This is a genomic window from Streptomyces sp. Ru72, from assembly GCF_002920635.1.
Classification (GTDB): domain Bacteria; phylum Actinomycetota; class Actinomycetes; order Streptomycetales; family Streptomycetaceae; genus Streptomyces.
Genome location: NZ_PQSR01000028.1, coordinates 1 through 56717 on the forward strand (window position 1 = coordinate 1; position 56717 = coordinate 56717).

The window sequence follows — 56717 nt, forward strand, 5'->3', positions numbered from 1 at the left end:
TTGGCTCCCTCTCCTTGAAACAAGCCGAGTTTAGGGACTGCCGACACGACGTTTCGACCCATCCCCAGTGGTGAGCTTGCCCACACGGAGCGTGAAACGAGGCTCACTCAACCTGCGAAGTCCCTTGTCGCACCGCCGCACATGGGAATCCACCGGAAAACCCTAGCCCTCCGACGTGGTCAAGGTCTCTATGAAGTAGTCCCGCCACCCGTCGTGTTTCTTTGTGGAGTCCCTACTAATGGCCCAACGAATCTTTGCTCCTGCCGGACCTCTTGTCCGAAGGTTTACCCGTTAGTAGCGTTCGCGATGCTGAAGGAAACCAGAGGGCACTCGAAGGTGGGTGGAGGCCGGTGGTCCGCAGACCGGTGGCATGGGTCGTGGCGATCGTCCTCTTCGTGGAGGCGTTCGGTGTCGCGCTGCTGAACTGGTTCCTCGGAGTGGTCGTCGACCGGCAGAACATGTCCATGGCCGGCGTCGATCCGCACGCCATGTCCGTGTCGTCGAAGGCGGCCGGTGTCGTCTTCGGGCTCTACTTCGCGGTGTGCGGGCTGGCCGCCCTGCTGGTCGCCGTGCGCGACCGCGCGCCGTCCGGCATCTGGCGCATCCTGCTGATCAGCGCCGCGGTGGTGCACGGCCTGCTCGGGGCGTTCGTGGTGGGCCTGGTCGGCTGGGGCGCGTTCGGGTTCATGATGGTGGTGCTCGGGCTGATCCTGCTCACCCTGATGACGTACGACCGCCCGGGCGGTGCGGCGGCCGGTGCGCCGCCCGCCGGCGACGACCCGGAGGACGGCGACAGGGCCGCGCGCCAGGCCCCGGAGCCCGCCGAGTCCCCGGAGCGGGCGGAACCCCTGGAGGGCGGCGGCCCCGCGCCCGTCACCCCCTGAACGTCGCCCGGGCCCCCGTCGACACGACAGAGCCCGGGCCCGCCCCGCTCACCGCTCCCGCGGTGCCCACAACTCCGTGATGCCCACGCCCAGTTCGGCCAGCAGCCGGCGGATCAGGGGCAGCGAGATGCCGATGACGTTGCCGTGGTCGCCGTCGATGCCGTCGATGAAGGGCGCCGAGCGGCCGTCGAGCGTGAACGCTCCGGCGACGTGGAGAGGCTCGCCGGAGGCCACGTAGGCGGCGATCTCCTCGTCCGTCGGCTCACCGAAGCGGACCACGGTGGACGCGGTGGCGGACGCGTACCGCCCGCTGACCGTGTCGTAGACGCAGTGGCCGGTCTGGAGCGTGCCCGCCCGGCCGCGCATCGACTTCCAGCGGGCCGTCGCCTCCTCGGCGTCCGAGGGTTTGCCGAGGGCTTCGCCGTCCAGGTCGAGCACGGAGTCGCAGCCGATCACCAGGGCGCCCTTGACCTCGGGCTTCGCCGCCACGACGGAGGCCTTGGCCTCGGCGAGCGCGAGCGCGAGCTCGGCGGGGGTCGGAGCGGTGACGGCGTCCTCGTCGACCCCGCTGACGATCACCTCGGGGTCGAGCCCGGCCTGTCGGAGCAGTCCGAGCCGGGCGGGGGACTGGGAGGCGAGAACGAGACGGCGGCGCGGCTGATCGGTCATGCGCTCAGCGTATAGGCGGCCCTCACCTGGTGCCGATGATGATCATCGCCAGCACCATGGCCAGCGCCATGAGGACCCCCAGCCGCCTCAACATCTCCTGCGTCTCGCGGAGTTCCTCGGGCGGCTCGTTCTCGGGGTCGGACCACAGCATGCCTTCCATCGTCCGGCGGCGGGCCGCGGCGGCGCCTGAGTACCCGTACTCAACTTCTGCGCCGCCGCCGGGCCGTCCACCCGACTGCCGACGGCACACGGCTTCGGCGGTCACCTGCACCGGACGGCGCGCGGTGCGCGGTGACGACCGAAGCCGTCGCGGACGTTGCCCGACGTCGTGCTCCCGCACCCCGGACGTGGCCGAGGCGCCGCGGGTCAGCCGGGCCAGTAGGTCCGGGCCCAGGCTGTAGGGCCCGGCTGGGGGACGCGGTGGGCGGCGACACGGGCCGGGTCGGCCCAGGAGTCCCGCTGCGCCGCGCCGGACGGCGTGGCCGCCGCCGCCGCGGCGCGGACGCGGACCACCGCCAGGGCGGCGGCCAGCTCCTCCGGGGTCGGGTTGCCCCGTATGACCTTGATGTTCATGACGGCTCCCAAAGGTCCCGGGGTTACAGGGGGATGTTGCCGTGCTTCTTCGGGGGAAGGGATTCCCGCTTCGTGCGCAGCTGACGCAGGCCGCGGACGATGTGGCGGCGGGTGTCCGACGGCATGACCACCGCGTCGATGTAACCGCGCTCGGCAGCGATGTACGGGTTGAGGAGCGCGTCCTCGTACTCCTGGATCAGCCGCGCCCGGGTCGCCTCCGGGTCGTCGGCCTCGCCGATCGTGCGGCGGTGCAGGATGTTGACCGCGCCCTGCGCGCCCATGACGGCGATCTGGGCGGTCGGCCAGGCGAGGTTGAGGTCGGCGCCCAGGTGCTTGGAGCCCATGACGTCGTAGGCCCCGCCGAACGCCTTCCGGGTGATCACCGTGATCAGCGGGACGGTGGCCTCGGCGTAGGCGAAGATCAGCTTGGCGCCGCGGCGGATGATGCCCTCGTGCTCCTGGCCGACGCCGGGCAGGAAGCCGGGCACGTCGACGAAGGTGATGACGGGGACGTTGAAGGCGTCGCACGTCCGCACGAAACGGGCGGCCTTCTCGCTGGCGTCGATGTCCAGGCAGCCGGCGAACTGCATCGGCTGGTTGGCGACGATGCCCACCGGGCGGCCCTCGACCCGGCCGAAGCCGGTGAGGATGTTCGGCGCGAACAGCGGCTGCGTCTCGAAGAACTCGCCGTCGTCCAGGACGTGCTCGACGACCGTGTGCATGTCGTACGGCTGGTTCGCGCTGTCCGGCACCAGCGCGTCCAGTTCGCGGTCCTCCTCCGTGACGGTGAGGTCCGCCTCCTCCGGGAAGGCCGGGGGCTCGCTGAGGTTGTTCGAGGGCAGGTACGACAGCAGCTGCTTGACGTACTCGATCGCGTCCTTCTCGTCCCCGGCCATGTGGTGGGCCACGCCGGAGGTGGAGTTGTGGGTGCGGGCGCCGCCCAGCTCCTCGAAGCCGACGTCCTCGCCGGTGACCGTCTTGATGACGTCCGGGCCGGTGATGAACATGTGCGAGGTCTGGTCGACCATGATCGTGAAGTCGGTGATCGCTGGCGAGTAGACGGCACCGCCCGCGCACGGACCCACGACGAGGGAGATCTGCGGGATGACACCGGAGGCGTGGGTGTTGCGCCGGAAGATCTCCCCGTAGGCGCCGAGCGAGGCGACGCCCTCCTGGATCCGGGCGCCACCGGAGTCGTTGATGCCGATGACCGGGCAGCCGGTCTTCAGGGCGAAGTCCATCACCTTGACGATCTTCTGCCCGTAGACCTCGCCCAGCGCCCCGCCGAAGACCGTGAAGTCCTGGGAGAAGACCGCGACCGGGCGGCCGTCCACGGTCCCGTACCCGGTGACGACACCGTCTCCGTACGGTCGGTTCTTCTCGAGTCCGAAGTTGGTGGAGCGGTGCCGGGCGAACTCGTCGAGCTCGACGAACGAGTCCTCATCGAGCAGCAGTTCGATGCGCTCACGGGCCGTCAGCTTGCCCTTCGCGTGCTGTTTCTCCACCGCGCGCTCCGAGCCGGCGTGCGTAGCCTCCTGCACGCGGCGCTGCAGGTCCGCGAGCTTTCCCGCGGTGGTGTGAATGTCGATCTCTTCCGGCTCGGACATCGGGATGCGGCTCCCTGCCTGCTCAAGTGGGGACGTGAGGGTGAGGTGCTACCTGTACGTGCTGTAAGTGCTCAGAAGAAGGAACGGTTACTCATCCGTAGCGTAGTGCTGTGCCTACCGATCGGCAGTGCGGCGTTTACCACACCTAGGGTGGCTTGCATGATGCCGCGAGATTCCTCCGACGCGAACGACAGGTCGAACGGTGCCGCAGGCGGTGGCAGCCGTTGGTCCGACCTCGACCGCCCGCCCCTGAACACCGCCGCGCTGCGCCGGGGGCTGGTGCGCGAGGGCGGGCTGTGGACCGGGGTCGACGTGGTGCAGCGCACCGGGTCCACCAACACCGACCTGGTCGCCCGCGCCACGGCCGGTCAGGCCGCCGAGGGCGCCGTCCTGGTCGCCGAGGAGCAGAACGCGGGGCGCGGGCGGCTGGACCGGGTCTGGACGGCTCCGCCCCGCTCCGGGCTGTTCTTCTCCGTCCTGCTCAACCCTGCTGAGGTGCCCGTGGCCAGGTGGGGCTGGCTGCCGCTGCTCGCCGGAGTCGCCGTCGCGACCGGTCTCGCGCAGGCGGCCGGCGTCGACACGGCACTCAAGTGGCCCAACGACGTGCTGGTCACCGTGGGCGGGGAGGAGCGCAAGACCGGCGGGATCCTCGCGGAGCGGGCCGGGAACGAGGGCGTCGTCATCGGCGTCGGTATCAACGTCACCCTGCGCCAGGACGAGCTGCCGGTGCCCACGGCGGGCTCCCTGGCCCTGGCGGGCGCCCGCACCACCGACCGCGACCCGCTGCTGCGTGCGGTGCTGCGCTCCCTTGAGGACTGGTACGGCCGCTGGCGCGCCGCGAACGGCGACCCGGCCGCGAGCGGTCTGCAGGAGACGTACGCGGCGGGGAGCGCGACCCTGGGCCGCCGGGTCCGCGCGGAACTCCCGGGCAACCGCTCGATCACGGGGGAGGCGGTGGCGATCGACGGTGACGGGCGGCTCGTACTGGCGACGGAGGAAGGGGTGCAGGAGCCGGTGGGCGCCGGGGATGTCGTGCACCTGCGGTCGGCCTGAAGGGACGGTGCTGCTCGGCGTGGGGCGGGCAGTCCCGCCCGTCTGGGGGTCCCCCTGCTCGAAGAGCTCGGGGTAGTGCGAGGACGAGGCCGTTCAGGCCGATCGGGGGCCTGGGGGCGGAGCCCCCGGAACGGTCACCCCGGTGCCGGGTGCACACCCGGCGCCGGGGACGTAACGGCCGCTGAGGAGTGAGCTACCGCACACCTGCCGTAGAGTTGACCGCGGTCGATACCTGACCGCGGCAGATCGGAAGGGCAGCACGCGTGACCGTCGACGACACGGGCTCGGGCACGGGCGTACACCCCGCCCCCGACGGTGAACCGGGGCGCGACGCACACGCCGAGTCCGAGGAGAACCCCCTCGCGCTCCGCCTCGAGCAGCTCATCCTGGGGGCCGAGCGCCGTTACACCCCCTTCCAGGCGGCCCGCAGCGCGGGCGTGTCGATGGAACTGGCGTCCCGCTTCTGGCGGGCCATGGGCTTCGCCGACATAGGCCAGGCCAGGGCCCTGACCGAGGCCGACGTCCTCGCCCTGCGGCGCCTGGCCGGTCTCGTCGAGGCCGGACTGCTCAGCGAGGCCATGGCCGTGCAGGTGGCCCGCTCCACCGGGCAGACGACCGCCCGCCTGGCCGAGTGGCAGATCGACTCCTTCCTGGAGGGCCTGACCGAGCCGCCCGAGCCCGGCATGACCCGCACCGAGGTGACGTACCCGCTGGTCGAGCTGCTCCTGCCGGAGCTGGAGGAGTTCCTCGTCTACGTCTGGCGGCGCCAGCTCGCCGCCGCCACCGGCCGGGTGGTGCAGGCCGCGGACGACGAGGAGATGGTCGACCGCCGCCTCGCCGTCGGCTTCGCGGACCTGGTCGGCTTCACCCGGCTGACGCGCCGCATGGAGGAGGAGGAGCTCGGCGAACTCGTTGAGGCGTTCGAGACCACCGCGGCCGACCTGGTCGCCGCGCACGGCGGCCGGCTCATCAAGACGCTCGGCGACGAGGTCCTGTACGCGGCGGACGACGCCGGCATCGCCGCGGAGATCGCCCTGCGCCTGATCGAGACCATGGCGAACGACGAGACCATGCCGGAGCTGCGGGTCGGCATCGCCTTCGGCACGGTCACCACCCGGATGGGCGATGTCTTCGGTACGACGGTGAACCTGGCGAGCCGGCTCACCTCGATAGCGCCCCGCGACGCCGTCCTGGTGGACCATGACTTCGCGGAGGAGCTGATCCGCACGGCAGAGGCCCCCGCCTCCGAGACGGAGGCCGCGGAGGCCGCGGCCGCCGCCGAGAAGGAGGGCAAGGAGCCGCCCACCTACCGCTTCGCGCTCCAGCCGATGTGGCAGCGGCCGGTGCGCGGCCTCGGCGTGATCGAGCCGTGGTTGCTGACCCGGCGGGACGGGTCGGCGTAGGCGCTCCTTCCGCCCTCGGGGCCGGTGCGCTCACAGGCCGTGGACGCACAGCCCCACGAGCGGTACGCACAGGCCCGGGGGGTCCGAGGCGGCCGGTGCCGACGGCGCAGGTGCCTGAGTGGTCGCGGTCGGGGACGGGGCGGACGGCGGCGCGGCAGTCGTCGTGACCGGGGGCCCGGGCGTTCGTGAACGTGAAGCCGTGGGCGTCGAGGGTGCCTCCGGGATGCCGGTCGCGGGGTCCGTGACCCGCGGCGGCGGCGTGGCCGTACGCCCGGACGGGCTCGCGCCGCCCGACACGGCCGGCAGCGCGTCGGCCCTTCCCTTGAAGGCGGTCGTCGAGGGCCCCGCGGTCCCCTTGGACGGTACGCCCCCGGCCGTCGGCGCGGTCCGGCCGGGGCCGATCCGGGGCTCGGCCTCCGCGGTGCCGCCCCCGCCCGTCACCGACTCGGGTGCCAGGCGTACGAGGCTCAGGGCCCCGGCGGCGAGCGCGAACCCCCCGACGGCGAGCGCCAGGCGCCGGCGGCGCGGCCTGCGGTGCCGGCCCACCGGGCGGAACCACACGGGGCCGGAGCCGTGGTGCACCGTCGTCGTGGTGTCGTCGGTGGCCGTGTCCGTCATTGCCCGTCCCTCCCCGGTCGCCCGCACTCCCCCAAGTGCCGTAGCGGTGCGCAGATTATGTGGGGATGGGGGGCGGGCGATGCGGAGATGACTCGAATTCACCCGAACGGGGACAGGGGCCGGTCAATGGCCCACACCCGCCGAAGGTGCGCGGCGGCTTTCGCGGGGCCGCCTCGGCTGCGATGATCGGGGCGTCGTGTAGTTAACCCGCGTTAACCGGGAGGGTGTCATGGCGGAGCAGGGGGACGAGCGGCGGTTCGGCGAGTACGTCGTCGTACGGCGGCACGGGTATGTCGCGGAGCTGGCACTGGACCGGCCCAAGGCGATGAACGCGGTGTCCACGGACATGGCCCGCTCGATCGCCGCCGCGTGCGCGCACCTGGCCGCCGACCGGGACGCCCGGGTGACGGTGGTGACGTCGACGCACGAGCGGGCGTTCTGCGTGGGCGCGGACCTGAAGGAGCGCAACTCCTTCACGGACGCCGACCTGATGCGCCAGCGCCCCCTCGCCCGCGCCGCCTACACCGGCGTCCTGGAGCTGCCGATGCCCACGATCGCCGCCGTACACGGCTTCGCGCTGGGCGGCGGCTTCGAGCTGGCCCTGTCCTGCGACCTGATCGTGGCGGACGTAACGGCGGTGGTGGGGCTGCCCGAGGTGTCCGTGGGGGTCATCCCCGGCGGCGGCGGTACGCAGCTGCTGCCCCGCCGGGTGGGCGCCGCGCGCGCCGCGGAGCTGATCTTCACGGCCCGGCGTCTGGAGGCGGCCGAGGCGCGGGAGCTGGGCCTGGTCGACGACCTGGTACCGGAGGGCCGGGACCGTGAGGAGGCGCTCGCCCTGGCCGCCCGTATCGCCGCGAACTCCCCGGTCGGCCTGCGCGCCGCGAAGCGCGCCCTACGGCTCGGCCACGGCCTGGACCTGCGCACCGGTCTGGAGGTCGAGGACGCGGCATGGCGCTCGGTGGCGTTCTCCGGCGACCGCGCGGAAGGCGTGGCCGCCTTCAACGAGAAGCGCACGCCGCAGTGGCCGGGGGAGTAGCGGACGGGTGCGGGCGCCGCGACGCGGCGAAGATCCGCGACACGACCCGGGGTGTGTCGCGAACGTCCCGTCGTTCGCCCGAAGGGCGGACATTACGGCGTCGGTGTGCTGTGGGGTGCTGTGGGGTGCTGTGGGGGCGTCCCCTGCTCGAAGAGCTCGGGTGAGGCTGCGCGGCCTCGCGAGGCAGGCGGGACCTTCGTGACACGCCCTAGCCTGTAGTCGTGGCTGAGGACAGTCGGCTGAGGGCCGTGGTGGCGCTGGCGCAGGGCATGGCGGCGGCGCACACTCCGCGCGAGGCCTGGCGGGCCGCCGCGCTGGGCGCGTGCCGGGCGCTCGCCGGGAACTTCGCCGCGCTGTCGGTGTGGGAGAGGGAGGCCGGACGGCTGCGGGTCCTCGTCAACGTGGGGGAGCGCGCGCCCGAGGAGGAGGAGTTCCCCGAGCACGAGGCCTACCCCGTGCACCAGTTCCCGGAGATCACCGAGTTCCTGCACGAGCGCTGGGCGGGCGGCGGCGACCCGAGCGCCTGGGTGGAGACCGCCGAGGGGCCGGCCGCGGGCCGCGCCGGATACTGCCACCAGCGGGTCGCGGCGCTGCGCCGGCGCGGCCGGGGCTGCTGTGTCGTCGCGCCCGTGGTGCTGCACGGCCGCGCCTGGGGCGAACTGTATGTGGCGCGTGCGGCCGGTGCGCCCGCCTTCGACGGCGAGGACGCCGACTTCGCCACCGTCCTCGCCTCCGTGGTGGCCGCCGGCATCGCGCAGACCGAGCGCCTGGAGGAGGCCCGAAGGCTCGCGTTCACCGACGCCCTCACCGGCCTCGCCAACCGCCGTGCCGTCGACGTGCGTCTGGAGGAGGCGATCGAACAGCACCGGGCCGACGGGGTCGTGGTCTCGCTCGTCGTCTGCGACGTCAACGGGCTCAAGCGGGTCAACGACACACAGGGGCACGCCGTGGGCGACCGGCTGCTGGAACGTTTCGGGTCGGTGCTGTCGCTGTGCGGCGCCATGCTGCCGGGTGCGCTGGTCGCCCGCCTCGGCGGTGACGAGTTCTGCCTGCTGGCGGTGGGCCCGTCGGCCGACGAGGTGGTGCGTGCCGCCGACGAGGTGTGTCGCCGGGCCGCCGAACTGGAGATCGGCGACGGTGTGGCCTGCGGGGTCGCCTCCACCCAGGACCCGATCGGCCCGGTCCGTTCGGCCCGCCGGCTGTTCCGGCTCGCCGACGCGGCCCAGTACCGGGCGAAGGCGCTGCACGCCGCGAAGCCCGTGGTCGCGGGCCGCGAAGGGCCGGAGGACCCGGTCGTGCGCCTGGCCGACGAGCCGCCGCCCTCCGGGGAGCGCCGCAGGTTCCGTGGCCGGCACTGAGCGGGCACGGGTCGGGACGGGCTCGGCACGGGCTCGGCGCGGGGTCGGGTAAGGGGTGAACCGCCACCCCACTGGTGACATCTTCGAATTCACTGCGTACGCTCCTGAATATGGATATGCACACTGTGGTGGTGGGGACGTCCGGGGTGACCGCGTCCGACGTTCTCGCCGTGGCGCGCGCGGACGCCCGGATCGAGCTCTCCGAGGAAGCCCTGACGGCCCTGGCGGCGGCCCGCGGGATCGTGGACGCGCTGGCCGCGAAGCCGGACCCCGTCTACGGGGTCAGCACCGGCTTCGGCGCGCTGGCGACCCGGCACATCAGCCAGGAGCTGCGCACCCAGCTGCAGCGCAACATCGTCCGCTCCCACGCGGCGGGCATGGGTCCCCGGGTGGAGCGGGAGGTCGTGCGCGCGCTGATGTTCCTGCGGCTGAAGACGGTCTGCTCGGGACACACCGGCGTGCGCCCCGAGGTCGCGCAGACCATGGCCGACCTCCTCAACGCCGGGATCACCCCGGTCGTGCACGAGTACGGCTCCCTCGGCTGCTCCGGCGACCTCGCCCCGCTGTCCCACTGTGCGCTGACCCTCATGGGCGAGGGCGAGGCAGAGGGCCCCGACGGTGTCGTACGCCCCGCCGGCGAACTCCTCGCCGGGCACGGCATCGCCCCGGTCGAGCTGCGCGAGAAGGAGGGCCTCGCGCTCCTCAACGGCACCGACGGCATGCTCGGCATGCTGCTCATGGCCCTCGCCGACCTGGACACCCTCTACAAGTCGGCCGACATCACGGCCGCGCTCTCCCTGGAGGCGCTGCTCGGCACGGACAAGGTGCTCGCACCGGAGCTGCACGCCATCCGCCCGCACCCCGGGCAGGGCGCGTCGGCCGCCAACATGCTGGCCGTGCTGAAGGACTCGGGTCTCACGGGCCACCACCAGGACGACGCCCCGCGCGTCCAGGACGCCTACTCGGTGCGGTGCGCTCCCCAGGTCGCGGGCGCCGGACGGGACACGCTGGCGCACGCCCGGCTGGTCGCCGAGCGCGAGCTGGCCTCGGCCGTCGACAACCCGGTGGTCCTGCCCGACGGGCGCGTCGAGTCCAACGGCAACTTCCACGGGGCGCCGGTGGCGTACGTGCTGGACTTCCTCGCCATCGCGGCGGCGGACCTCGCGTCCATCGCCGAGCGCCGCACGGACCGGCTGCTCGACAAGAACCGCTCGCACGGCCTGCCGCCGTTCCTCGCGGACGACGCGGGCGTCGACTCGGGCCTGATGATCGCCCAGTACACGCAGGCGGCCCTGGTCAGCGAGATGAAGCGGCTCGCCGTACCGGCCTCCGCGGACTCGATCCCGTCCTCCGCGATGCAGGAGGACCACGTCTCCATGGGCTGGTCGGCCGCCCGCAAGCTGCGCACGGCGGTGGACAACCTGACCCGTGTCCTCGCGATCGAACTGTACGCGGCGACCCGCGCCATCGAACTGCGTGAGGGCCTGACCCCGGCCCCCGCCAGCCAGGCGGCGATCACCGCTCTGCGCAAGGCGGGCGCCGAGGGGCCAGGCCCGGACCGGTTCCTGGCCCCGGACCTGGCGGCGGCGGACGCGTTCCTGCGCGACGGCCGCCTGCTCGCGGCGGTCGAGTCGGTCACAGGGCCGCTGGCCTGAGCACCCGGCGCGGGGCCGCCCCAGGAGGTGGCCCCGCGTGAGGAACACGCCGGAGACCTGAGCGGGCTCGACGCCGACCGCGTCGACGCCCTCGTCCGACGCGCCGTCACTCGGTGCGCAGGACGCGGGCGATGGCCTGCCGGGCCGTCGCACGCGCAGGTGTCATGCCGCTCCTCGACGCCGTCGCCACCCATGTGCCCGAGGCAGAGGGTGCCGGCGAACTCACGGTCCTCGCGGTCAACCGGCACCAGACCGAGGACAATGGAACTCGCCCTGGACCTCAGGGCCTTCTCGGCCACGCACCGGTGGAGCACTCCGTCCTCGCCGGCCCGGACCTGCGCGCCACCAACACCCCTTGCGACCCCGAGAGGGTCCGGCCGCGCGGCGTGGACACCGGCGCGGTCGCCGACGGCCGTCTCACCGTGATCCTGCCGCCCCTCTGCTGGAACGCCGTCCGACTGCGCCCCACCGTCTGCTGACGCCCCACCGGCCCCCCGCCGTCACCGCCCGGTCCTCGGTGGCGGTGGGCCTCAGGGCGCTTGCTCCAGCCGGCCGCGGGCTGTCAGTACGCCTCGGTGCGCTCCCGTCGTACCGAATACGCGACGAACCCGGCTCCCAGGCCCAGGAACAGCGTCCCCCCGATGACGTACGGCGTCGTGTCCACGCTGCCGGTGTCGGCCAGTTGTGTGTGGGCCGTCGCGCCGTTCGTGTCCGTGGCGGCCGCGGCCGTCCGGTCGGCGGTCGTCGAGGTCGCGATCCGCGGACTCTCCGGTGTGTTCTGGGTCGCGTTCGCGGACGGCACGAACCACAGGGCACCCAGCAGGGTCCCCGCGGCGGTGGCGGTCAGCAACGTCCGGCGGGCGGTGGACGACGATCGACGTGCGGCGGACACGAAATTCCGATCCCCCTGGGGCGCTTACGAATTGGCCGTGTGGAGCGATGCTAGTGAAAGGCGCGGGTCGTGGGAAAGTCGCGAGCTCTCCGGGCCGTACGCTGCGCGCCATGAGCACTTCTGAGACATCACGGTATGTCCGCCTTCGCGTGGAACTGGTCGTCGAGATCGACGATGTCGACGCCGTCGCCAAGGCCGCCCTGCGCCGGATCGCGGAGGACCCGGACATGCCCGAGAGCGAGCGCGCCTACACGGAGAGCGCGGTGACGGAGGACACGGCCGAGGCCGTCGCGTATCTCGTCGAGCCTTCCGTCCTGTTGGGCGAGGTGCCCGGCGTCGAACTCGCCCAGGCCTCCTGGAGCAGCGAGATCGTCGACTACGACCCCGATTCGCCGGACTGGGCGCTCGGCGAGGATGATGAGCCGGGGGGCGACGAGGACGACGAGGGGGTTCGGCTCGGCTGACATGTCTTGGGAAAATGGTGACCCCGGGTGGCAACCGGCGCCCGGGGCACCGTCGTCTCAAAGGGCGTTCCCTGGTGTCCCGCATGGCACCGGGACTCCTCGGGCACCCGTCGGGCCGGCGTGGTGTGTCCCACACCGGCCACCGATGTGGAACCGGACGAACCGGTCGTAGCGTTGAGGGTTCTTACGGGGAACTCAACGGGGTTTTGGGGAATCGGCAACCATGGAGAAGCGTGTGATGACGGACAGTAAGCGGCGCAAGGGCCTGATGGCCGCGTCCGCACTGCTCGGCGGGGTGCTGGTGCTCTCCGCGTGTAGCGGAGGCAGCTCGGCGGCGAGTGGCGGCGGGGACAACAAGGACTCGCAGGCCTCGGTCGACGAGGCGGCCGCCAAGAAGACCTCCGAGGCACAGATCAAGATCACGCCGGCGGACGGTTCCGACAACGCCTCCATCAACAACGCCGCCAAGGTCACGGTCGCCAAGGGCACGCTCACCGACGTCAGCATGACCACCGCGTCCGGCACCCCGGTCGCCGGGCAGATGTCCGCCGACAAGACCAGCTGGGCGCCCACCACCCAGCTCGAGCGGGCCACGACGTACAAGATCGCCGTGACGGCCAAGGACTCCGCGGGCCGCGACGCCCACGAGAACGCGTCCTTCACGACCGTCGCCCCGGCGCACTCCTTCATAGGCAACTTCACGCCGGACAACGGCACGACCGTCGGCGTGGGCATGCCCGTGTCGATCAACTTCGACAAGGCGATCACCAACAAGGCCGCCGTGCAGAAGGGGATCAGCGTCACCTCCAGCAGTGGGCAGGAGGTCGTCGGCCACTGGTTCGGCGCCAACCGGCTCGACTTCCGTCCCGAGCAGTACTGGAAGGAGGGCTCCACCGTCACGATGAAGCTGAACCTCGACGGCGTCGAGGGCGCGAGCGGCATATACGGCGTGCAGCAGAAGACGGTCACCTTCAAGATCGGTCGCAACCAGGTCTCGTACGTCGACGCGAAGACCAAGCAGATGAAGGTGACGCAGGACGGCAGGGTCGTCAAGACCATACCGATCTCCGCGGGCGCCCCCGACCACACCACGTACGAGGGTCAGATGGTGATCTCCGAGAAGTTCACCCAGACCCGGATGAACGGCGCGACGGTCGGCTTCACCGACTCGGACGGCAAGGGCGAGTACGACATCAAGGACGTGCCGCACGCCATGCGCCTGACCACGTCGGGCACCTTCATCCACGGCAACTACTGGGGTGCCCCGTCCGTCTTCGGCAACGTCAACACCAGCCACGGCTGTGTCGGCCTGCAGGACAAGAAGGGCGCGAACGACCCGAGCACGCCGGCCGCCTGGTTCTACAACCACTCCCTGATCGGTGACGTGGTGGTCGTCGAGAACACCGGCGACAAGACGGTCGCCCCGGACAACGGCCTCAACGGCTGGAACATGAGCTGGGCCCAGTGGAAGGCGGGTTCGGCCGTCTGACGCCCGAGCCGACGCCTCCCCGCTCGATGCCGCCGGCCGCCCTCACGGGCAGCCGGCGGCATCGTCGTGTTCACGGGATGCCGGGCGGGCGGGCGCGCTTCTCATCGTGCTCTTATGTCCGGTTTATGGGTTCATCAGGGTGCCTCCCTAGCTTGCGGCCATGTTCTTCACCTATCTGAGGCGCGAACTGCGCCGCCGGAGAAAGGCGGCCCTCGTCGTCGCCTCCGGGCTCGCGTTGGGCATCGCACTTGTGATCGTGGTCAACTCCGTGTCCTCGGGGATGGGGAAGGCACAGGACAAGGTGCTGCAGTCGCTGTACGGACTCGGCACCGACATGACCGTCACCAAGGCGGCCGACCCCACCTCCGGCAGCTCGCAGCGGCCGCGTTTCAACTTCGACGCGCGCGGCAGCGACTCCAAGGAGACCCAGAGCAGCGACCGCGTCATGGTGCAGGGCTTCCAGACGCTGGCGAGCAGCACGGTCACCAAGGTGGGGACGCAGAAGGGCGTTTCGGAGGCCGTCGGCGGGCTGAGCCTTCGGGTCATCAAGATCAGCGGACAGTTCACGCGGGGTCAGTTCCGGCAGAACCAGAACAGCGGAGAGCAGGGCGGACGCGGCGGCTTCGGCGGCGGGCAGCCGCAGGGCCAGGTGGAGGGCGGGGGCGCCGACTTCGACGTCGACAACTACTCCGTCTACGGCACCGACGTCACCAAGCCCGCCCTGGGACCCTTGACCTCCTCCAAGATCACCAGCGGCCGTACCTTCAAGACGTCGGAGACGAACGCGAAGGTCGCCGTCGTCGACTCGGCCTACGCCAGGGAGAACAAGCTCGCGGTCGGCGGCACGGTCACCATCAAGAGCCTCAAGTTCCAGATCATCGGCATCGCCACGGCCGACAGCGGCGACTCGGCGGCCAACCTGTACATCCCGCTTCAGCAGGCCCAGACGCTCGCCGACGCGAAGAACAAGGTCACCACGATCTACGTCAAGGCGACCGACTCGCAGCAGATCGCCGGTGTGAAGAAGGCCATCCAGACGAACGTCTCGGGAACCACGGTCACCACCTCCGCCGACCTGGCGAGCACCGTCTCCGGTTCGCTGTCCACCGCCTCCAGCCTCGCCGACAACGTCGGCAAGTGGCTGTCCGTCGTGGTGCTGGTGGCCGCGTTCCTGGTCGCCGGCCTGCTCACCTCCTCCGCCGTCTCCCGCCGGGTGCGTGAGTTCGGCACGCTCAAGGCGCTCGGCTGGAAGTCGGGCCGGGTGACCCGGCAGGTGGTCGGCGAGGCCGTGGTCAACGGCCTGGTCGGCGGCGCTCTCGGTATCGCGCTCGGCCTGGCGGGCGCGTACGCCGTCACCGCGATCAGCCCCACGCTTCAGGCCCAGCTCGGCGGTGGTGGCGGTGGTGGCGGAGGCTTCGGCGGCGGCCCCGGTGGCGGTGGCTTCGGCGGTCCCGGACGGCAGGCCGCGCGGACCCTGCAGGTCGCGCTCACCGCGCCGGTCAGCCTCACCACCATCGCCCTCGCGGTCGCCCTCGCCGTGGCCGGCGGTCTGATCGCCGGCGCCTTCGGCGGCTGGCGCGCCTCCCGCCTGCGTCCGGCGGACGCCCTGCGCCGCGTCGAGTAGCACCCGCCCCGCACCCCTTCCGCATCCCAGGAGTTGACCCATGTACGAACTCAGAGGCGTGACCAAGCGCTACACGCGGGGCAAGGAGACGATCGACGCCCTGGACGGCGTCGACCTCACCATCGGCGACGGCGACCGGCTCGTCATCCAGGGCCCCACCGGCGGCGGCAAGTCCACGCTGCTTCAGATGCTCGGCGGACTCGACAAGCCGACCTCCGGCCAGGTCGAACTGGACGGCGTCGACCTGGCCGGGCTCTCCGAGGCCCGGCTCACCAAGGTGCGCAGCGAGAACATCGGCTTCGTCTTCCAGTCCTTCAACCTCATCCCGACCCTGACCGCGCAGGAGAACGTCGAGACCGCCCTGGTCCCGCTCGGGGTGAAGGCCGGGCAGCGGCGCGAACGGGCCGCCGAGGCACTGAAGTCCGTGGGGCTGGGGGAGCGGCTCGGGCATCTGCCGGGCGAGATGTCGGGCGGTCAGCAGCAGCGCGTGGCGATCGCCCGCGCGCTGGTGAAGCAGCCGAAGGTGCTGCTCGCCGACGAACCCACCGGGAACCTCGACGAGTCGATGCGCGACGAGATCATGGACGTGCTCGAACGCATGTGGAAGGAGCACGGCCTGACGTTCATCATGGTCACCCACGACTCGTCGATCGCGAAGAAGGCCCCGCGGCTCGCGACCATCCGCAAGGGCAGGATCACCGTCACGGAGAACGCCGCCACTTAGACCGTTCGGCAGACCGCTCGGCAGGCCGCTCGGCAGACCGTTCCGCAGACCGCTCGGCAGGCCGTTCGGGGGCCGTCTCGTGGACGCCTGGTCGTTGCAAGTCATTACGGCCCCCGTATTGAGGCGTTGATCACCCCCCGGCATACTGCGTGATCCGGGGGGATGACGTGCACATGTACGAGACCGCCCCCGGGCCGGGTGAATGGGGATTCGCCCGGTACCTCATCTCCAGGGGGAGTCTTGCGCAGACAAGTGAGAAGAGCATGCGCGGCGACCGTCGCAACGGCGGCCGCCGTGGCGTTGGCGGCGGGCATGACCGGCCCGGCGTCGGCGAAGCCCGCTCCCGCGGCACACGGTGCCGCCGGCGGCCTGACGGCCCAGCACCGGATCACTCTCATCACCGGTGACCGCGTCGTCGTCGACGCCAAGGGCCGTGTCGTGGGCCTGGAGCGGGCCAACGGGCGGGAGAAGGTTCCGGTCCAGGTCCGCAAGGCCGCCGGGCACACCTACGTGGTGCCGGTCGACGCGGCCGCCCTGATCGCCGAGGGGAAGATCGACCGGCGCCTGTTCGACATCACCGAGCTCAACTCCTCGCGGACCCGCGCGGACCAGAAGAACGGCCTGAAGGTCATCGTGGGCTACAAGGGCGCAGCCCGTACCGCGAAGGCCGACGTCCGCGAGGCGGGAACGCTCCGCCGCACCCTCACGTCCCTGAACGCCGACGCGGTCCTCACACCCCAGCGGGACGCGGCCGAGCTGTGGAAGGCCGTCACCGACGGCGACGCCACCGCCTCCGGCATCGCGCACGTCTGGCTCGACGGCGTCCGCAAGGCGAGCCTCGACAAGTCCGTGCCGCAGATCGGCGCCCCGGCGGCCTGGGCCGCGGGCTACACCGGCAAGGGCGTCAAGGTCGCCGTGCTGGACACGGGTGTCTACGCCGACCACCCGGACCTCAAGGGCCAGGTGATCGAGGCCAGGAACTTCTCCGCGTCCGCCACCACCGCCGACAAGGTCGGCCACGGCACGCACGTGGCGTCCATCGTGGCCGGCACCGGCGCGAAGTCGCACGGCAAGTACAAGGGCGTCGCGCCCGGCGCCAAGATCCTCAGCGGCAAGGTCCTCGACGACGACGGGTACGGCGACGACTCCGGCATCCTCGCGGGCATGGAGTGGGCCGCCCAGCAGGGCGCCGACATCGTCAACCTCAGCCTGGGCGGCGCCGACACGCCCGACATCGACCCGCTCGAGGCCGAGGTGAACAAGCTCTCCGAACAGAAGGGGATCCTGTTCGCCATCGCCGCGGGCAACGAGGGCGAGAACGGGGAGAAGACCATCGGCTCCCCGGGCAGCGCGGCCGACGCGCTCACCGTCGGCGCGGTCGACGACAAGGACAGGCTGGCGGACTTCTCCAGCCGCGGCCCCGGCCTCGACGGTGCCATCAAGCCCGATGTGACCGCGCCCGGCGTGGACATCACCGCCGCCGCGGCCCCGGGCAGCCTCATCGACCGGGAGGTCGGCGAGAAACCGGCCGGCTACCTGACCATCTCGGGTACGTCGATGGCGACCCCGCACGTCGCGGGCGCCGCCGCCATCCTCAAGCAGGAGCACCCCGACTGGACGTATCCCGAGCTGAAGTCGGCGCTGACGGGCTCCGCGAAGGGCGGCAAGTACACCCCGTTCCAGCAGGGTTCGGGCCGCATCGCCGTGGACAGGGCGATCAAGCAGACCGTGCTCGCCGAGCCGTCGTCCCTGAGCTTCGGCACCGCGCAGTGGCCGCACACCGACGACACGCCGGTCGCCAGGCAGCTGACGTACCGCAACACCGGCAAGAACGCCGTCACCCTGGCGCTGTCGCTGACGGCCACCAACCCCAAGGGCCAGGCGGCTCCTTCGGGCTTCTTCACGCTCGGCGCGAAGACGGTCACCGTCCCGGCGGGCGGCACGGCGTCGGTCCCGGTCACCGTGAACAGCAAGCTGGGCGGCACCGTCGACGGCGCGTACTCGGCGTATGTGACGGCGACGGGCGGCGGCCAGAGCGTGCGCACGGCCGCGGCCGTGGAGCGGGAGGCGGAGTCGTACGACGTCACCCTGAAGTACGTGGGCCGTGACGGACAGACGCCCGTCCACTTCAGCGACCTGGTCGCGGCCTCGGGCGCCGACGCGGGCAAGGAGTACTTCTCCCAGAGCTCCGCGACGACCGTGAAGATCCGGGTGCCCAAGGGCACGTACCTGCTGGACTCCCTCTCCGTGAAGGACCCGACCTCGATCGAGGGCGGCCTCGACTGGCTGGTCCAGCCCAAGGTGAGCGTCACCAGGAACACCGCCATCACCCTGGACCTGGACAAGACCAGGTCCGCCGACATCACGGTCCCGGACGCCTCGGCCGAGCCGCGGTCCGCGGCGGTGTCGTACGTCTACGACCCGGCGGGCACCAGCCTGGCCCTGTCCGCTCCGTCGTTCGCGGACATCCGCCTCGCGCAGGTCGGCCCGGCGATCGCGTCCGGTCTCTCCCAGTCCTGGTTCGGCCAGTGGACCAAGGGCGGCACGGCCGAGTACGACGTGTTCACCGGCTCCGCGGTCAAGCAGCTTCAGGGCGCTCACGTACGCCACTACAAGGCGAACGAACTGGCCACGCTGAAACTGAGCCTCGGCGCCGCGAGCAGCGGCAAGACCGGCGCGGTCGGCGCCTACGCCGAGACTCCGACCGATACCGGCTCCAACATCCCGGTGGTGCAGAACCTGCGCGGCACGCGCACGTTCCACGTGTCCACGGGTGACAAGGCGCAGTGGACGTTCGACTTCTCGCAGTACGGCGGCAAGAAGGACGCGGAGGGCTTCCCGGTCCCGGAGGCGTACTACACGCTGGGCGCCCCGCAGGTCCTCACCGGCTGCAAGACCTACACCAGGACCCTCAACACCTCGGTCTTCGGGCCTGTGATCAACTCCGACTACGGTCTCTTCCGGGCCGACAACGAGATCTACGGATACCTGCCGCTGTTCGCGGACGGGCAGGGGCACGCCGGGTCCTCCGAGTTCATGTCGGTGAAGACGACGCTGTACCGGGGCGGCACCAAGGTCGGCGCGAGTGACGATCCGCTGTTCGGCCTGAAGCCCTTCGAGGTCCCCTCCGCCGAGGCCACGTACACGCTGACGACCTCGGTCATCCGCAGCGTGAAGGTCGCGGCGGCGTCCACCCGCATCGACGCGAGCTGGACGTTCACGTCCAAGAAGGTGGACAGCGCCCAGCTGCCCGCCTCGACCGTCCGCTTCGGCGCGACCACCGGCCTGGACAGCCGTGTCGAGGCCGGCAGGAAGGTCACGATCCCGGTCACCGTCCAGGGCGCGGCCGCGGGCCGCAACCTGAAGTCGCTCTCGGTCTGGGTGTCGTACGACTACGGCAGGACCTGGACCAAGCTGACGGTCAAGAACGGCAGGATCACCTACAAGAACCCGGCCAAGGGCCAGGGCCTGTCGTTCCACGCCAAGATCGCCGACAAGAAGGGCAACAAGTCGACGATCTCCATCTACAACGCGTTCTACGCCAAGTGAGCCGGTAGACGGCGGACGGATGGCGGACGGCCCGCCGGAGGCGATGCCTCCGGCGGGCCGTCGTGCGATGCGGCCCTGCCGCCGGCCGTGAGGGTGCTACGCGGTCGAGCGCAGCCCGTCAGGCGTGCGGCGCGGTCGTGCCCGCGCGGGTGGCGTCCGTGCCCCAGCTCGCCAGCAGCCGCAGCGCCTCCGCCGATGCCGAGCCCGGCTCGGCGTGGTACGTCACCAGCGCCAGCTCACCGTCGTCCGGCACCCGGAACGACTCGAACTGCAGCGCGAGGTCGCCTACCAGCGGATGCCGCAACCGCTTCAGCCCGTGGCTCTTCTCCTTGACGTCGTGCGTCGCCCACAGCCGCCGGAAGTCCTCGCTCTTCACCGACAGCTCCCCGACCAGCGCCGACAGCCGCGGATCGTCCGGGTGACACCCGGCCTCGTACCGCAGCTGGCACACGATGTCGATGGCCTTCTGCTCCCAGTCCACGAACAGGTCCTGGTACTCGGGCGTGAAGAACGTCATCCGCGCCCAGTTCCGCTCCTGCGGCGGCAGCTGAGCCCAGTCCCCGAAGACGGCCGCGGCCATCCGGTTCCACACCAGGATGTCCGCACGCCGTCCCACGATGTACGCCGGGACCCCGTCGAAGGAGTCCAGCAGCTGCCTGAGCGGCGTCCGCACCTGCTGCGTCCTGGCCGAAGCCTTCTTCTTGTGCGCCTTCGGCTTGGCGAGATGCGTCAGATGCGCGTGCTCGGCGTCGGTCAGCCGCAGCGCGCGGGCGATCGAGTCGAGCACCTCCGCGGACACGTTCCGTCCGTTGCCCTGCTCCAGGCGCGTGTAGTACGCCACGGACACGCCTGCCAGCTGCGCCAGCTCCTCGCGCCTGAGCCCCGGCACCCTGCGGTGGCGGCCGAAGTCCGGCAGCCCCACGTCCTCCGGCTTGAGCCGGGCTCGGCGGGTGCGCAGGAACTCGCTGAGCTCCGCGCGCCGGTCCAGGGCCTGGCCGGCTCCCGCGGCGGGCTCGGGCAGGGAGTCGAGCTGTTCATCCATACGTCCAGTATTCCCGGTCGTACGACCGGGAGCCTGACCTCGCCAGTGGTAGGACCGCTGGTCGTAGGCAGAGCCGTGGCCTGGGTGACTCGGCTGCCGTCCGGCAGGCTGGACGCCGTGCCCGGTGGAAGGCAGCCGGGCGCGCGACCCCTAGGAGAAACTCCGCATGACCACCGTTGCCGCATACGCCGCACCTGCCGCGAAGGCCCCGCTCGAGCGCACCACGATCGAGCGCCGCGAGGTCCGCGAGTTCGACGTCCTGATCGACATCAAGTTCGCCGGTATCTGCCACTCGGACATCCACCAGGCCCGTGAGGGCTGGGGCGAGGCGATCTTCCCGATGGTTCCCGGCCACGAGATCGCGGGCGTGGTCTCCGAGGTCGGCCCCGGCGTGACCAAGTTCAAGGTCGGCGACCGCGTGGGTGTCGGCTGCCTTGTCGACTCCTGCCGCGAGTGCGAGAACTGTGAGAAGGGCCTGGAGCAGTACTGCCTCAAGGGTGGCGTCGGCACGTACAACGCCGTCGGCAAGGACGGCGAGCCCACCTACGGCGGCTACTCCGAGAAGATCGTCGTCGACGAGAACTTCGTCGTCCGTATCCCGGACGGCCTCTCCCTCGACGTGGCGGCCCCGCTGCTGTGCGCCGGCATCACCACGTACTCCCCGCTGCGCCACTGGAACGCGGGCCCCGGCAAGAAGGTCGCGATCGTCGGCCTGGGCGGCCTCGGCCACATGGGCGTGAAGATCGCGCACGCGCTGGGCGCCGAGGTGACCGTGCTCTCGCAGTCCCTTCGCAAGAAGGACGACGGGCTGAAGCTGGGCGCCGACCACTACTACGCCACCAGCGACCCGAAGACCTTCGAGGAGCTGCGCGGCACGTTCGACCTGATCATCTCCACCGTGTCGGCGCCGATGGACTTCGGCGCGCTCCTGTCGCTGCTGAAGACGGACGGCGCGCTGGTGAACGTGGGCGCCCCCGAGGAGCCCATCTCGCTCAACCTGTTCTCGGTGATCTCCGGCCGCAAGACCCTCGCCGGCTCCGGCATCGGCGGCATCCGTGAGACCCAGGAGATGCTGGACTTCTGCGCGGAGCACGGTGTCGGCGCCGAGATCGAGCTGATCAGCGCCTCCGAGATCAACGAGGCGTACGAGCGGGTGCTGAGCAGCGACGTCCGGTACCGGTTCGTGATCGACACGGCCACCATCTGACCATCCCCGACAGCACCATGTGAGGCGGCCCCTGTGGCCGCCTCACGCGCGTCGTCGGTCGAAGGTCGCAGCGGCGTGGGTCCGAAGACCGATGTGCCGCCCCCTCCCGCTGCCTAGCCTGGAAAGTGGTTCCGGCAACCGGGGGACAGGAGGCCCGACCATGTCCGTGGAGCTCAACCACACGATCGTCGCCGCACACGACAAGGAGGCGTCCGCCCGCTTCCTCGCCGATCTGCTGGGGCTGGAGGTGGCGCCGCCGTTCGGCCCGTTCACGCCAGTGGAGATCCCCAACGGCGTGACGCTGGACTACATGGAGACCACCGGCTCGATCACCCCGCAGCACTACGCGTTCCTGGTCTCCGAGGACGACTTCGACGTGATCTTCGCCCGTATCCGGGACAGGGGCCTGAGGTACTGGGCGGACCCGTACCACCACCGCCCCGGAGAGATCAACCACAACGACGGCGGCCGGGGCGCGTACTTCGACGACCCGAACGGCCACAACATGGAGATCCTGACGAGGCCCTACGGAAGCGGCGGGGACTGAGGTTCATCCGGTTGGAGGCGCGATCCCGCGGCCGGGGCCGAACCCCGGTCCAGGCCCCGCAGGGCCTTGCCCTGCGGGGCCTCGCGCGCATGTGACGCCTCGCCGAACCGGTCCCGGGGCCCCGTCGGTTGAGATGGTCGTCGGATTGCGATCGAGAGTGCGCCACCTTAGCTTCAGGGCGTCGGAATCTCCCGACAAAGTCCGCATAGGTTCTCTATGTCGGCTTTCACCCCTGGTGCCATCGAACGGAGCATTCATGTCGGTGATGACCGGTACCCAGCCCCTGCAGCAGTTCGGCCAGCAGCAGTTCGGCCAGCAGCCGATCGCGCAGGTCGTCCAGCAGACCATCCAGCAGGCCTGTCAGCAGGCCAGTCAGCAGATCGCGCAGCGCATGCAGCAGACGCTGCAGCAGATCCAGCAGGTCCAGCAGCAGCTTCAGCAGCAGGGCATGGCCCACCAGGCGCACCCCTACCTGGCCATCGCGCTGCACACGACGCTGCGCCAGGGCGTGCGGCACGCGGTGGAGCAGTCCGTGCAGCAGGCGCTGCCGATCGCGATCCTGACGCTGGTCCAGCAGAGCCAGCAGGGCCAGCAGGGCCAGCAGGGCCAGCAGGGCATGCAGCCGTGGGGCCCCGGCGGGGCGGGCGGCGGGCAGTTCGGCCAGCCGTACCAGCAGCAGTACCAGCAGCCCGGCTTCGGCTTCGGCCAGATGCCCTTCGGCATCGGCTGACGTCCGGCGGCGCGCGATGCGGTGTGCCCAGGAACGGTTCCCGGGCACACCGCATCACTGTGGAAGCGCGGCCGCCCGTCACCGGATCAGGAGCAGACGAACGACGCAGGCGTGGTGAAGGTGGACGCAATGGTCAAGGAAAGACCCGGAAACAACCGGGAGAGCGGGTCCGAGGGATCGGTTTCCGGTGGGATGGGACCCGAGGGCAAGGAGACGGGGCCACAGAGGAAGGGAGGCCCGTCGCCGATCACGGTCCAGCCGCGCCGGGCCCGGTACATGGTGACACCCCTGCCGCAGAGTCTGCTCCCCCAGGGAGTCGCCGAACTCGGCATGGACGCGCTGTGCGACCGGCTGGAGCGCATGCCCGAGGTGACGGTGACCCGCAGACTCCGGTCGCCGGAGAAGCTGAAGTCGGCCGGAATGCAGCCTTCCTGCCCGGAGATCGTGGTCGTCGAGGCGGCGGAGGCCCAGGTACCGGCCATGCGGTCGCTGCATGTGCACATCGAACCGGATCTTCCGCTGTCCGGAACAGGACCGGCCGCCGCGCCGACCGCGGGCGTGCTGCCGCTGCGCGATCCGGGGCTGGTCATGCCGCTGGAGGAGCCCGCGGAGATCTCGCTGCGCGTGTGCGGGCCGGACGGCGAACCGCTGGCGGGCGCGGGGGTGTTCCTGATCGGGGCGACCTGGCCGAGCCAGGGCGTCACCGCGGCCGACGGGACGGTCACCCTCACCCTGGCGACCGAGACCGCGGAGACGGTCCAGTCCCTGTACGTCCGCCCCGTCGGCGGTTACACCGACCGCTGGATCCACCGGCCCGACCTGTCGGCGACACAGGAGAACCTGGTCACCCTCACCCCGCTGGCCCAGGTGTACCCGGAGCTGGAGCAGCGGCAGCAGTACGGCTGGGGCCAGCAGGCCATGCGACTGGACCGGCTGCCGCCCACGTTCCGCGCCTTCGGCGTCCGGGTCGCGGTCATCGGTTCGGGCGTCAGCACCGAGCATCCCGATCTGCGGCAGCGCGTGCGCTCCGGTGTCGATCTCGTGCGCGGCACCGACAACGGCTGGGCCCACGACACCCTGGGCACCGGCACCCACGCGGCGGGCATCATCGCCGGCGCGGACACCGGCAAGGGGATCATCGGCATCGCCGTCGACGCCGAGATCGAGGTCTGCCAGGTGCTGCCCGACGGACACTTCAGCGACCTGATCGCCGCTCTGGACCACTGCATCGAGCGCGAGGTCGACGTCGCCCATCTCGCGGTGGCCGCGCCGTACCCTTCGGCACTGGTCTCCCGCAAACTGGCCGACGCCTACGCGGCGGGCATCGCCTGCGTCGCACCCGCGGGCGACACCGGCGGACCGGTCGGCTTCCCGGGCTCGCTGCCCACCGTGTTCACCGTCGGCGCGCTGGGGGTCTTCGGCTCGTACCCGCAGGACACCTCCCAAGCCACCCACATCGGGCCGCAGTTGACCCCCGAAGGGCTGTTCGCCGCACCGTTCAGCTGCTACGGCCCCGGCGTGGACGCGGCCGCCCCCGGAGTGGCGGTCCTGTCGTGCGCCCCGCGCGGCGGCTACACGGCCCTGGACGGCACCGGTACCGCCTCGGCCCATGTGGCCGGTCTCGCCGCCCTCGTTCTCGCCCATCACGAGGACTTCCACGGCCAGTTGCTGCCGCGCGGCCCCGGCCGGGTGCAGCACCTGTTCGAGATCATCGCCGGGAGCTGCCGCCAACTGGCCGCCCCCGGAACGCTGGAGGCCACCCGCGTCGGACGCGGCCTGCCCGACGCCCTGGTGGCCCTCGGCCTGGCCCCCGGAGTGCAGCTCGCTCCGGCCCTGTCGCCGTACGCCTCGTCCATGGCGGGATGACCACGCACACACGGATCGGCACCCGCTCGCTCGGGGCGGGTGCCGATCCGTGTGTGTCGTTCGCGCGGAGTCCTGGGTCAGCCGCCGCCGGCCGGCTCCTTGCCGGGGGCGGCGTGCCGGGGGCGGTACTTGCACGACACCTGGCCGACGAGCTCCCGGAAGCACACCAGGGCGGTGATCGGCGGAATCCCGACGATCACCATCGAGAGCACGGAGTACGAGGAGTGGCTGATGCACAGGGCCACTGCCGTCGCGGAGGCGATCAGGATGACGCACCAGGACCGCCGGGCGGTGCGGTGCTGGAAGGCCGCCCGCAGGATGGACAGCGCGGCCACGAACCACGGTCCGTACACCGTCAGCGGCCACCACTGGGCGAGCGGCGCGGGCAGGACGGTGGCGGCGATCTCGCGCAGCTGGTTGTAGGAGTAGGCGGTGGACCAGCCCAGCATCGCCACCGCGCACGCGGCGATCGTGGCGACCAGGAGCGTGGCGGGGCTCAGTCGCTGACCGCCGTCGAGGATGTGGGAGGCCGGCCGGTGGCGCCGCCGGTCGATCCGGTGGCGGTGCTGGCCGTCCAGGGAGGGCGGGGCGGGGTCCACGGCCGACACGGTGGAGAGCATCTGGGCCAGCTCTTCGTCGGGATCCCAGCCGTTCGGCGCGATGTCCGGGCCGGGGGCGCTCCACACGGGATGCGTCTCGAGGGGATCGACATGATAAGAGTGCTGGCCGAGCACATCATGATCGGATCTCAGGGCGAACTGAATGTCGTAGAGGCTTGGCTCGCCTTGAAGCCTGTCCATTCTCGAAGTTCCTCCGAGCTCTGTATCAGGATGCTCCGTCCAGAGCGCGCAGGTATTCGCTCTCCATGTCACTGATCTTCTTGAGGAAGTCTTCAAGAAGGTCCGAACAGCCCTTGAGGCGCACGTCACCGCCGGCCGGCTCGTGCCAGCCGGCGCCACTTCCGACGGGGATCTGATCTTCCGGTTCGTTCCAAGTCACGATCACCTAACGAGCGCCACGGGGCGCCCAGGTATCCGGCATTTGGGGGAATAAATCGACGGAGAATCGTTTCGGCAGTCAGATGACAGTACCTGGCCGACGTAATTTCCAATAATCCGCGCAATCGTATTTCAGTGAATAGGATTTGACCGTGTGTGAAGCGCCGGGGTGAGCCGCCCGGGGGCACCTCCCACCGGGTGACCGAGCGAAAACCCGCTCGCCGCTTCCATGCCGCAACGCTTCCACCGAGGTCACCGGATGATCCTGCGGGATGGTCACCCGGATGCCTTTCGGCGCCTCCCGCCGCCGTGCGGCCACGGTGGATACCTTCGGGCTCCGTCATCAGCCGCTACCGAGGAGATCCGGAATGCAGCCGATCAAGCGAAGCTTCATGGGGGTGGCCGTCGGTACGGCCATCGCCTTTGCCTGCACCTCACCTGCTTCGGCCGCCGGTGGTAACGGCCCGGGAGTCCCACGTGAAGAGGTATTCCAGTTGGTGGCCAGGTCGACGCAGACCAGCTCGGTCGACGTGAATCCGTCCGGCCCCAGCCAGGGAGACGAATTCGTCATCAGCGGAGAGCTGCTGAGCCAGGGCGCGACGGTCGGAACCTACGGCGAGGTGTGCACGCTGACGCGCACCGGCCCGGTGGACTACTTCGATCTGCAGTGCGTCGCAAGCTTCACCCTGGCCCAAGGGCAGATCACCGTTCAGGGGCGGTTCCCCGTCACCCCGGCCGGTTCGGGTGAGGTCGATCTCGCGATCACCGGAGGGACCGGGCTCTACCGCACCGCCGGCGGTTACGTCCACGCCGTGAACATCAACAGCACAGACACGCAGGTCACCGTCCACCTCACTCGGTGACCCCTACGTGCAGAGCCCGGGAGACCGAGGCCGGCGATGTGCCGGCCTCGGCTCGACCGCCAGCCGCGGTCGGAGTGCAGCCACGCGGGTGGCTCGACAGGCACGCGTTGCGCACTGCCCACTCGAAGCCGTCGCGAGCCGTCGATCCGGCTCAGTGCGGCAGCGTCGCCGGGCTCCCCCCGTTCGCCTCGAACCCGGCCACCGCCAGCGCGCGGTAGACCGCGTAGTCCGCCGCCGGGTCGGCTGTCAAGGTCCAGGGCAGCGCGCCCACGTGGCCGTCGACGTGGACCAGCTGGGCCATCGCCTCTCCCCAGCGCTCGCTGCGGACCAGGAAGAACACCAGCAGATGGCGGACGTGCGCCAGCATCGGGTCGTCGGGGCGGGCCGAGTGCACCGCGTGCAGCGCGCCGTGGACGGCCTTCGTGACGACCTCGCTCTGGTAGAAGCTGCTGACCAGGTTCACCTCGGGAAGGTGCTCGAAGACCGCGAACAGGGGCATGGCCGCGAGAAGCGAGCCCTGCGGGGCGCGGGCCGCGGCCGCCTCCGCGAACGAGTACGCCAGCTCCCGCGAACCGTGCCACTTCTCGCACCAGTAGTGCAGCGCCGCCAGGTGTGCCCCCATATGGGTGGGCGCCCGGTCGAGGATCTTCAGCCACAGCTGCTCGAACTCCGGCTGCGGGTAGGCAAGGCCGCGGGCCACGGACAGTTCGACGATGTAGGGGACCGGGTCGCCGGGGGCCAGCAGCGCCGCCTCCCCGCACGCCGACCTGGCCTCCTCCATGATGATCCGGAACTCTTCCGTCCCCGGCGTCGACGTGCGCCACGCCTGCTGCACCAGGAACTCCGCGTGCACGGCCGCGCCCCCCGCGTCCTTGGGCGCCTCGGCCCGCCACACCCGCAGCCACTGTCCGCCCGGCGTCTCGCTCACCCCGCCGGGCCGCTGCCCCAGCTCCAGGGACGCGGCGCCCGCGAAGGCCTGCACGCGCTGCCATCGCGTCTCGCCCTCCGTCTCCGTGCCCGCGAGGAGCTGGGCGGCCGCGCGGTAGTCCTGCGTGCGCTGCACCACCTCCAGGACGTCCAGCAGGTCCTCGTCGGGGCCGGGCATGCGGACGTCCAGCTCCTCCTGGCGCACGAACCCGTAGTTCGCCGGGTCCGCGGCGTCCGGGTCGCCCGGCGAGACCTGCTGGATGCCCGCTCGCCGGCGCATGAGGACGGGGAGCAGGACCATGCTGAACAGGGCCAGTGCCATCAGGACCCAAAGAATCACCATGACCCAAGCGAACCAGACCGGTCCGACACTTGGCCATCCTGGTCGCCGCGCCTGTGGAAAACCCCGCCGCCCGGGCCCGTTTCCCGTGCGGCGGTCCCCGTTTCCGGCTGCGGAGTGCCCCCTCCCGGTCGCGGCGGCCCCGCTGCGGGGCGCCCGGCCTCGCGATCCCGCGTCCCGGCCTTGGGCGCACTACCCTCGGAACCCATGAGCGACAGGCACATCAGTCAGCACTTCGAGACCCTCGCGATCCACGCGGGGAACACGGCCGACCCCCTCACGGGCGCGGTCGTCCCGCCGATCTACCAGGTCTCCACCTACAAGCAGGACGGCGTCGGCGGGCTGCGCGGCGGCTACGAGTACAGCCGCAGCGCCAACCCCACCCGCACCGCCCTGGAGGAGAACCTCGCCGCCCTGGAGGGCGGCCGGCGAGGCCTCGCGTTCGCGTCCGGACTGGCGGCCGAGGACTGCCTGCTGCGTACGCTGCTCACCCCGGGCGACCACGTGGTGATCCCGAACGACGCGTACGGCGGTACGTTCCGCCTGTTCGCCAAGGTCGTCTCCCGGTGGGGTGTGGAGTGGTCGGTGGCCGACACCAGCGACCCGGCCGCTGTGCGGGCCGCCCTCACCCCGAGGACGAAGGTCGTGTGGGTGGAGACCCCCTCCAACCCGCTGCTCGGCATCACCGACATCGCCGCCGTCGCTCAGATCGCCCGTGACGCGGGCGCCCGGCTCGTCGTCGACAACACCTTCGCGACCCCCTACCTCCAGCAGCCGCTCGCGCTCGGCGCGGACGTCGTCGTGCACTCCCTGACCAAGTACATGGGCGGCCACTCGGACGTCGTCGGCGGGGCGCTGATCGTGAACGACCAGGAGCTGGGCGAGCAGCTGGCGTACCACCAGAACGCGATGGGCGCGGTCGCCGGCCCGTTCGACTCCTGGCTGGTGCTGCGCGGCACGAAGACGCTCGCCGTGCGCATGGACCGGCACAGCGAGAACGCCGCCAAGGTCGCCGACATGCTCAGCGGGCACCCGCGCGTGAAGCGCGTCCTGTACCCGGGCCTGCCCGAGCACCCCGGTCACGAGGTCGCGGCGAAGCAGATGAAGGCGTTCGGCGGCATGGTCTCCTTCCGGGTGGAGGGCGGCGAGGAGGCGGCCGTCGAGGTCTGCAACCGGGCCGAGGTGTTCACGCTCGGCGAGTCGCTCGGCGGCGTCGAGTCCCTGATCGAGCACCCCGGGCGCATGACGCACGCGTCCGCGGCCGGCTCGGCCCTGGAGGTCCCCGCCGACCTGGTCCGCCTCTCCGTGGGCATCGAGAACGTCGACGACCTCCTGGAGGACCTGAAGCAGGCCCTCGGCTGAGGCACCCGCCTCAGCCCGGCCTCACCATTCGCTGATCGGTGGAGTCGTCGTCGACGGCGGCTCCACCCAGGGGCGGGCGACCGACGCCCATACGGTGAAGGAGAGCGCCGCGGCCAGCAGGGCCAGCCACAGCACCCGGAGGGCAACCGTGCGGCGGCGCAGCAGGCGGCTGCCGCGCCGCACCACGTCCCCGTACAGGTCCGGCGGCACCGGAGGCGGTGTCCGCTCCAGCATCCGCCGTACGGTCGCCTCCCGTTCGGACACGTTCACCGGGCACCTCCTCGGGCACACGGCCCGCGAAGGGCACTTCGGCGGTGCGCGGCGGGCCGGGGGCCGCACACGTCCGCGTACGGCACGGTCACGACGGCGCCACCTCCGGTGCCGTCCTCGCCGGCGCCGTCCTCGCCGGGGGGTGCAGCAGTGTCGCCATCGCCCGGGCGCAGATGGCCCGGACCCGCTCGACGGGCAGGCCGAGCAGCGCGGCCGTCTGTTCCTCGGCGACCCCCTCGTACATCCTCAGGACGAGGATCAGCCGTTCCTGGGGCGACAGGTTCACCAGCGGGCTGCCCGGGGCCGGCCGGTGCCTGCCGAGCGCCCCGTACTGGTGCCACGCCTCGCGCGCGAAGCGGGTGGCCAGATGCTGGCGTGCCCGGGCGTACGGGTCCTCGCCGCGCAGCCGGTCCCAGGAGGCGTACGTCTGGGCGAGGGCCAGCGTCAGCAGGCGCCGTGCGCGCGGGTTGTCGTCGGGGGCCTCCGCGGTGAGCAGGGTCGCGGCGTGCAGCAGCCGCCCGGCAGCGCCGGCGACGAACGCCTGGAACTCCCGGGCCCGGCGGGCGCCGTGGGACGCATGCCGTTCTCGCACCGCGCCTCCCGCCTGAGGGTGATCGTGAGGGACGGGACCTGTCGCGTACGTACGGTGTCGAGGGCGTGCGGCACACCGGACGGCGTACGGACGACAGGGACCCGCTCTCATAGGAGACCGGCGGCGCCTGCCCGGGTCAAGAGCCTTGGAGCACCCGCACGCGCGTGTGTCGGCGTCACGGCGTACGCGTGCGGGGCTCAGGACGCCGGCTGGGACTCCGCTCCCGCGACACCCTGCGTGCCCTGCCGAGCGGAGAGCGCGACATTGAAGCGGCTGAGGAGCGCGGTGAACGTCTCGCGCTCCTCCGGCGCCCAGTCGTGCGTCAGTTCGGCCATGAGCTGGCGCCTGGAGGAACGTACCTCCTCGAGCCGGGACAGCCCGCGCGGGGACAGCTGGAGCACCACCGCGCGTCCGTCCTCCGGGTGCGAGGTGCGCTTGACGAGACCGGTGTCGACCAGCGGGGCGACCTGCCGGGTGACCGTCGAGGAGTCGATGCCCATGCTCGCGGCGAGCGCCTTGACGCCCATGGGGCCTTCCTTGTCCAAGCGGTTGAGCAGCAGGTACGCGGCACGGTCCATGGAGTTGCGCACCTGCCCGACCCCGCCGAGCCGCGTCTGCTCGGCACGGCGCGCGAACACCGCGACCTCGTGCTGCAGCGTGTCCAGAAGACCGGTGTCACCGACAGCGCTCATCTCGGTCATGTCCATCGACATCTCAGGTGTTGTGGGCATCGCCGGGGGCTCACTTCGTGCGTGGGGAGCTGGGTTGGGGGACAGGGTACGCGGCCGGGGCGCAGGACGTACCAGGGCTGTGCAAACCCGTTCCGCGCCTTGGTCACACCCGCTGTGGACGGGCGTGAACTGCGAGACTGGTGGTCATGAACCACAGCACGGCCGACTCCCTGCCGATGGTGACGCCGGACGACGTCCGGGGCGCCCAGAAGATGCTCTCGGGCGTCGCACGTGTCACCGCCATGGAGGGCAGCAGGCACCTGTCCCAGCTGGTCGGCGCCCCGGTGCACCTGAAGTGCGAGAACCTCCAGCGGACCGGGTCGTTCAAGCTGCGCGGCGCGTACGTGCGCATCGCGGGGCTGCTGCCCGAGGAGCGTGCCGCCGGGGTCGTCGCCGCGAGCGCGGGCAACCACGCGCAGGGCGTGGCCCTCGCCTCCGCGCTGCTCGGTGTGCGCTCCACCGTGTTCATGCCGAAGGGCGCCCCGCTGCCGAAGATCAGCGCGACCCGCGAGTACGGCGCTGACGTACGGCTGCACGGCCAGGTGGTGGACGAGACGCTGGCCGCCGCGCAGGAGTACGCGGCTCAGACGGGCGCGGTGTTCATTCACCCGTTCGACCACCCGGACATCATCGCGGGTCAGGGCACGGTGGGCCTGGAGATCCTGGAGCAGTGCCCCGATGTCCGAACGATCGTCGTCGGCACCGGCGGCGGCGGGCTGATCGCCGGCATCGCGACCGTGGTGAAGGCGCTGCGGCCGGACGTACGGGTGGTGGGGGTGCAGGCCGAGGGCGCGGCGGCGTACCCGCCCTCGCTGACGGCCGGGCGGCCGGTGTCCGTCGAGAGCACGGCGACCATGGCCGACGGCATCAGGGTGGGGCGGCCCGGTGACGTGCCCTTCCGTATCGTCCGTGATCTGGTCGACGAGGTCCGTACGGTGTCCGAGGACGCGCTGTCGGCCGCGGTGCTGCTCTGCATGGAGCGGGCCAAGCTGGTCGTCGAGCCGGCCGGCGCGAGCCCCGTCGCGGCGCTGCTGAGCGACCCCGGCGCCTTCGAGGGCCCGGTGGTCGCGGTGCTGTCCGGCGGCAACGTCGACCCCGTGCTGCTCCAGCGCATCCTGCGCCACGGCATGGCCGCGCAGGGCCGTTACCTGGCCGTGCGGCTGCGGCTGACCGACCGCCCGGGCGCCCTGGCCACGCTCCTCGGGGTGCTGTCGCTGGTGGACGCCAATGTCCTCGACGTGAGCCACGTGCGGACCGACCCCCGGCTCGGGCTCACGGAGGCGGAGGTCGAGCTGCACCTCGAGACCAAGGGCCCGGAGCACTGCGCGGAGGTCGGGCACGCGCTCCGGAAGGCGGGCTACACCGTCATCGACTGAGGTCGGGCATACACGTCCTCGGCCCAGGTCGAGGGCGTGTCGGAAGCAGTCCGCGAAAAACCGTTGAGAGACGCGATACATCGCGTTATGGTGTGTGTCTCGTCACCTGGTGCCTCGTCACCTTGGGACGGGTCTGGCCCTCAGCGCGTTTTGCGCGTACTTTGCCATACCCCTGTCCCCGGCAGCTCGCCGTTTTTCCGACGACGTGGAGAACTCATATGCCAGGCGCCATCCATGCCGAAGGTCTGGTGAAGACCTTCGGAGACGTAAGGGCTCTGGACGGCGTCGACCTCGACGTCCCGCAGGGCACCGTGCTCGGCCTCCTCGGGCCCAACGGCGCGGGAAAGACCACCACGGTCCGCTGTCTGACCACCCTGCTGCGCCCCGACAGCGGCAGGGCGTTCGTCGCGGGCATCGACGTGCTCAAGGACCCGGACGCGGTGCGCCGCTCGGTCGGCCTGTCCGGGCAGTTCGCCGCGGTCGACGAGTACCTGACCGGCCGCGAGAACCTCCAGATGGTGGGCCGCCTCTACCAGATGCGCGGCAAGGAGGCGAAGCAGCGCGCGGCCGAGCTGCTGGAGCAGTTCAACCTCACGGACGCCGCCGACCGCCCCACCAAGACCTACTCCGGGGGTATGCGCCGCCGCCTCGACCTCGCCGCCGCCCTGGTGGTCCGGCCGCCCGTGATGTTCATGGACGAGCCGACGACCGGTCTCGACCCGCGCAACCGCCAGCAGCTGTGGGAGGTCATCAAACAGCTCGTCTCCGACGGCACGACGCTGCTGCTGACCACCCAGTACCTCGAAGAGGCCGACCATCTGGCACACGACATCGCCGTCGTCGACCACGGCCGCGTCATCGCCCGCGGCACCTCCGACCAGCTCAAGGCCCGCACGGGCGGTGAGCGCGTCGAGGTCGTGGTGCACGAGCGCGAGCACATCGCGACCGCCGCCGAGGTGCTGAGCCGCTTCGGCAAGGGCGACGCCACGGTCGAGGAGCACACCCGCAGGCTCACGGTCCCGGTCACCGGCGGCGCCAAGCTGCTCGCCGAGATCATCCGCGAGCTGGACAGCCGCGGCATCGAGATGGACGACATAGGGCTGCGCCGCCCCACCCTCGACGACGTCTTCCTGTCCCTGACCGGCCACGCCGCCGAGGAGAAACCCGAGGGGAACGGCGCGGCCGAGGACCCCAAGGCCCGCAAGCGCACCAAGGAGACCGCCAAGTGAGTGCCGGAACCGACACCGTGCCCGTCGCGGCGCCCGCCAACCCCGTCGTCCGGTCCGTCCGCGACTCGCTGGTCGTCGCCCAGCGGAACCTGATCCGGATGGGCCGGATTCCCGAGATGCTCATTTTCGGGCTGATCCAGCCGATCATGTTCGTGGTGCTGTTCACCTATGTGTTCGGCGGCTCCATCCAGGTCGGCTCATCCAACACCACCCAGGCCTACCGCGAGTTCCTGATGGCCGGCATCTTCGCCCAGACCGTCACGTTCGCCACGGCGGGCGCGGGCGCGGGCATCGCCGACGACATGCACAAGGGCCTCATCGACCGCTTCCGCTCCCTGCCGATGGCACGTGGTGCGGTGCTGACCGGCCGAACCATCGCCGACCTGGTGCAGACGGCGCTCACCCTCGTCGTCCTGGCGGTCGTAGCCCTGATCGTCGGCTGGCGCACGCACGAGAACTTCGGCAAGGTGCTCGCCGGATTCGGCCTGCTCCTGCTGCTCGGGTACGCGTTCTCGTGGATCGGCGCGCTCATCGGCCTGTCCGTGCGCACTCCCGAAGCGGCGACCTCGGGCGGTCTGATCTGGCTGTTTCCGCTGACATTCATCTCGAACGCGTTCGTGGACGCGAACCAGATGCCGTCCTTCCTGCGGCACATCGCGGAGTGGAACCCGTTCAGCGCCACCGTGCAGGCGTGCCGCGAACTGTTCGGCAACATTCCTCCGGGCTTCCGGACGCCCGACGCCTGGCCCATGCAGCACCCCGTGTGGGCCTCGCTGATCTGGTCGGTCCTGATCATCGCGATCTTCAGGACGCTGGCGGTCCGCAAGTACCGTTCCGCGACGGCATGACGACCACGGTGGCCTCCGGCGGCTCGGCCGGAGGCCACCGTGTTTGTCGGCGCCCGGCGGGACAAAGGCCCCAGACACGCCAAGGCCCACCGGACACGACCCCTGGACACGCCAAGGCCCACCGGACACGACCCCTGGACACGCCAAGGCCCCTGGGCCACGACTGGCGCGCGGGACACGACGAGCCCCCGGGGCACGACGAGGCCCCGGACACGACGAGGCCCCGGGGCGCGCCCCAAGCGCCCAGGGGCCGCGAAGTGTCGGAGACGGGGTCAGCCCTGGTAGGGCTCGGCCTGGAGGATCCGCACCATGGCCTTCTTGCCGTTCGGCAGCTCGTACTCGGCGTCCTCGCCGACCTTCTTGCCGTTCACACCCATGCCCAGCGGTGACTGCGGCGAGTAGGTCTCGATGTCGCCGCTCGCGTACTCGCGTGAGGCCAGCAGGAAGGTCAGCGTGTCGTCCTCGTCACCGTCGAAGGCGATCGTGACGACCATGCCCGGTGCCACCACGCCCTCGGCCGCCGGAGCCTCGCCGACCTTGGCGTTCTCCAGGAGCTGGGTCAGCTGGCGCACACGGAGCTCCTGCTTGCCCTGCTCCTCCTTGGCCGCGTGGTACCCGCCGTTCTCACGCAGGTCGCCCTCCTCGCGCGCGGCCGCGATCTTGGCGGCGATCTCCGTGCGCGCAGGACCAGAAAGGTACTCCAGCTCGGCCTTGAGCTGGTTGTACGCCTCCTGGGTCAGCCAGGTGACGTTCTCGCTGGTCTGGGTCACAGGTGCTCCTCGTCGGTACTTGGAATACAAAGCATCGCCCTACCCAGAAGCATGTTCCTCCACGGGTGGGCGAAACCACGAGCCTAACAATTCACCGGCGAAAGGGGGAGGACATAAGCCATCAGAATTACGTCAACGCAGGTCAGCGGCTACGCGACACGGGTGACGTCAGTCCGCGTGACAGCCCAGCAGCTCCGCCGTCGTCCCCGGCGCGGTGGTGCGCAGCGTGACGACCTTGTCGATCTGGGTGGCGTGCCCGCCGAACCGGAAGTCGGCGCGGCCCACCTCCGTGCCGTCCGCCGCCTGGGACCGCAGGGTGCAGTAGCCCGTGGCGTCGGCGTCCTTGCGTACCTCCAGATGGGCCTTGACCGCGTTCTGCGAGGTCTCGAACGCGATGACCTGGCCGCTGATCTTGTTCTGGCCGACATAGTGGTACGCGAACCAGCCGACGAGCACGAGCAGCGCCGCTCCCAGCGCACTGCCGACGATCTTGAGTGTGCGGTCGGCGCGCTCGTCCGAGGAGCGCCCGTAGCGGTCCTGGTGCGGCCGCGTGCTCACCGTGGTCATGATCGTCCTCTCGGCCGGTCCGGGACGGATGTCCCGAAAAGGACCTCCGGGGACCGGACCCGGAATTTTCCACCCTCCGATTCGGTCACTATAGAAGCCGCCCATCGCGCCACCTGACACCGGGCGCCGACCTGCCGACTGACCGAGGATCGAGTCTTGACTGACCAACTGCGACTGATGGCCGTGCACGCCCACCCCGACGACGAGTCGAGCAAGGGCGCGGCCACCATGGCGAAGTACGTGTCCGAGGGGGTGGACGTGCTCGTGGTGACCTGCACGGGTGGGGAGCGCGGCTCCATCCTCAACCCGAAGCTGCAGGGCGACAAGTACATCGAGGAGCACATCCACGAGGTACGCAAGAAGGAGATGGACGAGGCCCGCGAGATCCTCGGCGTCAAGCAGGAGTGGCTCGGCTTCGTCGACTCGGGTCTGCCCGAGGGCGACCCGCTGCCCCCGCTGCCGGACGGCTGCTTCGCCCTGGAGGACGTCGACAAGGCGGCCGGCGAGCTGGTGAGGAAGATCCGCTCCTTCCGTCCCCAGGTGATCACCACCTACGACGAGAACGGCGGCTACCCGCACCCCGACCACATCATGACGCACAAGATCTCGATGGTGGCGTTCGAGGGCGCGGCGGACACCGAGAAGTACCCGGAGGCCGAGTTCGGCCCCGCGTGGCAGCCGCTGAAGCTGTACTACAACCAGGGCTTCAACCGGCCCCGGACCGAGGCCCTGCACAAGGCGATGCTCGACCGCGGGCTGGAGTCGCCCTACGGGGAGTGGCTGAAGCGGTGGGACGAGTTCAACCGCGCCGAGCGCACCCTGACGACCCACATCCCGTGCGCCGACTTCTTCGAGATCCGTGACAAGGCGCTGATCGCGCACCGCACGCAGATCGACCCCGACGGCGGCTGGTTCCGGGTCCCTCTGGAGCTGCAGAAGGAGGTCTGGCCGACGGAGGAGTACGAGCTGGCGAAGTCGCTCGTGGACACCTCGCTCCCGGAGGACGACCTCTTTGCAGGCGTCCGCCGGCCCTGAGGGACAATGCCTGACATGAGCGCAAGCGTGAGCCTGGCTGTGACGCACCTGGTGCCGCTGGCCGACGTCGACGAGAACAAGGTCACCCCCGGTGTCCTCGGCTTCATCGTCTTCGCGGTGATGGCGGTGGCCGTGTGGGGACTGATGAAGTCCATGAACAAGCACATGCGGAAGGTGTCCTTCGAGGAGGACGCCGACGCCTCGAGCGAGGAAGCCGGGAAGAAGGGCTCGGGCCCGGCGACGGCCAAGGGCACGCCCAAGGCCCAGCAGGGCTGACGGCTCCCCGCTCGTCCGGCCCCCTCTCTCCGGGATCAGCTCGCGCTCCGCGGTGCCGTGAACGGTTTCGGCCGATTCGGCACCGCCGGGCGACCCCACCGTGGCGTCCGAAAAGCGCCCGCACACACGAGGACGCCCCCGTGGGCGCGCCCGGTCAAACCGCTGTTCTCCGCGGCGCCCGATGCCGTGGGAGAGTGGAACGGTGAACCGACTGGCCCATGAGACGTCCCCGTATCTGCTCCAGCACGCCGAGAACCCCGTCGACTGGTGGCCCTGGTCGGACGAGGCCTTCGACGAGGCCCGTGAACGGGGTGTGCCGGTGCTGCTCAGCGTCGGTTACTCCAGTTGCCACTGGTGTCATGTCATGGCTCACGAGTCCTTCGAGGACGACGCGACTGCCTCGTACATGAACGAGCACTTCGTCAGCATCAAGGTCGACCGCGAAGAACGCCCCGACGTCGACGCCGTCTACATGGAGGCCGTCCAGGCCGCGACCGGCCACGGCGGCTGGCCCATGACCGTCTTCCTCACCCCCGACGCCGAGCCCTTCTACTTCGGCACCTACTTCCCGCCCGCCCCCCGCCACGGCATGCCCTCCTTCCGGCAGGTCCTCGAGGGCGTCCGGCAGGCCTGGGCCGACCGGCGGGACGAGGTGAACGAGGTCGCCGGGAAGATCGCGCGAGACCTCGCCCAGCGCGAGATCAGCTACGGCGACACCCGGGCGCCCGGCGAGGAGGAGCTCGCCCAGGCTCTCCTCGGGCTCACCCGTGAGTACGACGCGCAGCGGGGCGGCTTCGGCGGGGCGCCCAAGTTCCCGCCGTCCATGGTGATCGAGTTCCTGCTGCGCCACCACGCCCGCACCGGCTCCGAAGGCGCCCTGCAGATGGCGCACGACACCTGCGAGCGCATGGCCCGAGGCGGTATCTACGACCAGCTCGGCGGCGGCTTCGCCCGCTACTCCGTCGATCGCGACTGGGTGGTGCCGCACTTCGAGAAGATGCTCTACGACAACGCCCTGCTGTGCCGGGAGTACGCGCACCTGTGGCGTGCCACCGGCTCCGAGCTCGCCCGCCGGGTCGCCCTGGAGACCGCCGACTTCATGGTGCGGGAACTGCGCACCGCGGAGGGCGGGTTCGCCTCCGCGCTGGACGCGGACAGCGACGACGGGAGGGGCCGGCACGTCGAAGGGGCGTACTACGTATGGACCCCGCAGCAGCTGAGGGAGGCCCTCGGCGCCGACGACGCCGAACTCGCCGCCCAGTACTTCGGGGTGACGGAGGAGGGCACCTTCGAGCACGGCTCCTCCGTCCTGCAACTTCCCCAGCAGGAAGGCGTGTTCGACGCACAGCGGATCGAGTCGATCCGGCGCCGCCTCCTGGACAGGCGGGCCGAGCGCCCCGCCCCGGGCCGTGACGACAAGGTGGTCGCCGCCTGGAACGGCCTCGCGATCGCCGCGCTCGCCGAGACCGGCGCGTACTTCGACCGCCCCGACCTCGTGGACGCCGCGCTCGGCGCCGCCGACCTGCTGGTACGGCTGCACCTGGACGAGCACGCCCGTCTGGCGCGGACGTCGAAGGACGGCCGCGTGGGCGCGAACGCCGGCGTGCTGGAGGACTACGCGGACGTCGCCGAGGGCTTCCTGGCGCTCGCCTCCGTCACCGGTGAGGGCGTGTGGCTGGAGTTCGCCGGGTTCCTGCTCGACCACGTGCTCACGCGGTTCACCGACGACAGCGGCACGCTCTACGACACCGCCGCGGACGCCGAGAAGCTCATCCGGCGCCCCCAGGACCCCACCGACAACGCCACCCCGTCGGGCTGGACCGCCGCCGCGGGCGCGCTGTTGTCGTACGCCGCCCAGACCGGTTCGGAACCCCACCGTGCCGCCGCCGAGCGGGCGTCGGGTGTCGTCAAGGCGCTCGGGCCGCGGGTGCCGCGCTTCATCGGATGGGGGCTCGCGGTCGCCGAGGCGCTCCTCGACGGGCCGCGGGAGGTCGCGATCGTCGGCCCGGCCCTCGACGACCCCGCCACCAGGGCCCTGCACCGCACGGCGCTTCTGGGCACGGCACCCGGCGCGGTCGTGGCCATCGGCACCCCGGAGAGTGATGAGCTGCCGCTCCTGGTTGACCGGATTCTGGTCGATGATGAACCGACCGCGTACGTCTGCCGTAACTTCACGTGTGATGCCCCGACCACCGATCCGGAGCGGCTCCGCACGGCGCTGAGCGGCTGAAACGCATCATGGAACGATTGATTCCAGATGGCCGGATTGAGCGGGTGTTCGGATAGATCCTCGTAAGGAACCAGCCGTTCCGAAACAAGCTATTTATCTGAAGAGCTCCCAGGCTTCACAGTTCCCTCTTAGTCTCTCCACGGTGGCGCGACAGAAGTAACGCACTGTCGCGACAGGGGGTTTTGGGGATCTGGGGGGATCTTTTTGCTGACGTCTGTCTTCATTGCCGTCGTCTCGCTGGCCTTGTTCTGGATGGCGGCCTTCACTCTGTGGTGGCAGATGCACGCGTGGCGTACGCCCGAGGTGCTCGCCTCCACCCGGTTCAGCAGTCCGGACGGCGCCGAGCACGTGTCGTTCTCGCTGCTGCTGCCCGCGAGACACGAGCAGGCCGTCCTGGACCACACGATCCAGCGGCTGCTCGAGTCGACCCACACCGACTTCGAGATCATCGTCATCGTGGGACACGACGACCCGGAGACCACCGAGGTCGCCCGCAGGGCCGCGGCCCGGGACGCACGGGTCCGCGTCGTCGTCGACCACCATGAGAAGAAGAACAAGCCGAAGGCCATGAACACGGCGCTGCCGCACTGCCGCGGCGATGTCGTCGGGGTCTTCGACGCCGAGGACCAGGTCCACCCGGAGCTGCTCGCCCACGTCGACCACGCGTTCCGCACCACGGGCGCGGACGTCGTCCAGGGCGGGGTGCAGCTGATCAACTTCCACTCCAGCTGGTACAGCCTGCGCAACTGCCTGGAGTACTTCTTCTGGTTCCGCTCCCGGCTGCACCTGCACGCGCAGAAGGGGTTCATCCCGCTCGGCGGCAACACCGTCTTCGTCCGGACCGACGTGCTCAGGGAGGCCGACGGCTGGGACCCCAACTGCCTCGCGGAGGACTGCGACCTGGGCGTCAGGCTCTCCAGCGTCGGCAAGAAGGTCGTCGTCGCCTACGACTCCGACATGGTGACCCGGGAGGAGACCCCCGGCTCGCTGATGTCGCTGCTCAAGCAGCGCACCCGCTGGAACCAGGGCTTCCTGCAGGTCTACCGCAAGAAGGACTGGAAGCAACTGCCCGGCTTCGGACAGCGGCTGCTCGCCCGCTACACCCTGATGACGCCGTTCCTCCAGGCGTTCTCCGGCGTCATCATCCCGCTCAACGCCGCAATCGCCCTCTTCCTGGACGTTCCGGTCGGCGTCGCCTTCCTCACCTTCCTTCCGCTCGTGACCGCCGCGGTCACCTTCGTCTTCGAGGTCGTCGGACTGCACGACTTCGGCAAGCAGTACGGGCTGCGCGTGCGCTTCGTCCACTACGTGAAGCTCATCCTGGGCGGCCCCTTCTACCAGGTGCTCCTCGCCGGCGCCGCGATCCGCGCCGTCTGGCGCGAACAGCGCGGTCGCAACGACTGGGAGCTGACCAGCCACGTCGGCGCCCACCTGGCAACGACCGGCGTGATCCGCGAGTCCCGAGAGGACGTTGCTGCGTGACCTCCACTCTTCCCGCGGCGACCGAGACGAAGGTCCCCGCGCAGGACACATCTGTCCCCGAAACCGTCCCCGTCCCCCGTCCGGCGTTCCGTTTCCGCGGCTCTCGTCCCGATCTGATCCTGTGCGGCGTGCTCCTCGCGGCGATCCTGACGGTGCAGGGCTGGAACATCGCCGACTACCCGACCCTCAGCGACGACGAGGGCACCTATCTCGCCCAGGCATGGGCCGTGCAGAACGGCCACGGGCTCGCCCACTACACCTACTGGTACGACCACCCGCCGCTCGGCTGGGTCCAGCTCGCCCTGCTCACCTGGATCCCCGCCCACCTCGACGCCGGCCTGATGACGGTCGGCTCGATGCGCGCCGTGATGCTGCTGGTCAGCGCGGTGAGCGCGGTCCTCGTCTACGTCCTCGCCCGACGCCTGAAGCTGCCGATGTGGGCATCCGGACTGGCCATGGTCCTCTTCGGGCTCTCCCCGCTGTCGGTGGTGCTCCAGCGCGAGATCTTCCTCGACAACATCGCGGTGATGTGGACGCTGCTCGCGTTCACCCTGGCCGCGTCCCCGAGCCGCCACCTCTGGCACCACTTCGGCGCGGGCCTCGCCGCCGCCGCGGGCGTCCTGACCAAGGAGACGATGCTCGTCGTCCTGCCCGCCGTCTTCCTCACCATGTGGCGCCACAGCCACCGCGACACCCGGAAGTTCGCCCTCACCGGCGCGATCACGGCGTGCGCGCTGATCGGGCTGTCGTACCCCCTCTTCGCCCTGCTCAAAGGCGAGTTGCTGCCGGGCGCCGGCCATGTCTCCCTGTGGGACGGCATCCGCTACCAGATGAGCCGGGCCGGCTCCGGATTCATCCTCGACCCCGGCTCCGGGTCCTACGGCGTCCTGCACTCCTGGCTCTACTACGACCGTGTCCTGCCGCTCGGCGGCCTCGCCGGGGCGCTGCTGCTCCTGCTCACCTGGCGCTGGTCGGTCACCGCACGGACGCTCGCCGGTCCCGCGCTCGCCGTCGCCGTCCTCACCCTGGTCGCGATGCGGCCGAGCGGCTACCTGCCCGCGATGTACGTCATCCAGGCGCTGCCGTTCCTCGCCCTGGTCCTGGCGGGCGCCGCCGCGAGCGTCGTCCACCTGGTGCTGCACCGCCGGCGCGTCGGGACCGAGAAGCCGTACGTCACCTGGGCGCGGTACGCCGTGGCGGCGCTGCTCGTGGCCGCCGCCGGCGCGTACGTCGTGCCCCGCTGGTACGACGGGGACCGCACCGCCGTCACCGCCGACGCCAACGCCCCCTACCGGGCCGCCTCGCACTGGCTCGGCAGCCAGGTGAGCGACCCGGAGGGCACCCGGGTCCTCGTCGACGACGCCCTCTGGCTCGACCTGGTGCACGCCGGATACCGGCCCGGCCTCGGCGCCATCTGGTTCTACAAGGCCGACCTCGACCCGGCGGTGACCAAGACGATGCCGCACGGCTGGCGCGACATCGACTACGTGGTCGCCTCCCCGACGGTGCGGCGCGACGCGGTCAACCTGCCGGGCGTCAGGGCCGCTCTCCAGCACTCGACGCCGGTGGCCACCTTCGGCACCGGGCCGGACCGGATCGAGATCCGCCGGATCGACCAGTCGGCGGGAGGCGGCCGATGAGCCAGGAATCGACCGTCCCCGGCGAACTCGGTGACCCGGCCGTACGGGCCGTCGAGCCACCCGAGCCGGGCGCCGTCACCATCGTCGTCCCGACCTTCAACGAGTCGGGGAACATCCGCGAACTGCTGCACCGGATCACCGAGTCGGTGCCGTCCCGCCTGCCCTGCGAGGTCCTCTTCGTCGACGACTCCACCGACGACACCCCCGGCGTCATCGTCCGGGAGGCGCAGGACTGCCCGTTCCCGGTCACCCTGCTGCACCGGGAGGAGCCGGCCGGCGGGCTCGGTGGGGCCGTCGTCGAGGGACTGAAGGCGGCCGGCTCCGACTGGATCGTCGTCATGGACGGCGACCTCCAGCACCCGCCCTCCCTCGTCCCGGAGCTGATCGGCACCGGAGAGCGCACGAACGCCGGGCTCGTCGTCGCCTCCCGCTACATCAAGGGCGGCAGCCGCGCAGGCCTCGCGGGCGGCTACCGGATCGCCGTCTCCCGCGGCGCGACCTGGCTGACCAAAACGCTGTTCCCGCGCAGACTGCGCGGTATCAGCGACCCGATGAGCGGTTTCTTCGCCATCCGCCGCAGCGCGGTCACCGCGGAGATCCTCCAGCCGCTCGGCTACAAGATCCTGCTGGAACTCGCCGTGCGCAGCAGGCCGCGTGAGGTCACCGAGGTGCCGTTCGTCTTCCAGGAGCGGTTCGCGGGGCAGTCCAAGTCGACCGCACAGGAGGGCTTCCGCTTCCTGCGCCACCTGGTGGGGCTGCGCACCGCCTCCCCGCTCGCGCGCATGGTCGCCTTCGGGCTGATCGGCGCGTCCGGATTCGTACCGAACCTGGTCGGCCTGTGGGCGCTGACCGGCCTCGGGATGCACTACCTGCCGGCGGAGATCCTCGCCAACCAGCTCGGTGTCGCCTGGAACTTCCTGCTCATCGAGCAGTTGCTGTTCCGCGAGCGGCGCCGGCACCGCCGGTGGTGGGACCGGGTGGGCCGGTTCGCGCTCCTCGCCAACGCGGACCTGGTGCTGCGCATCCCGCTGATCGCGCTGCTGGTCGGCACGTTCGGCGTGGGCGTACTGCCCGCCACCGCGCTCGCGCTGGTCCTGACCTTCGTCCTGCGCTTCGTGGGGACCGAGGCGCTGGTCTACCTCCCGCGCCGGGGCCGCGCCCCCGAGGGCGGGGGCCGCACAGCAAGGAGAGCCGCATGAGAACCGTCCGCAGACTCCGCATATCCCGCAGACGCAGAACCGCCCTGCTCGCCGTGACCGGCCTGACCGCGGGCCTGCTCCTGACCTCGCCGCAGCCCGCGTCCGCCGCCAACCTCGTCAAGAACCCCGGTTTCGAGACCGCCGGTACCGACGGGATGCCGTACTGCTGGGAGAAGTCCGGCTGGGGCGACAACGACTTCGCCTTCACCACCACCAGCGACGCCCACACCGGCGGCAAGGCCATGAAGGTCGAGCTGACGCGCCGCGTGAGCGGCGACCGCAAGGCGCTCATCACCGAGTCGGCGAGCTGCGCGCCGGTGGTCACGCCGGGCAAGCAGTACGACCTGTCGCTCTGGTACAAGTCGACGACCCCGGACACCTCGCTCACCCTCTTCCGCCACGACAAGACGGCGGGCTGGCAGTACTGGACCGACCTCAAGACGCTCGACATGAGTTCCGCCTGGGCGCAGGCGAGCGTGCGCACCCCGGCCGTCCCGGACGGCACCGACCTGATCACCTGGGGTGTGTCGGTGTACGGCACCGGGTCCGTCACCACCGACGACTACACGATGGATCAGGTCGCCGACCCGCTGCCGCCCGCCCAGTGCACGGGCACGACGGACCAGTGCGCGAACGGCAGCTGGCAGGTCCTGCCCACCCAGAACCCCGTCCGCTCCATGCACTCCGTCGTCCTCAACAACGGCAAGGTGCTGCTGATCGCCGGTTCCGGCAACAGCGAGGAGAACTTCGCGGCGGGCTCGTTCACCAGCGCGGTCTACAACCCGTCGAACGGCTCGTACAAGGTGATCCCCACCCCCAAGGACATGTTCTGCGCCGGGCACGTCCAGCTCCAGGACGGGCGCGTGCTGGTGCTCAGCGGCAACAAGGCGTACCCCGTGCCGGGCGGGCACGGCTACGAGGGGTTCAAGGACTCCTACATCTTCGACCCGAAGACGGAGACGTACGCCAAGACGAACGACCTCAACGACGGCCACTGGTACCCGTCGGCGACCGAGCTCGGCAACGGTGACGTGATCTCCTTCGGCGGGCTGCGCGAGGACTCCACGGGCTCGGTGACCACCGAGTACTGGTCGGACAAGGACCAGCAGTGGCTGCCGCTGTGGAAGGTCAACCAGACCTGGTCGTACTGGGGCCTGTACCCGTCGATGATCCTGATGCAGGACGGCCGGCTCTTCTACTCGGGCAGCCACGTCTTCGGCAACAACATCCCGGGCACCGGCTCGGCGATCTACGACTACAACGCCAACACGGTCACACAGATCCCCGGCCTGCAGAACAAGGACCAGCGCGACCAGTCGGCGAGCGTGCTGCTGCCCCCGGCGCAGGACCAGAAGGTCCTCACCATCGGCGGCGGCAACATCGACTCCAACCCGGACGCGAACCGCCTGACGGACATCATCGACCTCAAGCAGGCCAGCCCGTCCTACGTCGCCGGACCGCCGCTGCCGCAGGGCACGGTCGACCTCGGAGGCGGCAAGGTCGCCGAGACCGGCAACCAGGGCAAGATGTACGTCTCCGCGGTCCTGATGCCCGACGGCAAGGTGCTGGAGACGGGCGGCGGCCTGCACAACCGCGCCGACCCGGTCTACGAAGCGTCGATCTTCGACCCGAACACCTCCACCTTCGACCCGGTGGCCGCCGACCCCCAGTCCCGCGGCTACCACTCCTCCGCGTTCCTGCTGCCGGACGGCCGCATCATGGCGACCGGCGACAACCCGGGCAACGGCACGTGGAACCACAACGTGTCGATCTACTCGCCGCCGTACCTGTTCAAGGGCAGCCGCCCGACGATCACCTCGGTGATCACGAACGAGTGGACGTACGGCACCACACAGCGCATCACGGTCGACCGGCCCATCGCCAAGGCGGAGCTGATCCGTCCGGCGGCGGTCACCCACTCCTCGGACCCCAACCAGCGGTTCGTGGACCTGCCGCTGTCGGTGAACGGCAACAACGTCGACCTGAACGTGACGAGCAACCCCAACCTGGCGCCGCCCGGCTGGTACATGCTCTTCGCGGTCGACGCGAACGGCGTCCCGTCCGTGGCCCAGTGGATCCACCTGCGGGGCCCGGCGGCCCTGAGCACGGGCACCGCCACCGCCCACGTCCACTCCTTCGCCGACTCTCTGGAGGGCACGACGACGGGCGCCGGCACCAAGCGCACCTCGCAGAAGGTCAGCCCGACCATCTCCGGCTGCGACCGCCACTACGGCTCGGTCAACGTCTGCGTACCGACGGTCTTCCCACCTCAGGTGAAGAAGACGACGGCCGCCCGCTGCGCCTGGCTGAAGGCGAACGACTACGGCCGCCTGAAGGTCAACGGCAAGGACGACCCGCTGGGCCTCGACCCGAACGGGGACGGGGTGGCCTGCGGGAAGGGCGACCTGAAGAAGAAGCGCTAGCTTTCGGCGGACCACCGGGATTCACCTCGCATGCGGCGGACGGGGCAGGGCCAACCGGCCTTGCCCCGTCCGCCGCAGTCTGTTTCCGAGGCCACGCGCGGATGCGCGGCCTAAGCCCGCCGAACGAGCGAAAAGTGCCGCAGCCGCGCCAGGCGCAGGTGCCCCGAAGCGGTGGTTCCCCTAGGGTTCCCGTGCTCTTTCGCCATCCTATGGCCGGAAACATCCGATGCCATCTGTCTTCAACAGGGGGCCTTCACGTGCATGCCGCGCGCGGCACGAACGAGACGAATCTCATGATCAGCGACCAACGGGACAGGGGGCGGCCGACAGGACCGCTCCTTGAGTGGGGGGTCAGCAGACTCCTCCTGCTGATGCTGGTGTTCCGTCTGGTTACCCTGCCGGTCTCCGACGGCAATGCGGAAGAAGTCGCCCTTTACCACAAGTGGCTGGAGGTGTTTCAGTCCGGGAGCTTCCCCGTGGGCGACGAAACCTGGCAGTACCCCCCGGGCATGTCTCTGGCGCTCCTGGCGCCCGTGTTGCTGCCGGTGCTCACCTATCAGCACGCCTTCTACGTGACCGCCTTCCTGGTCGACGCCGCCGTGTTCGCCGCGCTGTGGCGCACCGGCCGTCAGCCGGGGCGCAGCATGATGGGCGCCTGGGTCTGGACGATCGGCGTTCCGCTGCTCGGGTCGATGCCCTACGCGCGCCTGGACATGACGGTCACAGGCATCTGTGTAGCCGCTCTGCTCTGGCTGCCCACCCGTCCCCGAGTCGGGGGCGCCCTGGTCGGCGTCGGGGCCACCATGAAGCTGTGGCCCGTGCTCGTACTGTTGGGGGTGGGGCCGGGAGGGACCATGCGCACGGTGTGGGCGCGCGCCCTGGGAGCCGCGGTCGCTCTCACCCTGATGCTCGCCGCCGTCCTGCCGGGGGCATGGTCCTTCCTGTCCGGACAGCGGGCCCGCGGTCTCCAGATCGAGTCGTTCGGCGCGCTGCCCTTCCATGTGGCCCGGCACTTCGGCTGGCCGGGACAGGTGGAGCTCGCCTATGGTGCGATGCAATTCACGGGCCCGTACGCGGAACTTGTGGCGTACGCGCTCCCGGCACTGAGCGTCTTCGCGCTGGGCGGTCTCGTGTTGCTGAGGTGGCACCTGCCGAGGAGCTTCTTCACGGGCGCCGCTCCTTCCGTCCTGGGCCTCGCCGCCGTGTTGGTCTGCATCTTCACCAGCCGGGTGTTCAGCCCTCAGTTCATGCTGTGGGCCGTGGGGCTGCTCGCCGTCGGCACCACCTGGCGCTCCTCCGGGCTGCGGACTACGGCCCGCCTTGTCCTCGCGGCGTGCGGTTTCACCCTGGTCATCTACCCGTTCACCTACTTCGACGTCATGGCCAGCACCTGGTCAGCCATCATCACCCTGGCCGTCCGTGACGCGTTGTTGGTAACCGCCGCGGTGCACCTCCTGCGCACGCTCCGCACCGCGGCAAGAGCGGCCGGTGACCAGTCGGCAGAGGCAAGTGGGCTGGTGCCGCGGCCACAGTCGGCGGAGGAGACGGACGAGGTCGTGGCCACGCGCTGAAGCCTCGGGAGACCTACCGAGGCACTGTCAGGCCCGGCTCGGAAACTCGGTGAGGGCGCGCTCCACGATCGCCTCCAGCTGGTCGTGGTGCGCGCCCTTCCAGTACGCGCGGCCGCAGTCGAGGCAGCGGGCGAAGACGTCGTACGTCCGTCGCGTGCCGTGTTCGAGCTGGTCGGCGACCTCGTCCTTGGTGGCGTCTCGGAGAAGGCCGTTGCAGGCCGTACAGCGCGTCCAGGGCCGCAGCTCGGGCGCGAACCGGTCGAGCACGTCGCGGAGTTGCTCCTCGGGCCGGGTGCTGTAGACGAACGCGCCCGCCCACAGCTCGCGGCGGCGCAGCAGCCCCCGGTCACGGCTGAGCATCACCCGGCGCTCGGCGGCGGACCGGGTCGCGAGCGCCGCGTCCCCGATGTCCGTGGACTCGTACGCCGCGTCCACGCCGAGCAGCCGCAGCCGGCGGGCCAGGGTGCCGAGGTGGACGTCGAGCAGGAAGCGGAGCGGAGCGCCGGGCACCCGCTGGGGCCGCTCGACCGGGCGGACCTCGATGGTCTCCCCGGCAGCCGGCACATGGGACGCGGCCACGGCGTGGCCGTCCACGACGAGCGCCCCGACCTCGGTCAGCGGCACACCGAGCGACTCGACGACATGACCGAGCGTGGACGCCCCGTCGGTGACGACCTGCGTGGGGCGCCCGCGCCGCGCATGCGGAACGAAGGGCCCCAGCTCGGGGGCGAACTCGATGTGGATCTCGGGTCCGTTCACCTCGTCAGGATGGCACGCGGGCCGCTCAGGAGCCTTCGGGTTTCCGCTCGAGCCCGTGTTCCATGACATCGAGCGCCCGGTCCATCAGGTCACGGAGCTCGCCCTCGAAGCCGTTCTCCGCCCAGTACATGGAGACCTCCATCATGCCGCCGATGAGGGCCATGGCGCACACCCGCACTTCAAGGCTCTCCGGGTCGCGACCGGTGCGCTCCGCGAGGGCCTGGCGCAGCAGGAGCCCGGTCGCCGACATGCTCTCGAAGTACCGGGAGCGGACCGCGGGGACCTGCACCCCGAGGTGCGCCCGCAGCCGGAGCACCTCGGGATCCCCCCGCTCGCTCAGGTCGAGCCCCTTGCGCATCACGTACCGGATGGAGTCCATCCACGGCTCGTCCTCGGGCCGTGCGCGCAACTCCTCCAGCATCAGGGGGTCGTACTCGTCCGTGAGGACGATGTCCTCCTTGGTCGGGAAGTAACGGAAGACGGTGGACGGCGACACCTCGGCCCGGTCGGCGATCTGCTCGATCGTCGTCGCGTCGTACCCCTGCTCTCTGACCAGCGCGTACGTCGCGGAGCGGATCGCCTCGCGGGTCTTGATCTTCTTCCTCTCCCGCAGTCCGAGTCGGGGGCGGTCGGCGGGGGAGTAGGGGGAACGTGCGGCCGTCATGGGGGTCATTGTCCGGCATCCGTCCGGGCGGCGACCATGGCCGGGGTTGCCTGGGCGTGCTCCGTGCGGTAGGGCCGCAGTGTGTTTCGTGTGACTATTTCCGGGGTGCATGTCCCGCAGGCCGCGTCACTTAACGAGCCAGTACTCGACTGATAACTCTGTGACGGTGAGAAATCCGGCACCGTTTACTGCACAGGTTTCCAGGGCTCCGGGTCTGACGCGGCGGCGCCTTTTGCGGGTAGGCGCTTCGGCTGCGGTTATTCCTTATGCCGGTGCGCCCATGGGTGGCTCTCGGGCCATTCCCCGTCGGACGACCGGCCACGAGTTGATCATTTTGTGTGACCAGAAATCGCAGTCTGTGATCCTCACGGAGACCGAAACCCTGAAGGCCTACCGTGAACGTCGACTGGACCTGACCGCGCTCTGGTCCTGGTCTCCCGCGTCGGATGCCGAGTTGGCCGACCTGGTTCCATCCAGGAGTTGGATCAACGTAAGCGAGGCGAAACAAGTCGGGACGCCGGACGGTACGCTGCTTCTGACGTGCGCATCAGGCGGTATGGCAGTGGCCTTCAACCGCACTCGAGGAGTGACTTACTGGGCGACGAATGTCCCTCGCTCAAGTAATCTTCACAGTCTGGAAATGCTGCCGGACGGAAATATCGCCGTGGCCGCCAGCACGGGCGGATACGTCCGTCTTTACACATCGTCCCAGGGTCCACGTTCCAGCCACTACGTGCAGCACCCTCTGCCCGGGGCTCATGCCCTCTCGTGGGATGCGGGTCAGCGTCTGCTGTGGGCGCTCGGTGCCTCGGAGCTGCACGCGCTCGCTGTCGCGGGTACCAGGGCCGCACCCGGTATCACCCTGCAACGCCGGCTTCCCCTGCCCGACGAGGACGGCCACGATCTCGCTCCGGTCATCGGCGCTCCCGATGACCGCTGGGTGACCACGGGCCGCCATGTCTACCGGGTTTCCCTGACGAGCGGTGCATTCACCCGTGCCACCGCACCCAGGGGAATCGACAAGGCGCACGTCAAGAGCATCAGCCAGCATCCGGTAACAGGCCAGGTCATCATGGTCAGCCCTGACGATCAAACCTCCTGCAGTTGGTGCAGTTCGCGTGTCGACTTCCTGGATCCGAGCCGACAGGATGCGTTGATCGGCACAAGTGTGTATAAGGCACGATGGTGGCTCTGAACGGATATGGCCACGGCTTTTGAAGCCGTGGCCATGAGGGCCGGGACGTGCCGTGATCGGCTACGCGTGCTGGTACGCCACCATCGAGATGCACACGTAGTGCACGACGAACGCGGCGAGCGTGAAGGAGTGGAAGACCTCATGGAAGCCGAACCAGCGCGGTGACGGGTTCGGTCGCTTGATCCCGTAGATCACGCCCCCGGCGCTGTAGAGCAGCCCGCCGACGATGACAAGCACAAGGACGGCGATCCCGCCGGTCCGCATGAAGTCGGGAAGGAAGAAGACCGCCGCCCATCCCATCGCGATGTAGCACGGCGTGTAGAGCCAGCGCGGGGCGCCGACCCAGAAGACCCGGAAGGCTATGCCCGCCGCCGCGGCGGCCCAGATCCCCCACAGCAGCCACCGCCCCTTCGTGCCCGGCAGGAGCAGCAGGGTCAGTGGCGTGTAGGTGCCCGCGATGATCAGGAAGATGTTCGCGTGGTCGAGCCGGCGCAGCACGCCGTCCATGCGCGGGCTCCAGTTGCCGCGGTGGTAGAGCGCGCTCACGCCGAAGAGCAGGCAGGCGGTGAGGACGTAGATGCCGCAGGCGATGCGGCCTCTGGTCGAGTGCGCGAGGGCCGTGAGGATCAGGCCCGCGATGAGTACGGCCGGGAACATGCCCAGGTGCAGCCAGCCGCGGAGCTTCGGCTTGACCGGGTGGGGCAGGGAGAGCGCTACGGGACCGCGGCCTGCTGCCGGCGAGTCCGTGGGCGCGTCGGGGACGGACGCAGTCATGCGCGGCATGGTACCTACGGAACCGTAAGTAGTGGATCAGAGTGCGACCGATATCACCCGGCCCGTCCGTACTGTGTCGGTACGGCCACCGCGCAAAAAAACCTTCTGTCGAACTCTACGTGCACGCAAAGAAACGCGGCGACATGTGGCGATCCCCACTCCGCTCAGGTGTGACGTCCTCTGGACAGATGCGCAATCTCGTCGGATGATCAAATGAGTGCGGTCGGCACCGGATGAGCGGCTACGAAGCATCCGGGTCGCAGCCCCCACGGGGCAATCAACACAAAATCCCTCATCTAGGAGCGATCGTGGCGCGCGACATCGCGGCTCCCTCAACCGTCCCCACCCAGCACAAGGACCTGATCTCGTGGGTCAACGAGATCGCCGAACTGACGCAGCCGGACAGCGTGGTCTGGTGTGACGGATCCGAGGCCGAATACGAGCGCTTGTGCGATGAGCTCGTCCGCAAGGGCACCTTCAGGAAGCTCGACCCGATCAAGCGCCCGAACTCGTACTACGCCGCCTCCGACCCGACGGACGTGGCCCGGGTCGAGGACCGGACGTTCATCTGCTCCGAGAAGGAGGAGGACGCGGGTCCGACGAACCACTGGAAGGCGCCCGCGGAGATGCGGGAGATCTTCCAGGGCGAGAACGGCCTGTTCCGCGGCTCCATGCGCGGCCGGACGATGTACGTCGTGCCCTTCTGCATGGGTCCCCTCGGCTCGCCGCTCTCCGCGATAGGCGTGGAGATCACGGACTCCGCGTACGTCGCGGTCTCCATGCGCACCATGACGCGCATGGGCCAGGCGGTCCTCGACGAGCTCGGCTCCGAGGGCTTCTTCGTCAAGGCCGTCCACTCCCTGGGCGCCCCGCTGGAGCCCGGCCAGGACGACGTCCCCTGGCCCTGCAACTCGACCAAGTACATCTCGCACTTCCCGGAGGCCCGGGAGATCTGGTCGTACGGCTCCGGCTACGGCGGCAACGCGCTGCTGGGCAAGAAGTGCTACGCGCTGCGTATCGCCTCGGTCATGGCGCGTGACGAGGGCTGGCTGGCCGAGCACATGCTGATCCTGAAGCTCACACCGCCGCAGGGCGAGTCCAAGTACGTCGCCGCCGCCTTCCCGAGCGCCTGCGGAAAGACGAACCTCGCCATGCTGGAGCCGACGATCTCCGGCTGGACGGTCGAGACGATCGGCGACGACATCGCGTGGATGCGGTTCGGTGAGGATGGCCGTCTGTACGCGATCAACCCGGAGGCCGGCTTCTTCGGCGTCGCACCCGGCACCGGTGAGCACACCAACGCGAACGCGATGAAGACGCTGTGGGGCAACGCGGTCTTCACCAACGTCGCCCTCACCGACGACAACGACATCTGGTGGGAGGGCATGACCGAGGAGTCGCCCGCCCACCTGACCGACTGGAAGGGCAACGACTGGACTCCCGAGTCGGAGACCCCTGCCGCCCATCCCAACGCCCGCTTCACGGTCCCGGCCTCGCAGTGCCCGATCATCGCGCCGGAGTGGGAGGACCCGAAGGGCGTGCCGATCTCGGCGATCCTGTTCGGCGGCCGCCGGGCCACGGCGGTCCCGCTGGTGACGGAGTCCTTCGACTGGAACCACGGCGTGTTCCTCGGCGCGAACGTGGCCAGCGAGAAGACGGCGGCGGCGGAGGGCAAGGTCGGCGAGCTGCGCCGCGACCCCTTCGCGATGCTCCCCTTCTGCGGCTACAACATGGGCGACTACATGGCCCACTGGATCGACGTGGCCAAGGACAAGGACCAGTCCAAGCTGCCGAAGATCTACTACGTCAACTGGTTCCGCAAGAACGACGAGGGCAAGTTCGTCTGGCCGGGCTTCGGGGAGAACAGCCGCGTCCTGAAGTGGATCGTGGAGCGCCTCGAGGGCAAGGCCGAGGGCGTCGAGACCCCGATCGGCATCCTGCCGGCCAAGGGAGCCCTGGACACCAACGGCCTCGAACTCTCCGAGTCCGACCTGGACTTCCTGCTCACGGTCGACAAGGAGGTCTGGCGCGAGGAGGCCGCCCTGGTCCCCGAGCACCTCAACACCTTCGGAGACCACACCCCGAAGGAGCTGTGGGACGAGTACCGCGCCCTGGTGCAGCGCCTGGGCTGACGCCCACCTGAACCCCGCGGCCGGTCGGACTTGCCCTGACCTGCGACGTCACCAGGACCGGCCGCGGTGACAGCACCGCGTTCCAACGGGCCGGGGCCCGCACCGTACGACGGCGTACGGTGCGGGCCCCGGCCCGTTGTCGGTCCCGTTCCACCGCTTGCTCACCGGTGGCGATCCCACTCAGACGACCCGTAAACGGCTGGGTCTGTCACCCTCCGCGGATCGCCCACAGCTGCAGCAAGGCTTTCCAAGTTCCACCGATTGCCCGGTGACGGCGGTCAACACCCGCAACAGTGAGTGTCATCCCCGTCGGTGTAGCAGCACGAACCCGTCCTGCCGCGCCACCAGCTCGCACTCACGCAGGTCCTTGGCCAAGTTCTGCTGTTCCGCTTCGATGCTCAGCGGCGCGCCGAGCCAGCCTCTCGCGCCCGCGGGTACCCATGTGTCCACCATGATCCACTGAGGGTTGGGCCGGCTGCTCTCGGCGCCATAGAGACTGACACTCGTACGGTTGGTGAGCTGGGGTACCAGATGGTCGGAGACCTGAACCGTGGCTCCATCGGGGATCACGTTCATCAAGCGATGCGCGGTGGCGACACGAGGATCGGTTCGCCAGGTCTCCGGCTGGACCAACTGGAACAGAGGGAAGTTCGGAAGGACCATGAAGGTGATCGCGGCGGAGGCCATGAGGTATCGGTGCAGACTGCGTCCGCTTGTCCCGCGCCGCACCAGGGCGTCGATGAAGGCCGCGAAGACGATCGGCATCAGGACGAGCGAGTAGTGGTAGAGAGTCCCCCAGTGCAGGGCGTTGTTCGACGCGAATCGCCACATCAAGGTTGGAAGGCCGATCGCCAGCAAGGGGGACCGCAGCGCCAGGAACACGGTGGGAGCCAGCAGGAGCGCGAAAGTCGTCACCTTGGTCTCGGGGGTGAGGAGACCGATAGTGCCCCGGTGGAACAGATCCAGCAGACTGCCCGCACCACCAGGCGGGATTTCAGACGCTCCGGATGAATCCTGCACCAGGGACCAATAGGCGAAGGACCCAGTTGGGTTGAAGGCGGGCAGGACCACGAAAAGCGCCAACGCGGTCCCGGCGAGGCCGGCCGCGACCGCGAACATACCCAGCCTGCGGTTGCCGCGCCGGGCGATGAGGACACCGATGACGGCAAGCGTGAGTCCGAGATCCTCCTTCACGAGTACCAAGGGCAGGGCCCAGCACGCCGCTACGATCAGTCGGTCGTTCGCGAGGGCAGTCAGCGAGAGCGCCAGGAGAGGAACTGCGAAGGCCACTTCGTGGAAGTCGTAGCCGACCCCACTCGCGATGCCCCAAGAGAGCCCGTAGCAGGCACCGATCACCGCCCCGGCCGTGGTGCCCAGCGTTCGACGCGCCCAGAGTGTCAGCGGCACCACGCTCAGCGCGAGGAGCGCGGCCTGCAGGATGAGAAGCGTTTCCGCTCCTCGCCACATCCAGTAGAAAGGCGCCACGAGCACCAGGATGGGGGAGAAATGATCGCCCAAGACGGGAAAGTCTTGCCCCTTGATTTCAGAGACCGGCAAGTGCCCCTCTGCATAGGAGCGAACGACCTGTTCGAAGATTCCAAGATCGTAACTGCTCGTGAGCATCCGTTGATGAAGGCGCAGCGAGACAGCCGCGTACATCACGAACAGTGCGCCGGCCATGGCCCAGATCCACCATGTGCCGACGACACGGCCTTTGTGCGGTGACCCGGCCACTGCCTCTTCGCCGAAAGATGACTGCTGCGCAGGGACTGTCGCGCTCTTGGTGGGTGGTGCTTGCATCGAGAGCCCTTCAGGGAACGATTCTGGCGGCCATCAACATGCCAGCACGTCGTGGCCTTCGAACCACGCTTAAACTCCCGTGTGGTGAGAATCAACCGAATGGCCGCATGCCGACTCTGCACACGCCGCGAGGAGTGTGAAAATGCGGCCCTCACCGACGATCCGCCTATGGTGCTGCCATGCGCGGAATCCTGTTGGCCGGGGGAACCGGCTCGCGGCTGTGGCCGTTGACCCGTTCGGTGTCGAAGCAACTGCTGCCGGTGTTCGACAAGCCCATGGTTTATTACCCACTTTCCACACTGGTGATGGCCGGAATCCAGGAAATTCTGATCGTCACCACCGCCGAGGATCAGGAGCAGTTCCGCCGGTTGCTCGGCGACGGAAGCCAACTGGGGCTACGGCTGGAGTACATGGCGCAGAAGCGCCCGGAGGGAATCGCCCAAGCCTTCATCCTGGGAGCCGACTTCATCAAGAGTGAGTCGGTCGCCTTGATCCTGGGCGACAACATCTTCCATGGAAGCGGGCTCGGTACCAACTTGGCGCGCCACGACGATCTGAAGGGCGGCAGGGTGTTTGCCTACCAGGTCGCCAATCCCTCGGCCTATGGCGTGGTGGAATTCGACGAGCTCGGCCAGGCGCTGTCCATCGAGGAGAAGCCGGTCCGGCCCAGGTCCCGGTACGCGGTCCCCGGGTTGTACTTCTACGACAACAGCGTCGTCGACATCGCCCGTGGCCTGCGACCGAGTTCCAGGGGCGAGTTGGAGATCACCGACCTCAACCGCGTCTACCTGGAGGCCGGTGCCCTGAATGTGACCCGGCTCGACCGGGGCACCGCGTGGCTGGACACCGGAACCTTCACCTCCATGGTTCAGGCGTCGGAGTTCGTCCGCGTGATCGAGGAGCGCCAGGGGCTCAAGGTCGGCTGCATCGAGGAGGCGGCCTGGCGAGCCGGACTGATCGATGACGACCAACTCCGGGAATTGGCGCAGCCGCTGCTCAAGAGCGGGTACGGGCGGTATTTGCTGGGGCTGCTGGAAGAAACCGACTCGCGATATCTCGTCATGCCTCAGCGGGGCAGTGGACCGCGCCGCGAGGAGCTGTTGCGAACGGGGCCGGGCCGTCAGCTCTGACGGCGAGCGCTATTGCGCCCAGGGCCGGAAGATCTTGTGACGAAACTTGCGGCCACGACTCAACCGAAGCCATTGGAGGCACAGTACATGCGTTTTGCCGTCACCGTCATTCAGCCGCCCGGGTACCAGCATTCGGAGGCGTTCAGGGAGGTCGCTGAGACCGTACACTTCGCCCTCCTGCGCCTCGGTCATGACAGCGTGCTGACACGTGAACCCCGGCTGCCTCGGCGCAGGCACATCATCTTTGGATGCAACTTGCTCCCGGGATACCCTGTCGACATTCCGGAAGATTCAATTCTGTATAACCTTGAACAAGTGTACAGAGGCTCGCCGTGGGTCGGTGACGACCTGCTAAGTCTGTTCAGAAAATACACAGTTTGGGATTATAGTGCTCGTAATATCCTCGAACTGCAGCGTATGGGTGTGGATGGCACCTACCACGTCCCGATCGGTCATGTTCCGGAGCTGGAACGGATCAAGCCGGCGGTCCAGGAGGACATCGATGTTCTGCTCGTCGGCTCATTGAACGAGCGTCGCCTCGAAT

52 protein-coding genes (1 of these 52 running past the window's edge) are annotated in these 56717 nt (G+C 70.0%); 33 read left to right on the forward strand and 19 right to left on the reverse strand.

The genetic code is table 11. The annotated features are described in order from the left end of the window. Positions 1 to 350 precede the first annotated feature (350 nt). Positions 351 to 884: a hypothetical protein gene (locus C3488_RS15770; protein ID WP_103840054.1), complete on the forward strand. Its 534-nt coding sequence runs from the start codon at positions 351 to 353 to the stop codon at positions 882 to 884. A gap of 48 nt (positions 885 to 932) precedes the next feature. On the opposite strand, the gene C3488_RS15775 is transcribed toward C3488_RS15770, so the two are convergent. The 4 genes from C3488_RS15775 to C3488_RS15785 form a co-directional block, all read right to left on the reverse strand. Continuing rightward, positions 933 to 1553 carry a nucleoside triphosphate pyrophosphatase gene (locus C3488_RS15775; protein ID WP_103840055.1) on the reverse strand — a complete coding sequence of 207 codons (621 nt, stop codon included), beginning with the start codon at positions 1551 to 1553 and terminating at the stop codon, positions 933 to 935. Positions 1554 to 1575: 22 nt separating this feature from the next. Beyond that, complete coding sequence (gene mmpB, locus C3488_RS41580; protein ID WP_258053440.1) at positions 1576 to 1704, reverse strand: morphogenic membrane protein MmpB; 129 nt, start codon at positions 1702 to 1704, stop codon at positions 1576 to 1578. A 215-nt stretch (positions 1705 to 1919) separates the two neighbouring features. Beyond that, the gene (locus C3488_RS15780) at positions 1920 to 2126 is read right to left on the reverse strand and encodes an acyl-CoA carboxylase epsilon subunit (protein WP_103840056.1); all 207 of its coding nucleotides are present in this window, start codon (positions 2124 to 2126) and stop codon (positions 1920 to 1922) included. A 23-nt stretch (positions 2127 to 2149) separates the two neighbouring features. Further along, entirely contained in the window at positions 2150 to 3733 is a 1584-nt protein-coding gene (locus C3488_RS15785; protein WP_103840057.1) for an acyl-CoA carboxylase subunit beta, read from the reverse strand. A 159-nt stretch (positions 3734 to 3892) separates the two neighbouring features. On the opposite strand from C3488_RS15785, the gene C3488_RS15790 reads away from it, so the two are divergent. Both C3488_RS15790 and C3488_RS15795 read left to right on the forward strand, forming a co-directional pair. Beyond that, entirely contained in the window at positions 3893 to 4786 is an 894-nt protein-coding gene (locus C3488_RS15790) for a biotin--[acetyl-CoA-carboxylase] ligase (protein ID WP_103840058.1), read from the forward strand. A 263-nt stretch (positions 4787 to 5049) separates the two neighbouring features. Beyond that, positions 5050 to 6189 carry an adenylate/guanylate cyclase domain-containing protein gene (locus C3488_RS15795; protein ID WP_103840059.1) on the forward strand — a complete coding sequence of 380 codons (1140 nt, stop codon included), beginning with the start codon at positions 5050 to 5052 and terminating at the stop codon, positions 6187 to 6189. 30 nt (positions 6190 to 6219) lie between these two features. On the opposite strand, the gene C3488_RS15800 is transcribed toward C3488_RS15795, so the two are convergent. Next, positions 6220 to 6807 carry a hypothetical protein gene (locus C3488_RS15800; protein ID WP_258053441.1) on the reverse strand — a complete coding sequence of 196 codons (588 nt, stop codon included), beginning with the start codon at positions 6805 to 6807 and terminating at the stop codon, positions 6220 to 6222. Between the two features lie 229 nt (positions 6808 to 7036). Here C3488_RS15800 and C3488_RS15805 point away from each other — a divergent pair, with 229 nt between their 5' ends. The 4 genes from C3488_RS15805 to C3488_RS15820 all read left to right on the forward strand — a co-directional run bounded on the left by C3488_RS15805 (position 7037) and on the right by C3488_RS15820 (position 11335). After that, a complete protein-coding gene (locus C3488_RS15805) occupies positions 7037 to 7843 on the forward strand; it encodes an enoyl-CoA hydratase/isomerase family protein (protein ID WP_103840060.1) in 807 nt (268 codons plus the stop codon). A 221-nt stretch (positions 7844 to 8064) separates the two neighbouring features. Further along, complete coding sequence (locus C3488_RS15810) at positions 8065 to 9201, forward strand: sensor domain-containing diguanylate cyclase (protein WP_103840061.1); 1137 nt, start codon at positions 8065 to 8067, stop codon at positions 9199 to 9201. Between the two features lie 116 nt (positions 9202 to 9317). Next, positions 9318 to 10856, forward strand: coding sequence for a histidine ammonia-lyase (gene hutH, locus C3488_RS15815; protein WP_103840062.1), 1539 nt, complete (start codon positions 9318 to 9320; stop codon positions 10854 to 10856). Positions 10857 to 11020: 164 nt separating this feature from the next. After that, the gene (locus C3488_RS15820) at positions 11021 to 11335 is read left to right on the forward strand and encodes a hypothetical protein (protein ID WP_146067868.1); all 315 of its coding nucleotides are present in this window, start codon (positions 11021 to 11023) and stop codon (positions 11333 to 11335) included. A gap of 83 nt (positions 11336 to 11418) precedes the next feature. On the opposite strand, the gene C3488_RS15825 is transcribed toward C3488_RS15820, so the two are convergent. Continuing rightward, positions 11419 to 11748 (reverse strand): LPXTG cell wall anchor domain-containing protein, encoded by a 330-nt coding sequence (locus tag C3488_RS15825; protein WP_181139036.1) that lies wholly within the window; start codon positions 11746 to 11748, stop codon positions 11419 to 11421. A gap of 110 nt (positions 11749 to 11858) precedes the next feature. Between C3488_RS15825 and C3488_RS15830 the strand changes: the two genes are divergently transcribed. The 5 genes from C3488_RS15830 (at position 11859) to C3488_RS15855 (ending at position 19598) form a co-directional block, all read left to right on the forward strand. After that, positions 11859 to 12212: a hypothetical protein gene (locus C3488_RS15830; RefSeq protein ID WP_103840065.1), complete on the forward strand. Its 354-nt coding sequence runs from the start codon at positions 11859 to 11861 to the stop codon at positions 12210 to 12212. A gap of 238 nt (positions 12213 to 12450) precedes the next feature. Further along, a complete protein-coding gene (locus C3488_RS15835) occupies positions 12451 to 13701 on the forward strand; it encodes an Ig-like domain-containing protein (RefSeq protein ID WP_258053442.1) in 1251 nt (416 codons plus the stop codon). A gap of 160 nt (positions 13702 to 13861) precedes the next feature. Further along, positions 13862 to 15325 (forward strand): ABC transporter permease, encoded by a 1464-nt coding sequence (locus C3488_RS15840; RefSeq protein ID WP_103840066.1) that lies wholly within the window; start codon positions 13862 to 13864, stop codon positions 15323 to 15325. Between the two features lie 40 nt (positions 15326 to 15365). Next, positions 15366 to 16049 carry an ABC transporter ATP-binding protein gene (locus C3488_RS15845; RefSeq protein WP_103840067.1) on the forward strand — a complete coding sequence of 228 codons (684 nt, stop codon included), beginning with the start codon at positions 15366 to 15368 and terminating at the stop codon, positions 16047 to 16049. Between the two features lie 312 nt (positions 16050 to 16361). Further along, entirely contained in the window at positions 16362 to 19598 is a 3237-nt protein-coding gene (locus C3488_RS15855) for a S8 family serine peptidase (protein WP_103840117.1), read from the forward strand. 118 nt (positions 19599 to 19716) lie between these two features. Here C3488_RS15855 and C3488_RS15860 read toward each other — a convergent pair whose 3' ends face one another. Then, positions 19717 to 20640: a helix-turn-helix domain-containing protein gene (locus tag C3488_RS15860; protein WP_103840068.1), complete on the reverse strand. Its 924-nt coding sequence runs from the start codon at positions 20638 to 20640 to the stop codon at positions 19717 to 19719. A 166-nt stretch (positions 20641 to 20806) separates the two neighbouring features. Between C3488_RS15860 and C3488_RS15865 the strand changes: the two genes are divergently transcribed. The 4 genes from C3488_RS15865 to C3488_RS15880 all read left to right on the forward strand — a co-directional run bounded on the left by C3488_RS15865 (position 20807) and on the right by C3488_RS15880 (position 24990). After that, a complete protein-coding gene (locus tag C3488_RS15865; RefSeq protein ID WP_103840069.1) occupies positions 20807 to 21847 on the forward strand; it encodes an NAD(P)-dependent alcohol dehydrogenase in 1041 nt (346 codons plus the stop codon). A gap of 160 nt (positions 21848 to 22007) precedes the next feature. Then, the gene (locus tag C3488_RS15870; protein WP_103840070.1) at positions 22008 to 22394 is read left to right on the forward strand and encodes a VOC family protein; all 387 of its coding nucleotides are present in this window, start codon (positions 22008 to 22010) and stop codon (positions 22392 to 22394) included. A gap of 256 nt (positions 22395 to 22650) precedes the next feature. Next, positions 22651 to 23124 carry a hypothetical protein gene (locus C3488_RS15875; RefSeq protein ID WP_103840071.1) on the forward strand — a complete coding sequence of 158 codons (474 nt, stop codon included), beginning with the start codon at positions 22651 to 22653 and terminating at the stop codon, positions 23122 to 23124. Between the two features lie 276 nt (positions 23125 to 23400). Then, entirely contained in the window at positions 23401 to 24990 is a 1590-nt protein-coding gene (locus tag C3488_RS15880) for a S8 family serine peptidase (RefSeq protein WP_258053444.1), read from the forward strand. A gap of 77 nt (positions 24991 to 25067) precedes the next feature. On the opposite strand, the gene C3488_RS15885 is transcribed toward C3488_RS15880, so the two are convergent. After that, positions 25068 to 25790, reverse strand: coding sequence for a DUF2637 domain-containing protein (locus C3488_RS15885; protein WP_103840073.1), 723 nt, complete (start codon positions 25788 to 25790; stop codon positions 25068 to 25070). A 25-nt stretch (positions 25791 to 25815) separates the two neighbouring features. Further along, complete coding sequence (locus tag C3488_RS40525) at positions 25816 to 25989, reverse strand: hypothetical protein (RefSeq protein WP_181139038.1); 174 nt, start codon at positions 25987 to 25989, stop codon at positions 25816 to 25818. A 367-nt stretch (positions 25990 to 26356) separates the two neighbouring features. On the opposite strand from C3488_RS40525, the gene C3488_RS15895 reads away from it, so the two are divergent. Beyond that, positions 26357 to 26851 (forward strand): dirigent protein, encoded by a 495-nt coding sequence (locus tag C3488_RS15895; protein ID WP_146067869.1) that lies wholly within the window; start codon positions 26357 to 26359, stop codon positions 26849 to 26851. A 151-nt stretch (positions 26852 to 27002) separates the two neighbouring features. On the opposite strand, the gene C3488_RS15900 is transcribed toward C3488_RS15895, so the two are convergent. Further along, positions 27003 to 28121 carry a hypothetical protein gene (locus tag C3488_RS15900; protein WP_103840076.1) on the reverse strand — a complete coding sequence of 373 codons (1119 nt, stop codon included), beginning with the start codon at positions 28119 to 28121 and terminating at the stop codon, positions 27003 to 27005. 204 nt (positions 28122 to 28325) lie between these two features. Between C3488_RS15900 and C3488_RS15905 the strand changes: the two genes are divergently transcribed. After that, entirely contained in the window at positions 28326 to 29480 is a 1155-nt protein-coding gene (locus C3488_RS15905; protein WP_103840077.1) for a cystathionine gamma-synthase, read from the forward strand. A 21-nt stretch (positions 29481 to 29501) separates the two neighbouring features. Here C3488_RS15905 and C3488_RS15910 read toward each other — a convergent pair whose 3' ends face one another. The 3 genes from C3488_RS15910 to C3488_RS15920 all read right to left on the reverse strand — a co-directional run bounded on the left by C3488_RS15910 (position 29502) and on the right by C3488_RS15920 (position 31055). Next, a complete protein-coding gene (locus C3488_RS15910) occupies positions 29502 to 29750 on the reverse strand; it encodes a hypothetical protein (protein WP_103840078.1) in 249 nt (82 codons plus the stop codon). 88 nt (positions 29751 to 29838) lie between these two features. Then, positions 29839 to 30342, reverse strand: a complete 504-nt coding sequence (locus tag C3488_RS15915; protein ID WP_103840079.1) for a sigma factor-like helix-turn-helix DNA-binding protein — start codon at positions 30340 to 30342, stop codon at positions 29839 to 29841. A 197-nt stretch (positions 30343 to 30539) separates the two neighbouring features. Then, on the reverse strand, positions 30540 to 31055 hold the full coding sequence (locus C3488_RS15920; RefSeq protein ID WP_181139045.1) for a MarR family winged helix-turn-helix transcriptional regulator: 516 nt from the start codon (positions 31053 to 31055) through the stop codon (positions 30540 to 30542). Positions 31056 to 31219: 164 nt separating this feature from the next. Between C3488_RS15920 and ilvA the strand changes: the two genes are divergently transcribed. From ilvA to C3488_RS15935, 3 genes are all read left to right on the forward strand, one after another. Beyond that, positions 31220 to 32449, forward strand: a complete 1230-nt coding sequence (gene ilvA, locus C3488_RS15925) for a threonine ammonia-lyase (protein ID WP_103840118.1) — start codon at positions 31220 to 31222, stop codon at positions 32447 to 32449. 218 nt (positions 32450 to 32667) lie between these two features. After that, complete coding sequence (locus tag C3488_RS15930; protein ID WP_103840081.1) at positions 32668 to 33678, forward strand: ATP-binding cassette domain-containing protein; 1011 nt, start codon at positions 32668 to 32670, stop codon at positions 33676 to 33678. After that, the gene (locus tag C3488_RS15935) at positions 33675 to 34526 is read left to right on the forward strand and encodes an ABC transporter permease (RefSeq protein WP_103840082.1); all 852 of its coding nucleotides are present in this window, start codon (positions 33675 to 33677) and stop codon (positions 34524 to 34526) included. Before C3488_RS15930 ends, C3488_RS15935 begins: the two co-directional genes overlap by 4 nt. A gap of 272 nt (positions 34527 to 34798) precedes the next feature. Here the strand turns inward: C3488_RS15935 and greA are convergent, their stop codons facing one another. Then, entirely contained in the window at positions 34799 to 35296 is a 498-nt protein-coding gene (greA, locus tag C3488_RS15940; protein ID WP_103840083.1) for a transcription elongation factor GreA, read from the reverse strand. Positions 35297 to 35464: 168 nt separating this feature from the next. Then, complete coding sequence (locus C3488_RS15945) at positions 35465 to 35863, reverse strand: DUF4307 domain-containing protein (protein ID WP_103840084.1); 399 nt, start codon at positions 35861 to 35863, stop codon at positions 35465 to 35467. Positions 35864 to 36019: 156 nt separating this feature from the next. Here C3488_RS15945 and mca point away from each other — a divergent pair, with 156 nt between their 5' ends. The 8 genes from mca to C3488_RS15985 all read left to right on the forward strand — a co-directional run bounded on the left by mca (position 36020) and on the right by C3488_RS15985 (position 47719). Beyond that, positions 36020 to 36898, forward strand: a complete 879-nt coding sequence (mca, locus tag C3488_RS15950; protein ID WP_103840085.1) for a mycothiol conjugate amidase Mca — start codon at positions 36020 to 36022, stop codon at positions 36896 to 36898. Positions 36899 to 36904: 6 nt separating this feature from the next. Next, complete coding sequence (locus C3488_RS15955; protein ID WP_181139039.1) at positions 36905 to 37174, forward strand: hypothetical protein; 270 nt, start codon at positions 36905 to 36907, stop codon at positions 37172 to 37174. 181 nt (positions 37175 to 37355) lie between these two features. Further along, positions 37356 to 39404: a thioredoxin domain-containing protein gene (locus C3488_RS15960; RefSeq protein WP_103840087.1), complete on the forward strand. Its 2049-nt coding sequence runs from the start codon at positions 37356 to 37358 to the stop codon at positions 39402 to 39404. A gap of 204 nt (positions 39405 to 39608) precedes the next feature. Next, the gene (locus C3488_RS15965) at positions 39609 to 40886 is read left to right on the forward strand and encodes a glycosyltransferase (protein ID WP_103840088.1); all 1278 of its coding nucleotides are present in this window, start codon (positions 39609 to 39611) and stop codon (positions 40884 to 40886) included. Then, positions 40883 to 42526 (forward strand): glycosyltransferase family 39 protein, encoded by a 1644-nt coding sequence (locus tag C3488_RS15970; RefSeq protein ID WP_103840089.1) that lies wholly within the window; start codon positions 40883 to 40885, stop codon positions 42524 to 42526. Before C3488_RS15965 ends, C3488_RS15970 begins: the two co-directional genes overlap by 4 nt. Next, positions 42523 to 43725: a glycosyltransferase family 2 protein gene (locus tag C3488_RS15975; protein WP_103840090.1), complete on the forward strand. Its 1203-nt coding sequence runs from the start codon at positions 42523 to 42525 to the stop codon at positions 43723 to 43725. Before C3488_RS15970 ends, C3488_RS15975 begins: the two co-directional genes overlap by 4 nt. After that, positions 43722 to 46148 (forward strand): galactose oxidase-like domain-containing protein, encoded by a 2427-nt coding sequence (locus tag C3488_RS15980; protein ID WP_103840091.1) that lies wholly within the window; start codon positions 43722 to 43724, stop codon positions 46146 to 46148. The genes C3488_RS15975 and C3488_RS15980 overlap by 4 nt, the downstream gene beginning before the upstream one ends. Before the next feature lie 371 nt (positions 46149 to 46519). Beyond that, positions 46520 to 47719 (forward strand): glycosyltransferase family 87 protein, encoded by a 1200-nt coding sequence (locus C3488_RS15985; RefSeq protein WP_258053445.1) that lies wholly within the window; start codon positions 46520 to 46522, stop codon positions 47717 to 47719. A gap of 27 nt (positions 47720 to 47746) precedes the next feature. Here the strand turns inward: C3488_RS15985 and C3488_RS15990 are convergent, their stop codons facing one another. Together C3488_RS15990 and C3488_RS15995 are read right to left on the reverse strand one after the other, a co-directional pair. After that, positions 47747 to 48478, reverse strand: a complete 732-nt coding sequence (locus tag C3488_RS15990) for a Mut7-C RNAse domain-containing protein (protein ID WP_103840093.1) — start codon at positions 48476 to 48478, stop codon at positions 47747 to 47749. Positions 48479 to 48503: 25 nt separating this feature from the next. After that, positions 48504 to 49151 carry a TetR/AcrR family transcriptional regulator gene (locus tag C3488_RS15995; protein WP_181139041.1) on the reverse strand — a complete coding sequence of 216 codons (648 nt, stop codon included), beginning with the start codon at positions 49149 to 49151 and terminating at the stop codon, positions 48504 to 48506. 349 nt (positions 49152 to 49500) lie between these two features. Between C3488_RS15995 and C3488_RS40105 the strand changes: the two genes are divergently transcribed. Further along, a complete protein-coding gene (locus tag C3488_RS40105; protein ID WP_146067870.1) occupies positions 49501 to 50337 on the forward strand; it encodes a DUF6528 family protein in 837 nt (278 codons plus the stop codon). Positions 50338 to 50397: 60 nt separating this feature from the next. On the opposite strand, the gene C3488_RS16005 is transcribed toward C3488_RS40105, so the two are convergent. Then, positions 50398 to 51111, reverse strand: coding sequence for a hemolysin III family protein (locus tag C3488_RS16005; protein ID WP_103840096.1), 714 nt, complete (start codon positions 51109 to 51111; stop codon positions 50398 to 50400). A gap of 308 nt (positions 51112 to 51419) precedes the next feature. Between C3488_RS16005 and C3488_RS16010 the strand changes: the two genes are divergently transcribed. Beyond that, positions 51420 to 53243: a phosphoenolpyruvate carboxykinase (GTP) gene (locus tag C3488_RS16010; protein WP_103840097.1), complete on the forward strand. Its 1824-nt coding sequence runs from the start codon at positions 51420 to 51422 to the stop codon at positions 53241 to 53243. Between the two features lie 300 nt (positions 53244 to 53543). Here the strand turns inward: C3488_RS16010 and C3488_RS16015 are convergent, their stop codons facing one another. Then, positions 53544 to 54923 carry a DUF2079 domain-containing protein gene (locus tag C3488_RS16015; protein ID WP_258053446.1) on the reverse strand — a complete coding sequence of 460 codons (1380 nt, stop codon included), beginning with the start codon at positions 54921 to 54923 and terminating at the stop codon, positions 53544 to 53546. 299 nt (positions 54924 to 55222) lie between these two features. On the opposite strand from C3488_RS16015, the gene rfbA reads away from it, so the two are divergent. Beyond that, a complete protein-coding gene (gene rfbA / locus C3488_RS16020; RefSeq protein ID WP_103840099.1) occupies positions 55223 to 56173 on the forward strand; it encodes a glucose-1-phosphate thymidylyltransferase RfbA in 951 nt (316 codons plus the stop codon). Positions 56174 to 56260: 87 nt separating this feature from the next. Next, positions 56261 to 56717, forward strand: the 5' portion of a protein-coding gene (locus C3488_RS16025) for a glycosyltransferase (RefSeq protein WP_181139042.1). 455 nt of this gene lie beyond the right edge of the window; the window shows 457 of its 912 coding nt (coding positions 1-457); it begins with the start codon at positions 56261 to 56263; its stop codon lies beyond the right edge, outside the window.

What these genes read in the sequence shown, in the direction of transcription:
- C3488_RS15820 (WP_146067868.1), top strand. Translation starts at nt 11,021, where the DNA reads ATGCCGCTCCTCGACGCCGTCGCCACCCATGTGCCCGAGGCAGAGGGT.
- C3488_RS15900 (WP_103840076.1), bottom strand. Translation starts at nt 28,121, where the DNA reads ATGGTGATTCTTTGGGTCCTGATGGCACTGGCCCTGTTCAGCATGGTC.
- C3488_RS15785 (WP_103840057.1), bottom strand. Translation starts at nt 3,733, where the DNA reads ATGTCCGAGCCGGAAGAGATCGACATTCACACCACCGCGGGAAAGCTC.
- C3488_RS15780 (WP_103840056.1), bottom strand. Translation starts at nt 2,126, where the DNA reads ATGAACATCAAGGTCATACGGGGCAACCCGACCCCGGAGGAGCTGGCC.
- ilvA (WP_103840118.1), top strand. Translation starts at nt 31,220, where the DNA reads ATGAACCACAGCACGGCCGACTCCCTGCCGATGGTGACGCCGGACGAC.
- C3488_RS15895 (WP_146067869.1), top strand. Translation starts at nt 26,357, where the DNA reads ATGCAGCCGATCAAGCGAAGCTTCATGGGGGTGGCCGTCGGTACGGCC.
- C3488_RS15800 (WP_258053441.1), bottom strand. Translation starts at nt 6,807, where the DNA reads ATGACGGACACGGCCACCGACGACACCACGACGACGGTGCACCACGGC.
- C3488_RS16015 (WP_258053446.1), bottom strand. Translation starts at nt 54,923, where the DNA reads ATGGCCGGCGCACTGTTCGTGATGTACGCGGCTGTCTCGCTGCGCCTT.
- C3488_RS15920 (WP_181139045.1), bottom strand. Translation starts at nt 31,055, where the DNA reads ATGTCGATGGACATGACCGAGATGAGCGCTGTCGGTGACACCGGTCTT.
- C3488_RS15975 (WP_103840090.1), top strand. Translation starts at nt 42,523, where the DNA reads ATGAGCCAGGAATCGACCGTCCCCGGCGAACTCGGTGACCCGGCCGTA.
- C3488_RS16005 (WP_103840096.1), bottom strand. Translation starts at nt 51,111, where the DNA reads ATGACTGCGTCCGTCCCCGACGCGCCCACGGACTCGCCGGCAGCAGGC.
- C3488_RS15880 (WP_258053444.1), top strand. Translation starts at nt 23,401, where the DNA reads ATGGTGACACCCCTGCCGCAGAGTCTGCTCCCCCAGGGAGTCGCCGAA.
- C3488_RS15875 (WP_103840071.1), top strand. Translation starts at nt 22,651, where the DNA reads ATGTCGGTGATGACCGGTACCCAGCCCCTGCAGCAGTTCGGCCAGCAG.
- C3488_RS15945 (WP_103840084.1), bottom strand. Translation starts at nt 35,863, where the DNA reads ATGACCACGGTGAGCACGCGGCCGCACCAGGACCGCTACGGGCGCTCC.
- C3488_RS15865 (WP_103840069.1), top strand. Translation starts at nt 20,807, where the DNA reads ATGACCACCGTTGCCGCATACGCCGCACCTGCCGCGAAGGCCCCGCTC.
- mmpB (WP_258053440.1), bottom strand. Translation starts at nt 1,704, where the DNA reads ATGCTGTGGTCCGACCCCGAGAACGAGCCGCCCGAGGAACTCCGCGAG.
- C3488_RS15855 (WP_103840117.1), top strand. Translation starts at nt 16,362, where the DNA reads ATGACCGGCCCGGCGTCGGCGAAGCCCGCTCCCGCGGCACACGGTGCC.
- C3488_RS15870 (WP_103840070.1), top strand. Translation starts at nt 22,008, where the DNA reads ATGTCCGTGGAGCTCAACCACACGATCGTCGCCGCACACGACAAGGAG.
- rfbA (WP_103840099.1), top strand. Translation starts at nt 55,223, where the DNA reads ATGCGCGGAATCCTGTTGGCCGGGGGAACCGGCTCGCGGCTGTGGCCG.
- C3488_RS15930 (WP_103840081.1), top strand. Translation starts at nt 32,668, where the DNA reads ATGCCAGGCGCCATCCATGCCGAAGGTCTGGTGAAGACCTTCGGAGAC.
- hutH (WP_103840062.1), top strand. Translation starts at nt 9,318, where the DNA reads ATGCACACTGTGGTGGTGGGGACGTCCGGGGTGACCGCGTCCGACGTT.
- C3488_RS15835 (WP_258053442.1), top strand. Translation starts at nt 12,451, where the DNA reads ATGACGGACAGTAAGCGGCGCAAGGGCCTGATGGCCGCGTCCGCACTG.
- C3488_RS15985 (WP_258053445.1), top strand. Translation starts at nt 46,520, where the DNA reads ATGCTGGTGTTCCGTCTGGTTACCCTGCCGGTCTCCGACGGCAATGCG.
- C3488_RS15790 (WP_103840058.1), top strand. Translation starts at nt 3,893, where the DNA reads ATGATGCCGCGAGATTCCTCCGACGCGAACGACAGGTCGAACGGTGCC.
- C3488_RS15830 (WP_103840065.1), top strand. Translation starts at nt 11,859, where the DNA reads ATGAGCACTTCTGAGACATCACGGTATGTCCGCCTTCGCGTGGAACTG.
- C3488_RS15955 (WP_181139039.1), top strand. Translation starts at nt 36,905, where the DNA reads ATGCCTGACATGAGCGCAAGCGTGAGCCTGGCTGTGACGCACCTGGTG.
- C3488_RS15885 (WP_103840073.1), bottom strand. Translation starts at nt 25,790, where the DNA reads ATGGACAGGCTTCAAGGCGAGCCAAGCCTCTACGACATTCAGTTCGCC.
- C3488_RS15905 (WP_103840077.1), top strand. Translation starts at nt 28,326, where the DNA reads ATGAGCGACAGGCACATCAGTCAGCACTTCGAGACCCTCGCGATCCAC.
- C3488_RS15980 (WP_103840091.1), top strand. Translation starts at nt 43,722, where the DNA reads ATGAGAACCGTCCGCAGACTCCGCATATCCCGCAGACGCAGAACCGCC.
- C3488_RS15775 (WP_103840055.1), bottom strand. Translation starts at nt 1,553, where the DNA reads ATGACCGATCAGCCGCGCCGCCGTCTCGTTCTCGCCTCCCAGTCCCCC.
- C3488_RS15995 (WP_181139041.1), bottom strand. Translation starts at nt 49,151, where the DNA reads ATGACCCCCATGACGGCCGCACGTTCCCCCTACTCCCCCGCCGACCGC.
- C3488_RS15845 (WP_103840067.1), top strand. Translation starts at nt 15,366, where the DNA reads ATGTACGAACTCAGAGGCGTGACCAAGCGCTACACGCGGGGCAAGGAG.
- C3488_RS15960 (WP_103840087.1), top strand. Translation starts at nt 37,356, where the DNA reads ATGCCGTGGGAGAGTGGAACGGTGAACCGACTGGCCCATGAGACGTCC.
- C3488_RS15860 (WP_103840068.1), bottom strand. Translation starts at nt 20,640, where the DNA reads ATGGATGAACAGCTCGACTCCCTGCCCGAGCCCGCCGCGGGAGCCGGC.
- C3488_RS15840 (WP_103840066.1), top strand. Translation starts at nt 13,862, where the DNA reads ATGTTCTTCACCTATCTGAGGCGCGAACTGCGCCGCCGGAGAAAGGCG.
- C3488_RS15805 (WP_103840060.1), top strand. Translation starts at nt 7,037, where the DNA reads ATGGCGGAGCAGGGGGACGAGCGGCGGTTCGGCGAGTACGTCGTCGTA.